The organism is Rhizobium sp. Root483D2 (assembly GCF_001426685.1).
In the GTDB taxonomy this organism is placed as follows: Bacteria; Pseudomonadota; Alphaproteobacteria; order Rhizobiales; family Rhizobiaceae; genus Pararhizobium; species Pararhizobium qamdonense.
Genome location: NZ_LMFB01000006.1, coordinates 77,408 through 134,077, shown reverse-complemented (window position 1 = coordinate 134,077; position 56,670 = coordinate 77,408). Strand labels below are relative to the sequence as shown.

Here is a 56,670-nt window from a genome sequence, read left to right as displayed (position 1 = left end):
CCTCATCACTGGCAGCGGAAAGCGCCACGAGCTGCGAGCAGACCTTCTGTGCCAATTCCTGGTTGATCGGGCCGTAGATGAAAATCGAGCGCGACTTGAAAAGGTTCGCCTCGGTCTCCTTGCCCAAAGGCAATTCCTTTGCCTTGTCGTCGTCTTCTTCGTTCATCATGCGAACTCTCCCGCGAAATAAAATCAAATGTCCTGCCGCTGTCAGATAAGGCGACTCGACTGCGAAAACAATGCAACAAAAGCGGTTGCCGTTGAAAGCGCAATCAGCACCTGCCTGCATCTATGGTAAAAACGAAGAAGAACCGCTCTAAGGCGATTGCCGTATGGACAGCGCGCCATCCCCACATAAAATGCCGATGTCATGAATTCGCATCCGGCGGGTCTGCCTCCCACAGATCCCGCCCTCCAATGGGGACACCAATGAAAACACGTCTTCTTCTGACGGCCGCAAGCCTTGCCGCCTCGACCATGCCCGCCTTTGCCCATCTCGATCCCGCCGAACATGGATCGTTGCTGGCGGGCTTTACCCATCCGCTTTCGGGTCTCGACCATATTCTGGTCATGATCGCCGTTGGCCTTTGGGCAGCGCAGATCGGCGGACGCGCCCTGTGGGTCGTCCCCACAGCCTTTGTCGGCACGATGGCGTTTGGTTTTGCGCTGGCAATAGCCGGTGTGCACCTGCCCTTCGTCGAGCCCGCCATTCTCGCCTCCGTCGTCGCCCTTGGCCTGATGGTCGCCATGGCCGTTCGCATGGAAACCGGAGCTTGCGCCGCCGTCGTCGGCATCTTCGCCCTGTTCCATGGCTATGCCCATGGCGGCGAACTGGGGGCTGCCGGCGCCCTGCCCTTCAGCGCCGGTTTCGTGGTTGCGACCGCGCTCCTGCATATCGCGGGCATCGGCCTTGGGCTTGGGATCGGCCGCCTGTCATCGGGCCGGATCATCTCGCGCATGATCGGCGGCCTCACCGCCTTTGCCGGGCTGGCGCTGATCTTTGCCTGATCAACGAAAAACGGCGGATCAAAAATCCGCCGTTTGTCTTGTATCAGCCGCGTCCGCGATAGGGCTGCACGCCCTGATCCGGCAGCCACAGCCCCGCAGGCGGCGCGCCGGTTTGCCAGAAGACGTCGATCGGGATGCCGCCGCGCGGATACCAATAGGCGCCGATCCGCAGCCATTTCGGAGAAAGCAGATCGACCAGCCGCTTGGCGATATCGAGCGTGCAATCCTCGTGGAACGCTCCGTGATTGCGGAACGAGTGCAGGTAAAGTTTCAGCGATTTCGATTCGACCAGCCAGCCATCGGGGACATAATCGATGACGATATGGGCGAAATCCGGCTGTCCGGTCATCGGGCACAGCGAAGTGAATTCCGGCGCCGTGAAGCGGACGACGAAATCGGTCCCGGCATGGCTGGTCGGCACGCGCTCCAGCACGGCCTCTTCAGGGTTTTGTGGCGCGGTCACATTTTGCCCGAGCTGCGACAGACCCGAGACGTCTGTTATGGTCATGATCTCAATCCTTCGATGACTTTGACGCGAATGCCGTGGGCCTTTTCGCCCTCCGGCTCGACATGAATGGCAATCTTGGCCCCGGCGTGAACCTCGCGGATGGCATCTTCAAGACGGTCGCAGATATCATGCGCATCGCCAACCGGCATATCGGCGGGCACGACCATATGGAAATCGACAAAGATCGCCGCGCCCGCCTCGCGGGTCTTCAAGTCATGCACGCCGAGCGACCCCATTGCATTGGCGGCGATCGCCTTCTTGATTGCTTCTTCCTCTTCGGCTGGAACCGCCCGGTCCATCAACCCATCAACGGAGCGGGCAATCACCTTCCAGCCCTGATAGAGAATGTTGCAGGCAACAATGACGGCAAGCAGCGGGTCGAGCACGGCATAGCCGGTAAGAATGGCGAGCACCAGGCCTATGAGCACGCCGATGGAGGTGACGACATCGGACAGGATGTGATGTCCATCGGCCGTCAACGCGGGCGAGCGCAGGGACGCACCGGCACGGATCAGCGTATAGGCCCAGATCGCGTTGATGACCCCGGCCACAAGGTTGATCGCCAGGCCAAGCGCCGGTGTTTCCGGCAGGCGTGGCGCGAAAATGGCAGGCACGGCTTCGGCAACGATCAGGAGAGCCGCAACCACGATCAGGACGCCTTCGATGACTGCAGAAAAATACTCCGCCTTGTAATGCCCGAACGGATGATCGGCATCGGCAGGCTTGGCGGCATAGCCGATAACGGCGAAGGCGACGATGGCAGCGACCACGTTGACGATCGATTCCAGACCGTCGGACAGCAACGCCACCGATCCGGTCACCCACCAGGCGAGCATTTTCAGCCCCAGCACCAGAATGGCGAGCGGAATGCCCCAGAATGCCAGGCGCTGCGCCTTGTTTCCCTGAATTTCAGTGGCCATTGCCGATTCCGTTTCCCAATAAAAAGAACCGCCGCGCCTTGTCGGGCGCGGCGGTTGTCAACCCTGCGTCCATGCGCGGTCAGGCGGCCTTGATCTTTGCCCGCTTGGCCAGATGCGCCACCACGTTTTCGATCATCCGCATGCCGGCATCGCCGCCCAGCGTCATGATCGATTCCGGGTGGAACTGCACCGCTGCGATCGGTTCCTTTGTATGCTCGATGCCCATGATCGTGCCGTCGTCGCTCTCGGCCGTGATCATGAAATCGCGCGGCAAGGTCGAAGGATCGGCAAAGATCGAGTGGTAGCGGCCGACCGTCACTTCCTTGCCGAGACCGGAAAACACGATGCCGGGCTCAAGCACGCGGATGCGCGAGGGCTTGCCATGCATCGGCACTGCCAGCTGGCGCAGATCGCCGCCATAGGCTTCGGCCAGGGCCTGCAGCCCCAGGCACACGCCGAAGATCGGCAGATCATGGGCGCGCGCTTTCTTGATCGTCGCCTTGCAATCGAAATCCTTTGGTCTGCCCGGACCGGGCGAAAGGACGACGAGATCGGGCTTCACCCGGTCGAACACCTCGTCGGAAACCGGCGAACGCACCGTCGTCACCGTTGCGCCCGTCTGGCGGAAATAGTTGGCCAACGTATGGACGAAACTGTCTTCGTGATCGACGAGCAGGATCTTGACGCCGGTGCCGACAGGCGCGACATCGCGGCCGGTACCACGGCTGTTGGCGGACTTTGCGTCGCGGATCGCTGCGATCATGGCGGAGGCCTTCAGTTCGGTTTCGGCTTCTTCTTCTTCCGGATTGCTTTCGTTGAGCAATGTGGCACCGGCGCGCACCTCGGCAATGCCGTCCTTGATGCGGATGGTGCGCAGCGTCAGGCCGGTGTTCATGTCGCCATTGAAGCCGACCATGCCGATCGCGCCACCATACCAGAGCCGGGCGCTCTTTTCATGGCTTTCGATGAAGCGCATGGCCCATAGTTTCGGCGCACCGGTCACGGTGACGGCCCAGGCATGCGACAGGAAGCCGTCAAAGGCATCCATGTCGTCGCGCAGGCGTCCCTCGATGTGATCGACCGTGTGGATCAGCCGCGAATACATCTCAATCTGCCGCCGGCCGATGACCTTGACCGAACCGGGCACGCAGACGCGGCTCTTGTCGTTGCGGTCCACATCCGAGCACATGGTCAGCTCGGATTCGTCCTTCTTGGAATTCAGCAGCTTCAGGATCTGTTCGCTGTCGGCGATCGGATCGTCGCCGCGCTTGATCGTGCCGGAAATCGGGCAGGTCTCGATGCGGCGGCCGGAGACGCGCACGAACATTTCGGGCGACGCACCGACCAGATATTCCTGGTTGCCGAGATTGATGAAGAAGGAATAGGGCGATGGGTTGATCGCCTTCAGCCGGTTGGAAATCTCCGACGGCTTGCTTTCGCAGCGCTCGTAGAACTTCTGGCCCGGAACCACCTCGAACAGATCGCCGCGGCGGAAGCTTTCCTTGGCCTTGGTGACCAGCTCGGCATATTCGCCGGGACGGTGGTCGCCATGCGGCGGTATGCTGTCGACGGTCTGGAAGGGTTCGGGCGCGATATCGCCAGCCTTGCCGTCCGTCGTCTTTCCGTCCTTTTCAAAGTCATAGCGGTCGATCCAGGCCTTGGCGGCATAGTGATCGACGACGAGAATTTCATCCGGCAGGAACAGCACCATGTCGCGCTGGTCGTCGGGACGCTTCAGCTTCAGCTCGATCGCATCGAACTGGAAGGCGAGGTCGTAGCCGAAGGCACCGTAAAGGCCGAGATTGGCATCTTCCTGCGAAAAGAACAGGTTGGTGACGGCGCGAAGGACAGTGAACACCGTCGGCATCTTCGAGCGTTCTTCTTCGGTGAACACCCGGTCCGGCATGTTGATGGTCAGATCGAGACGGCGGGCCGTCGCCGTGCCGAGCGTGATGTCGGCAACAGCGGCCAGATGCGCTGCGACCATCTCCAGCAGCGCTTCGCCGCGCTCGTTATAGGCCTCGATCCACAGCGAGCGGCCGAAGGAGGAAATCGCAAGCGGCGGATCGATGATGGCCGTATCCCAGCGCGTGTAGCGGCCCGGATATTCATAGTTCGAGGAAAACACCGCACCCCGGCGCTCGTCGAGCCTGTCGACATAGCTCGAGATCGCTTCACCATAAGGGGCCTCGCGCCGCCGGCGGGTGACGGAAATGCCGCCCTTGGTGGTATAGGCTTCCGCACCGTCTGCAAGAATTGTCGTCGCCATCTGTCGCTCCGTTCAGGCCCGTCATTCCTGCGGCCCGAATACAAAAAAGCCGCCTCGAAACTTCCGGGCGGCTTATCGTCTCAATCACGCATGACTGGTCAAGGCCGCTTTAGCGAGCCCACCACCAGATTGCAATGTTGCGTGACTGTGTCATGGCGGAATTGTTAGCGTGAGAGAGAGAATTGTGCAAGCGGGCGCCGGCGGAAAAATGGAGGTGCGATTTCCGCCGTGCCTGTCGGGCGCTGTCAGGCCGGCAGCCGGGTGGACATGTGCGCCTGCACGCCCTTCGGGTCGGCGGCGAAGGCGGCTGCGACAGTGCGGGTTAGTTCGCCGGGGAAAACCTCCTCGACACCGGCCTCGACGGCATCGAGCGTTTCGCTGACGACATCCAGCGGCTGCAGGCGCGGCTCCGGCAGACTGCGGCCCATGTCGGTCTCGACCTGCACCGGCATGGTGACGACGACCCGCGTGCCCTGCGCAAGCAGTTCCGCCCGGATGGAGCGGCTGGCAGCAAGACCCGCCGCCTTTGAGGCCGAATAGGTTCCGGCCGACGGCAATGTCACCAGCGACAGGAAAGACAGGACATTGACGATGCTGCTTTCAGAAACCTTGGCAAGAACAGGCGCGAACGCCTTCGACAGTGACAGCACGCCGAAATAGTTGACGTCCATTTCCTGGCGGGCGATCGACAGATCCGGCGCGGAAATGACGCCCTGCCCGCCGGCAAAACCGGCATTGTTGATCAGCAGCGTCACATCATTCGCCACCGTGGCCGCCTCCGCGACATCGGCCGCATCGGTCACATCCAGCTTCAGGGGCACGAGGCGCGTGGGATCGAGCGCGACAAAACCGGCCAGCGACGCGGGATCGCGGGCGCCGAGATAGATTTTACGGGCGCCGCGGCGCAACAGCTCGGCCACGAATTCCCGGCCAATCCCGCGATTGGCGCCAGTGACGAGAGCAACGGCATTTTCGATTGTCTGCGACATGATGGTTTTCCTGTTTGATGTGCATATGCACTATTTTGAGTGTTGAAAAAGCTGGGGAATGATCCGGCTTGAGATCATGCGTATTGTCAGGCTGCCTTGCCGGTTGGGATGGCAAGAAGCATGTCGCGAAGGGTGTCGGCACGCTCGGCGCCGACAAGCTCCACATATTCGGCCTGCGCCGCTTTCCAGCATTCGACGCCTTCCGACAGTTTCTGTTGGCCACTGGCCGACAGCGTCAAAAGCAGCTTGCGCGATCCCTTGCCTTCCGGCTCGCTCACTACGTAACCGTCGCGCTCCAGCGGCTTCAGCGCCCGCACCAATGTCGTGCGGTCCATGACCATCGCCTCGGCAATTTCAGCCATCCCGGCCTTTCCCGCTTCGGCGATAGCGACCAGCAATGAAAACTGCGCCGCCGTGATCCCTGCCCGCGCATAATGCCGCTCGTAAAGCTGCGACACGAAGCGGGCAGCCTGGCGGATGGCAAAGCAGTTGCAGGTGGTGATGGACGATTGCGTTGTCATAGGTTGGATATAAATGTGCATATGCACTTTGTCAACTGGGATTTGGCACGAAAAAGGGAGCGGCCTTGATTGGCCGCTCCCGGATATCAGCGTGATGGCATGAGCCTGAAGGTTAGAAACGCTTCGTCAGCGACACCTTGAAGGTCCGGCCCGGCTCCGAATAGAAGTCGCGGGGCTGCGAGCTTGCCGCTGCCAGATTGACGTCCCGCACGCCCAGTGCGTTGAAATATTTCTTGTCGAAAATATTGTAGACGCCCGCCTGAACGCGAAGCCCGGAAACGGCCTCCGGCGTCCACCACCCCGTCATATCGACGATACCATAGCCTGGCGCATCGAAGGTGGTGGCGACATCGTCATCCGGCATGGCGGAAGACGCCGTCATCGAAAGATCGACCCCGAACGTATCCTGGCTGTAGCCGGCCCCGATAATTGCCTTGAACGGAGCAACCGAACGCAGGCGCGCATCGGTGTCCTGGTTCTTCCCATAGGCATAGGCCAGCGAACCATGGACGTTGAAGCCGTTGTCGAAGGCCTTGACCGCACTGAGCTCGATACCGGAAATCCGCACGCTGCTGACATTGGTGTAATTAAACTCCATGATGCCCGTGCTCGGATTGACCGTGGTGACGGTCTCGATGAAGTTGTCGTAGACGTTGTGGAACGCGGCAACGCGCCCGATCACGCCACCCGCCTCAAAATTCGTCCCGATCTCGATGCCGTTGCCGGTTTCCGGCTTCAGGTCGGGATTGCCGAGCTGGGCATAGTTGCCACGTGGATTGTAGAAGCGGCTGTAAAGTTCATCCACCGTCGGCGCGCGGTACGCCATCGACCATTGGGCAAACAATTCGACATCCGGCGTCAGGTCGTAGGTCGCCAGAAGTTTCGGCGAAATACGGGCGCCATCGCGGTCTTTCGGCGTTCCGAATACGGGCGCGCCAGGATTGTTGGCGAAACCACTATTGATGGACGGATTATAGTCAAACCAGTCGAACCGCAGTCCGGGCGTCAGGGCAAAGGCGCTCTCGCCCATGGAAATGCGGTCTTCGAGAACCGCACCAACGGTCGTGCTGGTGACATCCGGAATTTCGGACTGATTGTTCAAGGTCGGGCAACTGACCGGCGTCGGGCATAGAGCCCACGTGTACTGGTTCCATTTCGAGCGGGCGACATCGAGCCCGACGGTCACCGAATGATCGAAGCCGCCATATTCGAAGTCCCTGGTGGCGCTGCCGCTGAAACCGATGGTCTTGTTGCTGATCGTATTGTCGCGGCCATAGGGCACATTGGCAACCGTGCTGCCGCCCGAGCCGGATGAGCGTTCCAGCTCCTGCCAGTAGAGGGTCGCGCGTGCCGCGCGAAAAGCATCGTCGGATGACAAGGCTTCGTAGTCGTAGTCGAGCGACACGCGCTTGCGCGCCCGGTCTTCAAAGCTGTCATAGTTGCCGATGGCATAGGCTCGCGGAGCCCCCTGCTCGGTCCTCTGATCGAAATTCGCATCGCGGCGGAAATTCTCTGCGGTCAAACCGATGCGGTGTCCGCCTTCCAGCTGCTGACGGACCTTGAAGAGCAGGTTGCTCTGATCGAAATCGCCGGGGTTTGCCTCCGTACGCGTATTGCCATAGCTGTCGACGCTTCCCTGATTGTCGCGCTCATGGCCCTTGCGATAGCCGCCCTGAAACAGGACCGAGGTATTGCCGAAGCGCTTCGCGGCGGCAATCGAGCCCGCAAGGCTGTTGTCTTCGCTGTCATAGACCGATTTGACGATACCGCCCCAATCGCGGCCCTCTCCGATGAGATCGTCGGGCTCAAGCGTGCGCAGCACGATCGCGCCGCCGAGCATGCCAGAACCGCCCCGGCTCGAATCCGCGCCACGCACGACATCGAGCGCTGAGAGCGAGGAGAAATCGAACGTGTCGCCGGCGCCATTGGCATTGATGGTTTGAAACGCACCCTGGCGCACGCTGTTGGAGAGATAGGGGATCGGTATTCCGTCGATAACCGTAATAATCCGGGGACCAGAAAGACCGCGCAGGTTGATGCCGGCATCGGCGCGCGACGAATTGATCCCCGCATCGACGCTACGGCCGAGATCGTCGAGATCCGTGACCTGCTTTTCCTCAATGGTCTTTTCACTGATTTCGGTCGCCAAAGGCGTGTCTGCGATGCTGCCCACCGGCGCCGTCGTCGTGCTGCGGGGACCTTTGACCACGATCTTTTTCAGCGTGGTACCAGCCTCCTCCGCATCCGTTGCCGTCGTCGTAGCGGCGGCGTCCTGCGCAAACGAAACATAGGGAACAAGGGTGACGGAAGAAAACGCCGCGCATGCCAAAAGCGCCGCGCAGTGATGCCGGGTAATCATGGATCAATCCTTTGATGAATTTACCGGGCTGGCTGCTGAGGCGATCTGCTCAAGGGGCTGGCTGGGCAACGAAGCATTCGGGGAGCAGCCGCGAGGAACTGCCTGTCAGCATCGGTTAGAAAACATGACACTTATTGTCAACAAATAATTGTCTCAGTTTTGTCAGATTTCCCCTCTCTGCGCAGGATGTGTTTCGATTTGGCAACGATCCGGCATCCTGCAGCAAGGATGCAACCCTTTCCTGCCCGAATGCGTTGTGAATTCGAACCCCTGCCGCCCCCGGCAGAACCGGAGACTTTTTCATGACTCTTCGATTGCTTGCCCCCTTGCTTTCCCTCGTCCTGCTGGCGGGTGCCGGCCTTCCTGAAAACGGACCCGTCCCGGAAAAAAAGCCCGCCGCAGTTGAACCGGACCAGGGAACGACGGTCGCAACGCCGCAGGAAAAGCCAGACGTCAAACCGGAGGAGACAAAGCCTGAGGTCAAGCCGGACGAAAAGCCGCAGACAAAGGAAGACGGAAAGGCGCCAGCAAGCGAGGCAAAGCCTGAAAACCCGGTGGACGCAAAGCCTGCGGCCGATCAGAAGCCGCAGGAACCGGTGCTGACGATCAAGCCCGAGGACGGGAAGGACTATGCCGCTTGCCTCGTAGACCTGAAGGCCATCGGCGCTGTGTTCAAAGAAGTGCCGCGGATCGATGACGGCAGAGGGTGCGGCATCGACAAGCCGTTGACGCTATCGACCGTCCTGCCCGGCATCACGCTGAAGCCAGAAGGCACAATGCGATGCGAGACGGCGCTGGAACTGGCACGCTGGACCAAGGATGCGGTTCTGCCGGCAGCCAAGGTTGCGCTTGAAAGCGAGGGAGAACTCACCACGATCAACCAGGCATCGAGTTATATCTGCCGCCTGCGCAACAACGCCAAGACCGGCAAGATTTCCGAGCATGCGCGCGGCAACGCCATCGACATCGCCTCTTTCACTTTCAAGAACGGCAAGTCGATCGAAATCCAGCCGCGCGACGAGGATTCGACTTTGGCCGGAGCCTTCCAGCGCGCGGTGACGGCGACGGGCTGCCTCTATTTCGAAACCGTGCTCGATCCCGGCAGCGATGAGGCCCATGAAAACCATCTGCATTTCGACGTAATCGAGCGCAAAGGCGGGTACAGGTATTGCCGCTAGCGGCTTAGACTTAGCCGTAGCCGCAGAAAACGAGTGACGCATCTTGCCCAAGGCCTGGCGACGTCCCACTTGCTGAAGACATCCGGACCACTCACGGCCTCCGTTCAAAGGATTTTCAATGTCCGTCTCCATGTTCAAACTCTCGGTTCCCGTCTTCATCCGCGGCCTCAACATCCTCGCCGGGCTGCTCGACAAGGCGGAATCGCACGCAGCCAAGCAGAAAATTCCGCTGGACGACCTGTTCAACGCGCGGCTTGCGCCGGATATGCTGCCATTGTCTGCCCAGATCCAGCGCGTCAGCGACACCTCGAAAAACACCATCGGCCGCCTCACCGGCGTCGCAGCCCCCGGCTTTCCGGATGACGAGAAGAATTTTTCCGAACTGCGCGAACGCATCGCCAAGACGATCGCCTATCTGGAGACTGTCAAACCGTCCGATCTGGAGGGCAGCGACACCAGGGACGTCGCGGTCACCTTCGGCAAGCTCAGCTTTACCTTTGCCGGCGATGACTATGTCTTGAAATTCGCCCTGCCGAACTTCTTCTTCCACGTCACAACGGCGCACGACATCCTGCGCAACCAGGGCGTCGCCGTTGGCAAGATCGATTATCTCGGCCCCTATGGCTGAGCGCCGCGTTACACCCGGAGGAACCGGCATTCGCCGCCCCTCCGGGTGCCTCGCTAGTGCTAAAAGAGCCCCTCGATAAACCCATCCGCGTTGAGGAAGATTTTCTCCGACGACGGCACCCGTGGCAGGCCCGGCATGGTCATGATCTCGCCGGTGATGACAACGATGAAGCCAGCCCCGGCCGATAGCCGCACCTCGCGGATCGGAACGGTGTGGCCGGTTGGCGCGCCGCGCAGGTTCGGGTCGGTCGAGAACGAATACTGGGTCTTGGCCATGCAGACCGGCAGATGGCCGTAACCCTGCTCCTCCCAGGTCCGCAATTGGTCGCGCACCGACTTGTCGGCGATGACGGCGTCGGCGTGATAGATATCTTTGGCGATCGTCTCGATCTTCTTGAACAGTGGCATCTCGTCGGGATAAAGCGGCGAGAACTGCGAGCGGCCGCTTTCAGCCAGCGCCACGACCTTGCGGGCCAGTTCCTCGATCCCGGCCGACCCCTCGGCCCAATGCCGGCATAAGATCGCTTCCGCGCCAAGCGTGGCGACATAGTCCTTGATTGCCTTGATCTCGGCTTCCGTATCCAGCGTGAAATGGTTTATCGCCACCACGACGGGCACGCCGAACTTCTTGACGTTTTGAATATGGCGGCCGAGATTGGAGCAGCCCTTGCGGACGGCATCGACATTCTCCTGGCCAAGATCCTCCTTCTTGACGCCGCCATTCATCTTCATCGCCCTGGCGGTGGCGACGATCACAGCCGCATCCGGCTTCAGCCCGGCCTTGCGGCATTTGATGTCGAAGAATTTTTCCGCGCCGAGATCGGCCCCGAAACCGGCTTCGGTCACGACATAATCAGCCAGCTTCAGCGCCGTCGTCGTCGCCACCACCGAATTGCAGCCATGGGCAATATTGGCAAACGGGCCGCCATGCACGAAGGCAGGGTTGTTTTCCAGCGTCTGGACGATATTCGGCTGCATCGCGTCCTTGAGCAGAACGGTCATCGCCCCATCCGCCTTGATGTCGCGGGCAAAGACCGGCGTCTTGTCGCGGCGGTAGGCGATGATGATATCGCCGAGGCGCTTTTCAAGATCCTTGAGATCGGTGGCCAGACACAGGATCGCCATCACTTCGGAGGCAACGGTGATATCGAACCCGGTTTCGCGCGGAAAACCATTGGCCACGCCGCCGAGCGAGCCGACAATATGGCGAAGGCCGCGGTCATTCATGTCCATCACCCGGCGCCAGGCGACACGGCGGATGTCGATATTCTGCTCGTTGCCCCAGTAGATATGATTGTCGATCAGCGCCGACAACAGATTGTGGGCGGACGTGATCGCATGAAAATCGCCGGTGAAATGCAGGTTGATGTCCTCCATCGGCACCACCTGCGCATAACCGCCGCCGGCTGCCCCGCCCTTGACGCCGAAACAGGGGCCAAGCGACGCCTCACGGATGCAGACGACCGCCTTCTTGCCGATGCGGCTGAGGCCATCACCAAGGCCGACCGTGGTGGTGGTCTTGCCTTCACCGGCCGGCGTCGGATTGATCGCAGTCACCAGGATCAGCCGCCCGTCAGGCCGGCCCTTCTGCTGCGCGATGAAGTCGGCGCTGATCTTGGCCTTGTCATGGCCGTAGGGAAGCAGATGTTCGGGTGGAATTCCAAGCTTGGCACCGACCTCCAGGATCGGCTTTTTCGTCGCTGCGCGGGCAATTTCGATATCGGATTTCACGTCGGCCATATGGTGTCTCTCCCGTTCCACCTTTTTCTTGGTCTGAGAGCATATGAGCGCGAAGCGGCGGCGCTTTCCATCATTTTGTTGGGAAGTGAAGCGGGAAAACGCAGAAAATCGGTGGTTTTCTGGAAAATCAGACAAAAAGACGGAGGAACGTGGTTCCTCCGTCTCCAAGATGCTGTCTGGACTTAGCGGGCGAGGATGTCGCGCATTTCGACAAGGTTCGAGCGCACCCTGAGAACGTAAAAGCCGAGTGTTGCCAGATGCGTCGGCATGATCCAGCCGTCTTCCTGGCCGTTGGAAATGATCAGCGGCTGAATGCGCAGGGCAGCGCGCATCTGCTTGATGCTCTCGTTCCAGATCGGCGCCAAGCCGCGCTGGTTGATGACGCCGTCAAAATCGGCACCGGTGGCCGTCAGGATGCCGTAATAGCCGTAGAGCTGGCCATAAGCGAACCAGAAGCGGTCATCCGCACGCGTATCGAACCAGCCGCCATTATAATTCTCGGAACGCTCGCGCAACATCGCAGACGTGCTGCCGATCGAGCTCGACACGCGGTCCATGAATTCCAGGAAATTGTCGGCGCGGGCGTCGAAGGTGGCAGCACAGGTGGCCAGCTGCTCATTGAAGCTGCGAAGATCTGCCAATGCGGCACGATATTGTGTCGGCGTCGGCGTCAGGAAGCCGAAGGGCGACAGGCCGAAATACCAGTTGGTTTCCTCATACTGCATCTTGCTGCGTACGCTCTGCAGCTGCGGATTGATGCCGGAGGTGCCGCGCATGCGCACCAGAGAATCGACGAGTTCGACCGTCGTGCGGCGCACTGCCTCGTTGACGCCCCGCTGGAACGACGCCTTGTTGTCGAGCCATGGCGTGCGGTCCCAGTCCATCCCGAACAGCCCGGCCTTAAACAGCACCATCGATGAGATCCAGGCGTTCTGATTGACATTATAGTCGATCAGATCGGCGGTGACATCGACGATCGCCGAACGCTCGCAGGCATTGGCCGGCGCCGTCTGGCCAGCCGCCACCCTGACAGGAAGACCCGCATCGTTCTTGCGCTCGGCAAGATTATAGCGGTTCGGGTAATCCGGATCGAAATTGGTCCAGACCTGCGTCTGCCAGATGAAATAGCCGTAGAGGGCGATCAACAGAAGCAGGCCAAGGCCGATCGGCCCCTTGATGATCCAGGCCCGCCCGCCATACCAGTTAGCCAGCGTGACGAAGGGAAAAAGTATCCAGGACACCACCAGGCCAATGCCCCGGCCGATCGCTGCAAACAGACGCTGAAAAAACGCGACGATCGGATCAAGCATTCGTATTATCCTCCTTGAGGCCATAAAGGCGTTTGCGGAACGCCAGCTTGTCCCTGAGATATGTGCTGGTCAGCGTTGCCACAACATATTCCCTGAACTTTTCGCTGTATTGTTCATAGGCTGCATAAAATCCCTGCTTGTCAAAGACGAAACGCGAGACGAAATCGCTGGGGCAAAGCTGCGCGATCAGCCGGTTTGTCAGCCACTGATCAGGATGATCGGGGGCGGCGCGCACCAGGAGAAAGCGGTTTTCCGGCGCAACGTCCTGCATCTTGATGCTGCCCGATGCCGCAATCGTGCGGATCATCGTCTGCAGAAACGGATAGACGCCATCCGCAGAGACCAGCGCGGAATTGCGGTGTATCCAGGTTTGCAGCCAGATCGCATCGATCGCATTGATATCCGTCGTCGGGTCCGCCTGATTGACCAGCGCGCGCAGCGCCATGTCGGCGCGGTGCTGATAAAGGCCTGAATCCTGCACCCAGGAGGCCTGCGGCAATTGCAGCCGGTTGGTCGAGGCCAGGAACTCATAGATGCGCTGATGGTCGGACAGGCTGATATAACCGACCTGCCAGGGTCTTGAGCGCCGGAAACCCGGCACCGAGGGATCGCAGATCACCGTCGTGGTCTTTTCGTCCAGAAACACATAGACGCCGCCGAAATGATTGGCCCAGAAGGCATCGTGGCGAAAGACCAGCTTGTCCGGCACCAGTGCATTTTCGCGGATATCGCCGGTGACCTTTGCCAGATCGACCATCCGGTTCAACAGCGCATCATCAGCCCAGGCCACCGGCACCGTCTTCAACCGGTCGACAAGCGAGCGCAGTTCGGCCGCCTTGCCAAGCATGTCCTCGGCCGACAAAACACGAAACCGCACCTCGTTGATCGAGAGCAGATCATCGATATCGTTGACGACAGAGACGGAATCCTCGATCTCGCCGTAAAGCGCATCCTTGATCGTCACCGCATTGATCGCCCGCCTGTTGGCGCCGAAAAATTCGTGCATCAGGGCGGCGGTGTTGGAAAAGCTGGTATGAACGACCGGCAGCTCTTCCTGATCCGGCGTCATGATGATGAAGCGGCGGTTGACGCGGTTGGGATCGAGATAATCGCGATCGCCCAGCTCGTCGGCGATTTCAGGCGAAAACCCCGTCATGTCGATCTGAAAGGACGCAAGCGCCGTCGGGCGCAGGCCGAACCCCTGCAGCGCCTTGTTGTAGCGCGCAATCAGATGCGGCTCGGAAATATCGAGCAGGCGGCCATAGATCAGTTCGGCTTCGAGGAGGCGTTTCATGCGGTCCAGACCAAGGGCTGATCATCTGTATATTTCACGCCGATGCCCGATCTCGACAACGAGTACGACGAGTTGAGTGTCGCGCAATTCACCCAAAACCCGGAAATCGCCCACCCTGTAACGCCAGAGATGGCCAAGCGCACGGCCTTGCAACGGTTTTCCCAGCAAACGCGGATTATCGAGCGTTGCAACGCGCTTTCGCAAGTACTCCCGGATCCGAACAGCATTGGAACGTCCCATCTTTTCCAGCTGCCGGAGTGCTTCCTCCGTCAGCTCAATCGTCCAAACCAAGTTTCCGCTCAACCTCTTCCAGAGTGTAGGTGCGTGTTTCGCCGCGCGCTAATTTTTCCAGCACTTGTTCTGCCATATAGATGTCCTCGAGGTCCTCAAGATGTTCCTCGATCGCCTGGCGAATGTAGAATGTCGCCGTCCGTCCGGTGCGCGCGGCAAGAGCCTGCAATCTTTCATAGGTCTCGTCGGGGAGACGGATCGCCGTTTGCTTGGCCATGATGATGTTCCTTATGGGATACGTGTATACCCTATAACATCGTCCCGGTTTCACTTCCAGAACAGTTTAGCCACCTACCCCTGCCACCGCCCGTCCGCCTTCATCGCCTCGATCTCTCGCACCGCCTTCTCGCGCTGGCGTTCGCGGCGGATGATCTCGGTGACGGCTGCATCGTCGGATTTGTCGGTGTAGCGGAATTCGCTGTCGGCGTAGCGGTTGATTTCCTGCAGGACCATCTCCAGCGTGATCGGGCCGCGCAGGGTCTCGATCATGGCTTTCTTCTCGTCATAGGCCTTGTGCATGAAGGCTTGCGGCGTCGCAAACCAGTCATCCGGGAGATCGACGTCCATGGCCCGCATCTTGACAGCGTCAGTGATGTTCTTGATCGCCCGGCCAGTAAAACGCGGCTCGGCCTCCTTGATCCGATGCAGGTAGGCGCCGACATCAGCGAGCGTCCCGATCTTTCCCTCTTCCTTTTCATGCCGCTCCCAGACGGAAAGCAGCCCCTCTTCCTTCGGGCGGGCGTGTTCGGCATAGGATTGCGATACGGCCTGCTTGATCTCCTGCCCGGCAAACAGTTGATGTTCACCAAGCGGGATTTTGTGGTTCTTGCCGACCAGCATGGCGAAGATGTCGATATAGTCTGCTTCCGACTGCGGCCCATCGACCAGCCAGCGGGCGCCGGCGCGCTGGCGCAGCGCATCATCGACATTTTCCGGATAGTTGGAGAACATGCCGAAGGTGCAATTGCCGCGGATCACCGTCGAGGCCCCGGCAAAGCTCTCCATCAGCACCGCCGTCACCTCGTGCTGACCAGCCGACGCACGGTCGTCGGAGCGCTTGGCCGCAACCTGATCGACATCGTCGATCGTGCCGAAACCGATGGCGCGCGGGTTGATGACATTGTTGACGAAGGCCTTGCAGTTCTGGCCGGATTTGCCCTGATAGGAGGAAATCTGATCGACGCCGAAATTCTCGTAGTGGAAGGCGTAGCCGGCGATCTCGCAGTAATCGTTAAGCAGACCCGCCAGCATCTGGATCAGGATCGTCTTGCCGGTGCCCGGCATGCCGTCGCCGATGAACGTGAACAGAAAACCGCCAAGCTCGACGAACGGGTTCATCTGCCGGTCGAAATCATAGGCCATCAGCATCTTGGCAAGCTTCAGCGCCTGATATTTGGCAATGTGGTTGCCGATGATCTCTTCCGGCTTCTTGAACGTCATCACCAGCGGCGCACGCTTGGCGCCGGGCGCGACATCGAAACCATTCAGCGTGAAATCGTCCTGATCGATACGGATATGGACATTCTCAAAGCTGGAAAGCCCGGTGAACCGCGCCTTGCGTCCGATCAAACCTTCGATCGCAAGCCTTGCAAAGGCGCGGGCACGGCTGGTCAGGGCGCTATCGTCGGGCGCCCCGGCAATCGTCTTGTCGAGCGCCGAGATCATGCCTTTGAGCGCATCCTGCGGCGTATCGAACAGGAAATCCGGTTCGCTGCCATCCTTGACAGGCTCGCCATCGCCGGCAAGCGTCGCGCCGAGATAGGCAGCGAAGGTGAAGGCGGCGATATAGGCGGATGCCGACAGAAGCGCCTTGAACTGGCTCGCATCATCGCCCGAGAGCGGCGCGGCCGCATTGCGCGATTGCAAGCTTTCCAGATTGGTCTGGCGGGCAAAGACGTCGGCCACTGCCAGCGCCACCTGCAGCCCGCGCCGCGAACGGTAAAGCAGGGCATGCTGGGCGGGCGACATCAGCGGATCGGCTGAGCGTACGGACTGGATCGTTTTTACCAGCTCCACCTCGCGGGTGCGGCGCTGACCGCCGGTCGAAACGGTGGAGACGAAACGGCGGCCGGTTCCGGCAAGTGCCGTGCCCGCAGACGGATCGTCGGCCTCCAGCAGGATCAGCCGGGTGACGAGCCCCTGCGCGACCGCCTGATGCTTGGCGATGTCGTCCTCGTGCAGCGTCGTCAAGCCTGCGTTCAGTGACATATCCTAGACCTCGCTGATGACCTGGTTTCCGGAGATGACATGCACCTTGTAGTCGCCGAAGATGGCTGCCGCATCGCCGGCGGCATAGAGCGCCTGATAGGCGTCGTGCGGCACCAGCGCGTGTTTCTCGTAGGAACTCACGCCCATGCGCGTCGCCTCCAGATTGTCGGTATCAATGTGGAATTCTTCCGAGGCCGGCGTCGAGGAGAAGAAGCCGCGCTGGGCCGGCCGCTCCGCCTTGGAGAAGACTTCCTGTACGGTCCAGGTCAGCAGCCAGGCATTCTCGGTCTTGCGCACCTTCGACAGGATCTCGTTGATCTTGGCATTGTTCTCGGTAATCCCGGCGGAATAGAAGGGACCCAGCACGATGCGCCGCATCTGCTTGGGATGCAGGTCCTCGAAATCCTTGTCGAGATTGGTCGCGATCGTCACCGGCGTCAGCGAGTAAGCGCTGTTCTTCAGGGCAAAATCATCAAAACGGCTGGCGAGATCCGGATTGAGCAGACCACCGACGGGAAGCGGAATCTCCGTGTCGGGGTTAAGCTTGCCATCCGGCGTCACCAGAAGCTTGACGATCTTTTCCGAGGAATCTTCAATAACAGACATATACACCATCGGCAGCGTGCTGGCGCCGTCGAAGGCACCCCAGCAGACGACATAATAGGGCCGCATGGTCTTCTGATTGACGCCGACACGGATGGTCTCGGGCATGATGAAAGGCGAGAAAATATCGCCCTTGCCGATCTGCTCGAGATAGAGCCGCTCGGCCATGCGCGATTGCAGTTCGGCCGGAAACGCCTTCTGCCGCAGGATGAAATCGGCCATTTCCTGGCGCAGCGCATCGGCCAGCGGAATTCCGGCCAACCGCTTTTCCGCCGATTGCCGGTCGTTTTCCAGCTCCAGCACATTCTGGAACACCGGAAAGCCGCTCTCGGCCCGCGAGATGCGGAACTGCTCGATAAAACCGATCCGGTTTTCCCAGCAGGAAAACGACGCCTTCAGCCGCGAGAGATAGGGAACAACGACTTCGCCCACCACGGTATCGCGGTATAGCGGCGAATTGCGATCACCGAGGAAAATCTCCAGACCACCGAGCGCTGCCCGGATGGAGGCGAAATACTGGCCGACCGCGCCTTCGGATGCGGCGTTCATGATGTCCACCCTCCGCTTGAGGGGGAGGGTCGGAGCGAAGCTCCGGGGTGGGGTGACCTTGCTGCGTCCCTGACGATCACCCCCACCCGCGCGTTCCGCGCGACCTCCCCCCTCAAGGGGGAGGTGCGGACCCGCCAACGGCTATCGTAGCCTGGCAAATCGGATATTTTCGCGCGTAATGGCATTGCGAGTGCCATCACTGCTTCACATAGTTCGCCGAATTATGCTTATCCATCACCGCCTGGAAGCGCCGGGCGAATGCGTCGTCGGCAAGCTTCTTGCGGCGCTGGATGTCCTGGGTGGAGAGCATGTTTTTCTCGTGCATCTCCAGGAGATCGCCGATATGGCGCTGCGAGGCCGAGCCGATGCCGGCCATGGTTTCCTCCGCTGCGGTATCGACCTGGCTGCCCAGCGTGTTGATCTTGTGGGCCACATCCTGCTGCGCTGCGGTCTTCAAGGAATCCTCCAGCGCCTTGTAGAGCACGATGCGCTGTTCGGTATCGATGGTCAGCTTGTTGATCAGCGTGTTCTGCGCCGCAATCTGGTTGTTCAGCGAATCGACGAAGGTCTGGAACATCGAGGTGTAGCGCTCGTAGGTCTGGCTCTCCGCCAGCAGTTCCTGTTCCTTGGCCTGCTTCTCGTTATATTCCGTTGCCAGCACCGAACGCTCGCCTTCAAGCTGGGTGCGGGAAATCTGGTCGGTCGATGCGGCGATCCGGTTTTCGATGTCCATCAGCATCGGATTGAGTTCCTCGATGCGCTTTTGCGTCTGCTGCAGGTTGGCAATCGTCGCCTTGCGCCGCTCGATGACCTGGAGCAGGCTCGCCTCCGAGGTCTTGTAGCGCTGGTCGAGAACGCCCTTCTGCTCTTTCAGGATGCCGACGATCGTGTCGGATTTGGAAAGAAGCTCCTGCAGGTTGCCGGCCAGCGACATGTTGCGGACGCGGTCCGTGCGCATGCGCTGCGCGCTCTGCTTGGAGAAGATGCCGATGAATTTCTCGTAGCCGGTATAGTTCTTCATGCTCTCGAATTCGGAGCCGAAGACGTTGGTGGCGTCTTCCAGGCCGATGATCAGGTCGGCAATATTGCCTTCCATGACCTTCTGCTGGTTGATGACGTCCTGGATGCGGGCGTTCTCGATGTCGAAATTCGCATCGCCCAGCTTGGTATCGGATTTTGCGAACTGGTCGAGCACGACGGCAGACTGGTTCATCTTGCCGCGCATCTGTTCGACGATGCCGCGGGTTTTCTCGATTTCGCTCTCAAAATTCTGAAGTGTCGCCATCGTTTTTCCCCCTGTTGCTCCGGTGCAGACGCGCCGCGCAGCCAAATTATTCAGTCCTGACATCAGCTTATATAATGGGAGCGGCAATTTGAAGAACAAGTGCGCAATCTGCGGATTTTAAACCCTGGATCGCCTCAATAGAACTGTAACGGCCGCCACTGCGCTTTTACGGCGCGGCTTTCGTCTTCAGATAGGCAAGGACATCCTCGATCTCCTGCGGCTTTCGAAGGCCCGGAAAAGACATTTTGGTGCCGGGAACCATGGCCTTGGGGCTCATCAGATATTCCGACAAACGCTCCTCGTCCCAGACCTTGCCATCCTCACCGAACGCCGCCATTGCGCTGGAATAATTGTATCCAGTGAAGGTCGCGACCGGACGCCCGACAATGCCCATCAGGCTTGGGCCGACACGGTTCATCGGCTCGGTCGCTGTGTGGCAGGCGCCGCATTTCTTGAAGACCTGCGCGCCCGCCTCGGCATTACCGGCTGCACGCGCAAGATCCGCACCCAGACTGATGGAAAGACAGAGAAAAAGGCCGAAAGAGGCAAGACGGTGAGACAAGGAGAAGGGCATGGCAGGTTTCCCGGAAGGTGGCGGCAGGCACGCCATCATGGCACGGCGCAGATATCCGGCGATAGCCCGCCCTCACGCTTCGTTCATCTGGTCTTCCCAGTGACGGCGGCAATAGACCACGTATTTCTCGTTGCCGCCGACTTCGACCTGGGCCCCTTCCCGCACGACATTTCCGTGCGCATCCATCCGCGCCACCATGGTCGCCTTGCGGCCGCAATGGCAGATGGTGCGCACTTCCCGCATCTCGTCGGCAATGGCGAGCAGCGCCATCGAGCCTGGAAAGAGCTTTCCCTGGAAATCCGTGCGCAGACCGTAGGCCATCACCGGAATGCCGATGCGATCGGCGACGCGGGCCAGTTGCCAGACCTGATCTTCGCCCAGAAACTGCGCTTCATCGACAAAGACGCAGGCGATCGTCTCTTCGCCGTGCAGGCGCTCGACCAGCGCATAGAGGTCGTCGGCATGCGTAAAGGCGATGCCGTCTTCGCTCAATCCGATGCGCGAGGACACGCGCCCCATGCCCGCCCGGTCGTCGAAGGCCGCAATCAGGATGACCGTGCGCATACCGCGTTCGCGATAATTGTACGACGCCTGCAAAAGCATGGTCGATTTGCCTGCGTTCATCGTGGCGTAGCTGAAATACAGTTTTGCCATGGCGTCCTCTTCTGTATGCTGTTGATTGTTCATGAACAGACCAAGCGAGGAAGGCCAGAGCGCAAGCGCGAAAGTCACAGAAAATCGACGGCAGATGCCAGAACATGAGCAATGCGACATATCACGTCGCTTTAGGCGGGCGTGTCCGGCAAATGTCCCAATACACTCAAGGCAACACCAGGGCGCTTGAATTGGCGGACATTTGGTGATTGGCTAAAATCAAAAGGCAGGGGAATATCACGATGACCAGACTGACACTCAAATTCATGCTGACTGCAGCGGTATCGCTGGCAGCCCTGACATCCGCCCATGCCGCCGAGCCTGAAAGCTGTGGCACCGTCCGCTTCGCGGATGTCGGCTGGACCGATATCACCGCAACGACGGCGACCGTTTCCTCGATCCTCAAGGGTCTTGGCTATCAGACGGATATCAAGGTTCTGTCCGTTCCCGTCACCTATCAGTCGCTGAAGAACAAGGATATCGATGTGTTCCTCGGCAATTGGATGCCGACGCAGGAAGCCGACGTTCGCCCGTTCCTCAACGACAAATCGGTCGAATCGTTCGGCCCGAACCTGGAAGGCGCCAAGTACACGCTGGCGACCAATGCCAAGGGTGCCGAACTCGGCATCAAGGACTTCAAGGACATCGCCGCGCACAAGGATGAGCTCGAAGGCAAGATCTACGGCATCGAGCCGGGCAATGACGGCAATCGCCTGATCATCGACATGACGGATAAGGACACGTTCGGCCTCAAGGGCTTCGAAGTGGTCGAATCCTCCGAACAGGGCATGCTGGCGCAGGTTGCCCGCGCTGAAAAGGACGGCCAGCCGGTCATCTTCCTCGGCTGGGAACCGCATCCGATGAACGCCAACTTCAAGCTGACCTACCTGACCGGCGGCGACGACATCTTCGGACCCAATCTGGGCGGCGCCACGATCTTCACCAATGTCCGCGCCGGTTATACCGCCGAGTGCCCGAATGTCGGCAAGCTGATCACCAACCTGAAATTCTCGCTTCCGATGGAAAACGAGATCATGGGCAAGATCCTCAACGACGGCAAGGATCCGGAAGTGGCTGCCAACGAGTGGCTGAAGGCCAATCCGGCGGCAATCGATCCCTGGCTTGCAGGCGTTACCACCAAGGACGGCGCCGAAGGGTTGCCAGCCGTCAAGACCGCGCTTGGTCTTTGACCGGCCTATCAAGGCGGGGCTTAGTCCCCGCCTTTTTTAAGCGCAACGCCCGTCAGCAGATGGCACGCGCTTCCGCTCCTATGATTGGCTCCAAGAACCAGGCGATTTTCCCGTGGAATGGCTAACCAACCCTGATCGACGCATACCCATTGGCGGCTGGGCGAAGAGTTTCTTCACCTGGCTGACCACCAATTTCACCGGCTTTTTCGACCAGGTGTCGGCAATCCTGGCCGGTGTCGTGAATGCGATCCTCTGGGTCCTGCAGACGCCGCATCCGCTGATCGTGGTCGCCATCGTCACGGCACTTTCCTATTGGTTCCGCCGCTCGGTCGGCGTCACCCTGTTCACGCTGTTCGGCCTGCTCCTGATCATCAATCTCGGCTACTGGAAAGCGACGACGGAGACGCTGGCGCTGGTTCTGGCGGCAAGCTTCGTCTCGATGGCCGTCGGCATTCCACTGGGGATCGCCGCTGCCCGCCGTGCCTGGGTCTATGCCGTGATGCGGCCGATCCTGGACCTGATGCAGACCATCCCGACCTTCGTTTATCTCATCCCAGCCCTCGTGCTCTTCGGCCTCGGCATGGTGCCCGGCCTGATCGCAACCGTGATCTTTGCCATTCCCGCCCCGATCCGCCTCACCCGCCTTGGCATCATCTCCACCCCGCCCTCGCTGGTGGAAGCTGCCGTCTCCTTCGGCGCGACGCCGGCGCAGGTGCTGCGCAAGATCGAACTGCCCTTTGCCACGCCGCAGATCATGGCCGGTTTGACCCAGACCATCATGCTGTCGCTGTCGATGGTGGTCATTTCGGCGCTGGTGGGGGCTGCCGGTCTCGGCGTACCCGTCGTGCGGGCGCTGAATACCGTCAACATTGCCATGGGTTTTGAATCCGGCCTCTGTATCGTCATCCTCGCGATCATTCTCGACCGCCTGTTCCGCTCGTCCGATGAAGGAGAAGGCGCATGACCGATGCGGTGATTTTCAAGAATGTCGATATCATTTTCGGCAACAAGCCGGAAACCGCCATCGCCATGGTCGATCAGGGCAAGACCCGCGACGAAATCGGGGCTGCGACGGGTCTGGTGCTCGGCGTCGCCGATGCATCGCTGACCATCATGGAGGGCGAAATCCTCGTTCTGATGGGACTGTCGGGCTCGGGCAAATCGACCCTCTTGCGCGCCGTCAACGGCTTGGCGCCGGTGGTGCGCGGCGAAGTGCAGGTCAAGACCCGCCACGGCGTTATCAACCCCTACAAGACATCGGCCAAATCGCTGCGCGATTTCCGCATGCACGACGTCTCCATGGTGTTCCAGCAATTCGCGCTTTTGCCCTGGCGCACCGTCGAGGACAATGTCGGCTTCGGGCTGGAATTGGCCGGCGTCCCGGACAAGGAGCGCAAGGACCGCGTCGCGGAGCAGCTGGAACTGGTCAACCTGACGAAATGGGCGGGACGCCAGGTCAAGGAACTGTCCGGCGGCATGCAGCAGCGTGTGGGTCTCGCCCGCGCCTTTGCCACCGGCGCGCCGATCCTTCTGATGGACGAACCGTTCTCGGCGCTCGATCCTCTGATCCGCACCCGTCTTCAGGACGAACTGCTTGAATTCCAGCGGCGGCTCAAAAAGACCATCCTGTTCGTCAGCCACGACCTCGACGAAGCCTTCCGCATCGGCAACCGCATCGCCATCATGGAAGGCGGCCGGATCATCCAGTGCGGCACGCCGCAGGATATCGTCAAGACCCCAGCCAACCAGTATGTGGCCGATTTCGTCCAGCACATGAACCCGATCACCATGCTGACGGCGATGGACGTGATGAGCCAGGGCGTCAATCGCGGCGAAGCCCCGGCCGGCGTTTCGGCAACCGCCAAGCCGACGACGCCGCTGATCGACATTCTCGATGCCATGTCGCGCCAGCCGGGCAGCATCGGCGTCGTCGACAATGGCGCGATCGTCGGCACGATCAATGCGCAAAACGTCGTGGAAGGCCTGACGCGGCATCGCAACAAAAGTTGACGATGATGGTCAAGATGCCGCTATAAAGGACGCCCGGACAATTTGCGCCGGGCGTTTGGCATTTTAACGAGAGACAACCCGATGGCCGACAAACCCTCTGTTCTGCGCGAAACCGACGATGAGGCGCGCAAGCTGGCCCGCATCATCCTGCGGTCGGCACGCAGCGCAGCCATAGCGGTGATCGAGCCGGACAGCGGCGGGTTTCCCTTTGTCAGCCGCGTGCTGATCGGCATCGATACCGATGGCACGCCGGTGATCCTGGTCTCTGCCCTATCCGTCCACACGCAGGCCCTGTCGAGGGACCAGCGCTGCTCCCTGCTCACAGGCGAGATCGGCAAGGGTGACCCGCTCGCTCATGCGCGGCTCACCGTGCAATGCGAGGCACAAAAGGTGGAACGCGGCAGTGACGCGCATGCGCGGATCCGCGAACGCTTCATCCGGCGTCACCCGAAGGCCAAGCTTTATGCCGATTTTCCCGACTTCGCCTTCTTCCGGCTGACGCCGCTGAAGGCGAACATGAACGGCGGCTTTGGCCGGGCCTACATCCTTAGCGGCGAGGACCTGATGATCCGCTCGGTAGCGATAGATGACATCGCGGAGATGGAGACGGGCGCGATCGACCACATGAATTCCGACCATGCCGATGCGGCGAGCACATACGCAAAACTCTATTGCAAGGGCAAGGGAACGGGCTGGCGAATCTCCGGGCTCGATGCCGGCGGGGTTGATTTGACGCTCGGCGATCAACTCAAACGGCTGGAATATGACGCGCCACTGCAATCAAAAGGGGAATTACGGTCTGCACTGGTAAAACTTTACCGTTAAATACGGGCATTTTTACCCCGATTTCTTGCTGTAGCCAGTTGTCCTTTTATTCATCACGGCTAATTATCACTTATTCACATTCATAACCAAGCGTGATGTGAACTTCGCATGGAGTATGGAATGCAAACGATCTCTCCCCAGAAACACGGCAAGGCTGAAATAGCTGCGGAGTTTCTTTCGGCCATGGCCAACCCAAAGCGTCTGCTGATTCTCAGTTCACTCGTGAACGAAGAAATGGCTGTCGGCGCCTTGGCAAACCAGGTCGGCCTCAGCCAATCTGCCCTGTCGCAACATCTCTCGAAGCTGCGTGCCCAAAATCTCGTGACCACCCGCAGAGATGCCCAGACGATTTATTATTCAAGTTCTTCGGATGCAGTACTGAAAGTTCTGAAAACTCTGAAAGAAATCTACGGCGAAGAAACAAGCGCGGTCGAAAAAGTCGCACAGCGCCGTACCGCCTGACATGGATCGGGCCGATACGGATCGGGGCCGCTGGCCGGCCCCGGTCTGACCCCCGTTTCCGGCCCGCATCTCTTGAAGCCTTCTTCGTATGACGTTTACGCGGCTTTGAGACTTGGCGTTGCACTATCGCCGCCATGACCATTGCAGCCTCAGATCAGCCTCTTGCAAAACCTGTCCAATGGGCCGTGCTCGGAACGGGTGCCATTGCCGCGACCTTTGCAAAAGACATCCGGCTGACGGAGAATGCCGTTCTGGTTGCCGTCTGTTCCCGCACGCTCGAGGCAGCCACTGCCTTCTCAGACCGTTTCGGCGGCCTTCGCATCATTGCCGATATTGAGACACTGGCCGCCGATCCGCAGATTGACGCCGTCTATCTCGCCACCCCGAATACCGCCCATTATGGCCAGGCGAAAACGCTGCTGAGCGCCGGAAAACCGCTGCTTATCGAAAAACCGCTGGTCATGACGGCGGCGCAAGCGCAGGCGCTCGAAAGCCTGGCTGCGCAAAAGCAGACCTTTGCGATGGAAGGTCTCTGGACCGTTTTCCTGCCGGCGATCGATCATCTCAGGCAGCTTCTCACCGGCAAGACGATCGGCGCCATTACCCGCGTTCGCGGCGAACTGGCCTATGCCAAGACCTTCGACGGCAACAGCCGTTTTTTTGCACCGGCGCTCGGCGGCGGTTCGCTGCTGGATCTCGGCGTCTACCCGATCGCGCTGACGCTCTCGCTGTTCGGCTCACCCCGCACAGTCGCAGGCCGCTGGTCGGCCGCCCCGACCGGCGTTGATATGGCGGCGGATGTCACGCTCGGCTACGACGGTTTTCAGGCCGAGCTGTCCGTCGGTTTCGATCGGAATGGAAACAACCGCTTCATCATCGAGGGGGAGACCGGCAGCCTGATCATCGACGCACCGTTTTTGCGGGCAAGCCGAATCATCCTGACGCGCAACCGCGTTGTTCACCGGCTTGTGGCCGCATGTGGCTCCGGCCCCCTGTCGCGCCTTGCCGGAAAGATCGCGCGGCGGCTGCCCCTGCCCGGCCTTGCCGTTTATGCGCACGGTTTTCCCGGCGATGGCCTGCAGTTCGAGATCGCAGCAGCCAGCAGGGCGATACGGGACGGCCAGCATCAGCAACCGCGCATGCCGCTCAGCGCCAGCATCGAAGTGCTGGGGATCATCGAGACCGTCCGGGCGCTGCCGCCGTCATAGCGGCGTTGGCGTATGATCCCGCTTGCCGGCGTTGAGCGCGAGCACGATGTCGGTCAGATGCAGAGCCGTCTCACCGGAAAACACCGGCCGGGTGCCAGCCTTGATCGCATCGGCCTGCGCTGCAATCCCGCGTACGAAGTCGATCTGTGACGGATATTTCGGCAGGCTGTTTTTCGGTGCTGCCTGCGGATAGGCCACCGACTTGCCTGCGGTGAGGCGAAACGGAAACTTCCGCTGGAACTGCCATTCGACGCGCTCGATCAGCCGATGCACCAAGGGCCGCCTCGTGCCGCTGAGTTCCACATGGATCGGCGAGCGGTTGTCCCAGAGATCACGCACGACGAGCGTGCCCTTGTCGCCGGCGATCGTCAGCGACCGGTCGCGCGGCGCCGCCAGCCCGCTGGTCAGGCGCGCCACAAGGCCGGACTTGAACGTCAGGCAACCGACGGAAAAATCCGGGCCCAGCGCAAGGGTCTCGGTCCCCGGCCCCTTGGTGGGAAAGGTCAGCGCGGAAAAGGCCGCCACATTCGAGACAGGTCCGAACAGCGACACCAGCCAGCTTGCCGCATAACCGGCATGCTCCAGCGTGCACCCGATTTCGAATTCGTGGACGGCCGGCCATTTCGCACCCGAACGGCTGCGCCAGTCCTGCCATTTATCACGGAAGACCGGTCCGTCCTCCATCTCGGCATAGGCCAGGCGCGGCGTACCGATGATGCCGGAGCGCAGGATATCGGCGCAGTGGCCGCAGGCATCGCTTAGCGCATTGGCCGGCGCACCCGCAAGGGTCAGGCCACGTTCAGCGGCAAGCGACACCAGTTCGCGCGCCTCCTCCACCGTCATCGCCAACGGCTTTTCGCAATAGACATGTTTGTCCGCCAGCAAAGCAGCGCGGTTGACGGCCTGATGGCTTTCCGGTGGCGTCAGGTTGACGACGATGCCAATCGCCGGATCGGCCAGCAGGTCCATTTCAGACGCATAGGCCTTGACCTTCCAATAGTCGCAGAACTGCTGCAAACGCGAGGGGTCGACGTCCCAGACACCTCTTAAGTGCAATTGCGGATGGTTGGCCAATGTCGTCATGTAATAGTCGGAGACGAAGCCCGTGCCGATGAAGGCGATGCCGGTACCGCTCGTCATCGCGCATCCGCCAGGAACGACGCGATATAGACCAGCGGCGCATTCCAGTTGATCGTCATTTCGTTGGTGCCCCAGGCCATGATGTCGTCGATATAGCAGGTCTGCGGCGCGCAACCCTGCAAACGTGCCCGTGCGACATCATCCACCAGCGTCGAATTCGGCCCGCCGGCCAGCGTGCCCACCGGAGGATTGGGCAGCGTGCTGTCGGTCTGATGGGCATACCAGCGGCTATGCTGGTTCTTGGCAAAGACGCTGCCATATCCCGTCACATAGGACATGTTCATCGCGTTGCGCCCGAAGATGTAATCGATGCTTTCCCGCACGCCGTTCAGAAACGGCAACTCGCCGGTCAGGTCATAGCCTGCGGAAACCACGATCATGTTTTGCAGGATCAGCTGGTTGGAGCCCCAGTCATAACGATTGCTGGCCGGCCTGTAGATATGGCCGAACGGCTCCTTGGCCTGCAGGCTGAGAAAATTCCGGCCGGCGGATACGACCGAGGCCATGATCATCGCCTTGTCATCCGGCGCAAGATTGTCGCCATAGAGCGCCAGATCGAGACGGCCGAGACCCGCAACGCTGCGCCAATCAAACGCACCGGCAGGAGAAAACACCGGCCCTGCCCAATGCGGCGAAGCTTTCAGCGCCGCAAGATAGCGGGCTTCTCCCGTCGTGATGTAAAGCTCGGCGGCTGCCCAATAGGTTTCATCGGAAATATCGTCATCGCCATAATCGCCGCCGCCCTGCAGACCGTCCGAATCCGGCGCAAACAGCATGGGATTGGCGGCAGCCGCCAGCCACGCCTTCTGGCTCGCGACCAGCAGGCGCTGTGCAAATTCCCGGTCATAGGGCGCAAACAGCCGGGCGCCTTGCGCGGCCGCGGCCGCAAGATTGAGCGTTGCGGCCGTCGATGGCCGGTGCAGCGCACGCAATTGCGGATCGAGATGCGGCAGCATCGGCACCCCGGTCCATTTGATGTCATGCACCTTGTGATGCACCATGCCGGCCAGCGGCTGGCCATCCGGCACCATCATCTTCATCAGGAATTCGAGTTCCCAGCGCGCCTCGTCGAGAATATCGGGCACGCCATTGCCGTTTTCCGGAATACGCGACAGGCTGTCGCTCAAAACAGGCGAAGCGCCGTCGCCATAGACCAGGCCGCGTTCGAACGTGCTGAGCAGCTGCGACACGGCAATGCCGCCATTGACCACATATTTTCCCTGATCACCGGCATCGTACCACCCCCCGGACACATCGAGCGTATAGCCGCAGGTCCAGTCCTTGCCATAGAGTTTGGTAGCGACCTTGCCGGTGAGGCAGCTGACATTCGTATCGCCCTGGTTGGGGTTTTCCTGCACATGTCCGGCAGGCCTTGCATAGGCCTGGCCTGCAATATCGCCCTTGATTTCGATACCGCTGCGCTGCGGATAAAACCACGACAGTGCATCGACGCGCAATTTGCCATAGATGTCGTGGCCGACCGAAAACGGCAGGCTCGTCTTGTCCCCGACCACCAGCCGGTATCCCTCCCCGGCCGTCGCAAAGGCGGAAAAATCGGCGATCTGCGTGTTCGCATCGACGGTCGGGTCAAACCCGGCGGGCGCCGTCATCCCCTCGCCGATGGCAATACCCTCCGCGTCTTCCAGCTTGAAGGGCAGCGGACCGGTGGCATCCGACAGGATCGTCGCCCGTTTCGGGCCATCGAGAAAATAGCCGGCCTGATTGACCAGCGCCGGGAGCGCCGTCATCCTCTTTCGAGCTGCCGCCTCTGCCGCCGCCGCCTGAGCGTCGCTGGCCTTGGTATCACTGGCCTTGGTGCCGCTGGTCTTTGTGTCGCCGGCTTTTGCTTCCTGCAATGCCACGTCGTCCAGGCAAACGCGCCAGGGCTTCTTTGCCCCGCCCAACTGGAAGATGATCTGGGCCGGATCGGTCTCCGTCGCCGTAAATACGGACGAAAACTCGATCTTCCCGGCCTTGGTCGCTGCCTCGAAAGATGCCTGCGGCGTCCAGGGTTCGGCATTGCGCTGGATGGTCACGGGAAACCTGTGCACCTCCCCGGCCTCAAGTGTCATCGTCAGGCGGTAGGACTTGCCCGGCTCAAACTGCAGATCGTTGAGACCGAGCAGACGCTCCCAGGGGCTCCCGCCCGCCTCGACACTGAGGCAGAGCTTGCCGCGCTGGCGCGTCAGCGCAACGCCGCCCGCCGCCCAGAAGCCGTCCTGCCCCTTCTCGAAAGTGCCATCGGCAATCATGTCGGCCGCGCCTGCCTGCGCTGGAAGACTGACGAAAAGCGCAAGCACCAGGCTGGCTGCAGATTTTAGCAAGGTCTCTATCCTGAGCGCGTGTTGCGGGCCTGAGCGCGTGTTACGGGTACGCGGCGCCACTCTGATGTAAACAGGTTAACCTTCGGAAAAGAATGGATGCAAGCTTGTAGCGATGCACGAATCTGGGTCTTGCCGATATAGGCTGCAAGGCTTGACCGCAAAAAGCGCCCTGATAGTTTGACCATCAGGTTAAAACTCCTATCGAAACCACTGGATTTGGCCGCCAGACAGCACGTGCCACGGAGAATATAATGTCAAACCGCCTCAATGCCGCGCCGAACGATCTGAGCGCTTTCTGGATGCCCTTCACGGCCAACCGGCAGTACAAGAAAGAACCGCGCATGTTCGTCAAGGCGAAGGACATGCATTACACGACCCATGACGGCCGCCAGGTTCTGGATGGCACGGCGGGTCTCTGGTGCGTCAATGCCGGCCACTGCCGTCCGCTGATCACCGAGGCGATTCGCGAACAGGCCGGCGAGCTCGATTATGCCCCCGCCTTCCAGCTTGGCCATCCCAAGGCATTCGAGCTTGCAAACCGCCTGATCGACATCGCGCCCGAGGGCATGGAGCATGTGCTCTACACCAATTCCGGCTCGGAATCGGTCGAGACGGCGCTGAAGGTGGCGCTCGCCTATCACAAGGTGAAGGGCCAGGGGTCGCGCACCCGCCTGATCGGCCGCGAGCGCGGTTATCATGGCGTCAATTTCGGCGGCATCTCGGTCGGCGGCATCGTGTCCAACCGCAAGATGTTCGGCACGCTGCTATCAGGCGTCGATCATATGCCCCATACCCATCTGCCGGAAAAGAACGCCTTCACCAAGGGCCAGCCGGAACACGGTGCTGATCTCGCATCCGAACTCGAACGCATCGTCACGCTGCATGATGCCTCCACCATCGCCGCCGTGATCGTCGAGCCGGTCGCCGGCTCCACCGGCGTGCTCGTCCCGCCGAAGGGCTATCTGCAGAAGCTGCGCGAAATCTGCACCAAGCACGGCATCCTGTTGATCTTCGACGAAGTCATCACCGGTTACGGCCGCCTCGGCACGCCGTTTGCGGCACAGTATTTCGACGTCAAGCCGGACATGATCGTCACCGCCAAGGGCCTGACCAACGGTGTCATCCCGATGGGTGCCGTGTTCGTCACTGCAGAAATCCACGACGCGTTCATGACCGGCCCGGAACACATGATCGAGTTCTTCCACGGCTACACCTATTCCGGCAACCCCATCGCCTGCGCTGCAGCGCTCGGCACGCTCGACACCTACCGCGACGAAGGCCTGCTCACGCGGGGTGCAGAGCTTGCCTCCTATTGGGGTGATGCGCTGCATTCGCTGCGCGATTGCCCGCATGTGATCGATATCCGCAATATCGGCCTGATCGGTGCGATCGAGCTGGCGCCGATTGCCGGCGAGCCGACGAAACGTGCCTTCTCGGCCTTCCTCAAGGCCTATGAAAGCGGCTACCTGATCCGCACCACCGGGGATATCATCGCGCTGTCGCCACCACTGATCATCTCGAAAGCCGAGATCGACGAGTTGATCGATGGCATCCGCAAGGTGCTGATCGCCAACGCTTAATCGGGCAGGATTCATTCATGAACACGCCGCAAACGGGGCCGAGGCACATGCCACGGCCCCGTTTGGCGCAATATCTGAATAATTATTTTGCACTTTGCCTAAAAAATCGCCTTGCGGAATCGTGGGGAGCTTCATAGACGAGAAGTATGGGATCGATCCGTTCACAGAAGGCGGACACTCAACGGAACTGGAGTTGCTTTTCGACTGGCAGGTTTCACCCTCCCGGCCCAGCAACCGAAGCGCTGGCACTGCGGGGAACCAACCCAACCAAGGAGAAGCAAGATGAACTTCAAGACATTGACGGGCGCCACGTTCGCAGCCTCGCTGGCCTTTGCGCCGCTGGCGCATGCGGAGATCGTGATCGGCCTGATCGCGCCGCTGACCGGCCCCGTCGCCGCCTATGGCGACCAGGTGAAGAACGGCGCGCAGGTTGCCGTCGATCAGATCAACAAGAACGGCGGCATTCTCGGCGAACAGGTCGTGCTGAAGCTGGCCGACGACGCCGGCGAACCCAAGCAAGGTGTCTCGGCAGCAAACCAGATCGTCGGCGAAGGCATCCGCTTTGTCGTCGGCCCGGTCACGTCAGGCGTTGCCATGCCGGCATCCGACGTTCTGGCTGAAAACGGCGTCCTGATGGTCACCCCGACCGCAACGACACCGGACCTGACCAAGCGTGGCCTTGCCACCGTGCTGCGCACCTGCGGCCGCGACGACCAGCAGGCCGAAGTTGCAGCCGCCTATGTTCTGAAGCAGTTCAAGGACAAGCGCATCGGCATCCTCAACGATAAGGGCGCCTACGGCAAAGGTCTGGCAGACGCGTTCAAGGCAACGCTGAACGCCGGTGGCGTCACCGAAGTCTTCAACGATTCCCTGACACCCGGCGACAAGGATCTGAGCGCGCTCACCACCCGCCTGAAGGCTGAAAAGGTCGATGTGCTCTATTTCGGCGGCTACCACCCCGAAGCGGGCCTTCTGGTGCGCCAGTTGCATGATATCGGCACGCCGATCCAGATCATCGGCGGCGACGGCCTGTCCAACACCGAATTCTGGGCCATCGGCGCGGACGCAGGTGCAGGCACCGTCTTCACCAATGCAGCCGATGCCCTGAAGAACGACGCCTCGAAGGCCGCCGTTGCTGCCCTTCAGGCAGCCAACATCCCGCCGGAAGCCTTCACCATCAACGCCTATGCAGCCGTTGAAGTGATAAAGGCCGGCATCGAAAAGGCCGGAAGTGCCGAAGACGCCGCAGCTGTTGCCGCAGCTCTGAAGACCGGCGAGCCGGTCAAGACCGCCATCGGCGACGTCACCTATGGCGAAACCGGCGATCTCACCTCGCAGAGCTTCTCGCTCTACAAGTGGGAAGACGGCAAGATCGTTTCTGCCGAGTAAGCAGACCATTGGATTGACGGATCGGGCGCTTCGGCGCCCGATTTCATTTGTGACGGCTCTTCAGGGGCTCACCAGCCATCCCCACCCCCATCCACTGATTTTCCAAGTCGCGGGTATGCAATGACGGTCATCAGCCTCTATGCTCCGGACAACCGTATTTTCAGGCGATATCAAAGAGGCAGAACCCCGTGAGCGAAAAACTTGAACAGCTGATCGACCAGGGTACCGGCCGCATTCCCGCCGATATCGTTCTCAAGGGCGGCCGCTTCTTCGATCTGGTGACCGGCGACCTCGTCGCCTCCGATATCGCCATCTGCGGCGACCGCATCGTCGGCACCTATGGAGATTACACGGGCACGCAAGAAATCGACATTACCGGCAGGATTGTCGTTCCCGGCTTCATCGATACACACCTGCATATCGAATCCTCGCTGGTGACGCCGCATGAATTCGACCGCTGTGTCCTGCCCTATGGCATCACCACGGTCATCTGCGATCCGCACGAGATCGCCAATGTGCTGGGCACAGACGGCATCCAGTTCTTCCTCGATTGCGCCCGCGAGACGATCATGGATATTCGCGTGCAGCTATCAAGCTGCGTCCCGGCCACCCATCTGGAAACCTCGGGCGCCAGCCTGCCGATCGAAAAGCTCTTGCCGTTCCGCGACCACGAGAAGGTCATCGGCCTGGCGGAATTCATGAATTTCCCCGGCGTCATCCACAAAGACCCGGTCTGCCTTGCCAAGCTCGACGCTTTTCAGGACGGCCATATCGACGGCCATGCGCCGCTGTTGCGCGGCCTTGATCTCAACGGCTATCTGTCTGCCGGTATCCGCACCGACCACGAATGCACGACAGCGGAAGAAGCGCTCGAAAAGATCCGCAAGGGTATGCATATCCTGGTGCGCGAAGGCTCGGTTTCCAAGGATCTGCACGCGCTGATGCCGATCCTCACCGAGCGCCTGTCACCGTTCCTGGCGCTCTGCACCGACGATCGCAACCCCCTCGATATCGCCGAGCAAGGCCATCTCGATTATATGATCCGCGAAGCGATCGCCAACGGGGTCGAGCCGCTCGCCGTCTACCGCGCTGCCTCGATCTCGGCCGCCCGCGCCTTTGGTCTTCGCGACCGTGGCCTGGTCGCACCCGGCTGGCGCGCCGACCTGGTCGTCATCGACAGTCTCGAAAACTGCAAAGCCGAGATGGTGTTTTCGGGCGGACGCCGCGTCGATGACGCGCTGTTTGCCACCCGCCGTGCAGTTGCCCCCGTCGGGCTCGACAGCGTCAAGGCAGGCCATGTCAACGCGGCCGATTTCGGCGTGCCCTATGCCGAGGGCGAAACCTCCGTCATCGGCGTTCTGCCCGGCAAGATCATCACCGAGCACCGCCGCTACAAGCTCCCCGCATCCGGCAATCAGGCCGGTGTCGATCTTGGCCGCGACATCATCAAGGTCGCCGTCATCGAGCGCCACGGCGTCAACGGCAACCATGCCAACGGCTTCGTTCAGGGCTTCGGATTGAAGAAGGGCGCCATTGCCTCCACAGTCGGCCATGACAGCCACAATATATGCGTCGTCGGCGTCAACGAGGACGACATGGCACTGGCCGCCAACCGGCTCGGCCAGATCAAGGGCGGTTTCGTCGTCGTGGAGGATGGCAAGGTCACCGGTGAAATCTCGCTGCCGGTCGCCGGCCTGATGAGCCTAGAACCCTATGAAAGCGTGCGCGACACGCTGCATCACCTGCGCCAGGCAGCCTTCGCGCTCGGAGCAACGCTGCAGGAGCCATTCCTTCAGCTCGCCTTCCTGCCGCTCCCGGTCATCCCGCATCTGAAGATTTCGGATATGGGGCTGGTCGATGTCGATCAATTTGCGCTGATCGGGTGAAAGGGTGCTCGATCGCCTAACGCATCATGTCCTCGGAGATATCGCGAAACCGGCTGAGCACGCGGACCACGGTCAAAGCCGTTTCATCAGACGTATAGAACACAATGTAATTGCCAATCGGAAAGCTGCGCAGACCCTCGTGAAGTTCAAGCCTCAGGCGCCCCGCATCCGGTTGCTCTGCAAGAGTGGCGAGAACAGACTGAATGCGATCCAGCACCCTGTCTGCAGCAGGTTCGTTGTCACGCGCGATATAGAGCCAGATATCGGTCAGGTCGGCTTTCGCCTTGGGTTGACTGCGGATCTCAAGCGCCACGGGCGGATTTCGCAAAGGCCAACCGTGCCTCCACCTTTATCGAATCCATATCGAGGGGCTCCGATTCGCCGCTTGCGAAACCCTCATCGATCGCCGCTTTCAACACCTGCATCTTAGCAGCGCGAACTTGCTCCCGCTCCTCCAGGGCACGCAGGCCGTCGCGCACGATTTCGCTGGCGCTGGCATAACGGCCGCTTTCGAGAAGATCGCGAATGAACCCTTCGTAATGGGTGCCCAAGGTATAACTGGATGCCATCTTGCCGCTCCTGAAAAACAGTCAGAGGCCAATCTATATCATTTTATGATAGTTTACGACCCCAGCCTGTCGCAGACTTCATCCAACACGCCCGCAAAACACATCCATCGCCTCCAGCACGATCTGTCCATCAACCGTCTGCGGGGAAAAGCCCGGCATCGGCACCGCCTCCATAATTGCCAAACCTTTCGGCAGATCGACGGTCTGCGGACCGCGGTGCAGGTTGAAAATGAACAGCAGCTTTTCACCAGCCTTTTCACGCGTGAACGCCAGGATGTCCTGGTTTGTGTCGAGGAAGGTCATCGTGCCGTCCAAAAGCGGCGCATGCGCCTTTCTGAAGGCCAGGGTCTGACGATAGTGATCAAGCACCGAGCCAGTATCCTGCTGCTGGTCTGCAGCCAGGGGAAAGTGTTCCGCCGGCACCGGCAGCCATGGCTTGGCGCTGGAAAAACCCGCATGATCGGCCTTCTTTTCCCAGACCATCGGCGTGCGGCATCCGTCGCGGCCCTTGAAGGCCGGCCAGAAGCGGATGCCATAGGGATCGCGCAGATCTTCAAGCTGCAATTCCGCCTCCGGCAAAGCCAGTTCCTCGCCCTGATAAAGGCAGATCGAACCGCGCAACGCTGACAGTACCGAGATCGCCAGCTTGGCCACCCGTTCGCGCTCGTCAACCGTGTGCGTGAACCGGCTGATATGGCGCGTCACGTCATGGTTGGAAAATGCCCAGCAGACCCAGCCGTCGGTGACGGCGTCCTGAAACGCCTGGACACAGCGGCGGATATGGCTGGCAGTAAAATCGGGGCCCAAGAGGTCGAACGTGTAGCACATGTGCAGCTTGTCGCCGCCGCCGGTATAGGCCGCCACGGTCTTCAGCGAGCGCGCGCCATCGCCGACTTCGCCGACCGAAGCCCGATCGCCGAATTCGTCGAGCAAGGCGCGAAACCGCTGCAGGAAGCCGACATTTTCAGGCTGCGTCTTGTCGTAGAGATGGTTCTGCATGCCGTAAGGGTTGACGTCGGGAGCGTCCAAGCCGATCGCGTCGGGATCGTAAACCAGCGGCGGATTATCGCGCAGTTCCTTGTCGTGAAAATAGAAGTTCACGGTGTCGAACCGAAAGCCATCGACGCCGCGCTTCAACCAGAAACGCACGGTTTCAAGCAGCGCTTCCTGCACATCCGGATTGTGGAAGTTAAGGTCCGGCTGCGAGCCCAGGAAATTGTGCATGTAATATTGCTTGCGCACGCCGTCCCATTCCCAGCCCGGACCGCCGAAGATCGACATCCAGTTGTTCGGCGCGGTTCCATCCGGCTTCGGGTCGGCCCAGACATACCAGTCGGCCTTTACGTTGGTGCGGTCCGAGCGGCTTTCCTTGAACCAAGGGTGCTGGTCGGAGGTGTGCGAGATCACCTGGTCGATGATGACCCGGATGCCGAGCTGATGGGCTGTCTTCAGCAGACTATCGAAATCGGCAAGCGTTCCGAACATTGGATCGACATCGCAATAATCCGAGACGTCATAGCCCATATCGGCCATCGGCGAGGTGAAGAATGGCGACAGCCAGATCGCATCGACACCGAGGCTGGCAATATGCGCCAGCCGCTGCGTCACCCCCTTGAGGTCGCCCAGCCCATCCCCCGTCGTGTCCTGGAAAGAGCGTGGATAAACTTGGTAGATCACCGCGCCACGCCACCAATCGGGATTGGACTTCAAGGGAGATGCCATCAAAAAAGCTCCGCGATCACAAGGATATGCTGCAAGATGTATCGTTGCTGCAGGTGCGAGTAAACGGCCTTTCCGGCCGTTTGCGGCAATTGACCAACGGCGATGCAAAAATGATGATGGCAAGGTTGGAGTATCCACCGCGACTTGGAGACAGAATGACCGGGGACATCGTTACGACAAGCCTTTCGGACGCGCACGCGCTGGCGGTTGCCGCCGTTAAGGGTGCCGGAGGCAGTGCTGCCATGGCAGCTTCGCTGGCCCGCGCAACCGTGGATGCCGAGGCGCGCGGCTCTGATGCCGTCGGCTTTTCCCATCTGGCCGACTATCTCGAAGCGCTTTGCGCAGGCCGCATCCATGGCGACGCAGAACCAAAAAGAACGGATCCCGCGCCAGCCCTGATCCGCATCGATGCCGATGGCGGCATCGCGCAGACCGGTTTCGATCGCGCCCTGGACGATCTGGTCAGCAAGGCCAAAACCTACGGCATCGCGCTTTTCGCCCAGTTCAACAGCTACACATCCGGCGAACTGGGAGACTATGTCTTGCGGCTGGCAGAGCACGGCCTCGTCGGCATCGCCGCCACCAACGGTCCGGCGCTTCTGACAGGATCCGGTGGCTCCAAACCGGTCTATTGCACCAATCCGCTTGCCTTTGGCGCTCCCCGCAGCAATGGCGCGCCGCTGGTGATCGACCAATCCTCGAGCGCCACCGCCTTCGTCAATATTCGCGGAGCCGCCGAGCGTGGCGAGCCGATCCCGCAAGGGTGGGCTGTCGATACGGCGGGACAGCCGACAACCGATGCGGCAGCAGCGATCAGGGGCGCGATGCTCGCCTTCGGCGGATCGCGCGGCGCCAATATCGCGCTGATGGTGGAGGTGCTGGCGGCGGGTCTGAGTGGTGCCAACTGGTCACTCGATGCACCCGATTTTGCCGGTGGCAACGCCCCGCCGGGCAGCGGCCTGACGGTGATCGCCATTTCTCCCTCTCTGCTGGACGCAAACTTTGAAGACAGGCTGGACGCACAGTTGATGCGGCTTTCCAGCGGCTACGGGATCCATATTCCCGGCGCATCCAAATACGAGAACTGGGTACAGGCCCGCCGTGACGGCATCCGCTTGCCTTCCGCGCTGGTAAGACGTATTTCCGCCTTCGCAAAACATGAATAAGGGGGAGAATTTCATGGCGGGCAGGCTGCTTTCGATCGGCGAATGCATGGTGGAGCTGATGCAGGCCGAGGGCGATCTGCTGCGCAAGGGCTATGCCGGCGACACGTTCAACACCGCCTATTATGCCCGGCTCTTCCTGCCCAACGATTGGCAGGTCGATTACCTTACCGCCGTCGGCACCGATACAGTGTCCGGCGAGATGCTAGCCTTCATCGAAAAGACCGGCGTCGGTACGGGCTTTATCCGCCGCGTCGAGGGCCGTTCGCCCGGGCTCTATATGATCCACCTGAAAGACGGCGAGCGCAGCTTCTCCTATTGGCGCTCGGTGTCCGCAGCCAAGACCCTGGCCGACGATGCCGCCCATCTGCGCGCGGCAATCGAAGCCTGCGATATCATCGTCTTTTCCGGCATTACGCTTGCCATTCTGGCGCCCTCAGCCGTCGAAACCCTGCTTCTGGAACTGCGCCGCGCCAAGGCTGCGGGCAAACGCGTCGTCTTCGATCCCAACATCCGCCCGCGCCTGTGGGACGACAAGCATCATATGCTGGAAACCATCTCGGCCGGTGCCCGCGCCGCTAGCCTTGTCATGCCGAGTTTCGATGACGAAGCCGCGCATTTCGGCGACGCCGATATCGCAGCGACTATCGCGCGCTATCGCGCTCTCGGCGTCGACAACATCGTGGTCAAGGATGGACCAAAGGGCGTGACGCTGAGTTTTGGCGATGCACCGATCCTGTTCGTTGCCTCTGCCACGGTCGACCGGATCGTCGATACCACAAGTGCCGGCGACAGTTTCAACGGTGCATTCCTCGCCCGCTACGCCATCGATGACGATGCCGGCGCAGCGGCACGATTTGCAGCGGAGACGGCGGCTACAGTCATCCAGCATCATGGCGCCCTGGTCTCCAAGGACAAACTGAACGGGACCGCATAGACGATCTTGCAATTTTCCGGCATCGGCCTTACCTTGGTCAACCTTAGCCAAGGAAAATTGTGATGACCACCGTCAACATGCTGGAAGCCAAGACGCGCCTTTCCCAACTTGTCAGTGCCGTTGAGAGCGGCGCGGAAGACGAGATCATCATCGCGCGCGACGGCAAGCCGGCGGCGCGGCTGGTAGCGATCGCAACTGACGAAAAGCCGCCAAGACGATTGGGCCTTCTTGAAGGGCAGTTTCCGGACATGTCTCTCGAAGACTTCAACGCTTTGGATGACGAAATTGCCGAACTCTTCGGCGTCAAGCCGGAATGAGGCTGCTTCTCGACACACATGTGGCGATATGGAGTTTGACTGCCGTCCATCGCCTGCCGGTCGATATCAGGCAAATACTAGCGAGCCGAAGCAATGACGTTTTCGTCTCGGCCGCAAGTATCTGGGAAATTGCGATAAAATTCCGGCTCGGCCGAAAGGATAGCCCGCCCTTCGATGCCCAAGAGGCGATCCGGCATTTCACCAGTGTCGGATATGATTTCCTGGACATCTCGATTGCTCATGCCGCCGCCGTCGGGCATCTGCACACCACGCATGCCGACCCGTTTGACCGCCTGTTGATTGCTCAAGCCATCACCGAGCCGCTGATCCTCGTCACCCGCGATAGCAAGATCGCCGCCTATAGCCCGACCTTCATCACCTGGTAGGGCAACGCCCTACCAAGCCTTACCGCTTCTTCTTGCGGTTCTCGAACGGGTTTTCGGACGCCCTGAGATGGATGCGGATGGGAACGCCCGGCATTTCGAAATCGGCGCGAAGGCCGTTGGTCAAATAGCGGATATAGCTTTCCGGAACGGATTCCGGCCGCGTGCAGGAGATCATGAAACCCGGCGGGCGGGCCTTGACCTGGGTCATGTATTTCAGCTTCAGGCGGCGGCCGGACACGGCCGGCGGCGGATGCTGGATCTGCTGCGATTCCAGCCACTTGTTGAGTTTGGCGGTGGAGATGCGGCGGTTCCAGGTCTTGTCGGTATCGATGATCGACTGCATCAGCTTGTCGAGACCGTAGCCGGTCTGGCCGGAGATCGGCACGGCGCGGATGCCGCGCACCTGCGGCAGCAGGCGTTCGGTCTTTTCGCGCAGATCGGCCAGCAGCGCCTGGGTGTCCTCGACAAGATCCCATTTGTTGAAGGCAAGGATCGCGGCGCGGCCTTCGCGGGCGACGAGATCGACCAGCTGCAGGTCCTGCTTCTCGAACGGAATCGTCGCGTCAAAGACGATCACGACGGATTCGGCAAAACGGATGGAGCGCAGGCTGTCGGCGACGGAGAGCTTTTCGAGCTTTTCCTGCACCCGCGCCTTCTTGCGCATGCCGGCCGTGTCGAACATCTTGATGGTGCGGCCGCGCCAGTCCCATTCGACCGAAATGCTGTCGCGGGTGATGCCTGCTTCGGGGCCGGTCAACAGCCGGTCTTCACCGAGGAAGCGGTTGATCAGCGTCGATTTGCCGGCGTTCGGGCGGCCGATGATCGCCACGCGCAACGGCTTGGTATCATCATATTCCGGCTCGTAATCATCGTCTTCCAAATCTTCTTCGCCGCGAAGATCGACATTGGTCTCCGGCTCGTCAATTTCGGGCGGAAAGGCGCGGTCTTCGCCAAGTGCCGCAACTATCGCGTCGCGCAGGTCGATCATGCCCTGGCCGTGTTCGGCGGAGATGGCGACGGGTTCGCCGAGCCCCAGCGTGAACGCATCGTAATAGCCGCCGTCCGAGCCCTTGGCTTCCGACTTGTTGGCAACCAGCACAACCGGCTTGCCGCGGCGGCGCAGCATTTTGCCAAGCGTCTCGTCGGCCGGCGTCAGGCCGTATTTGGCGTCGACCACGAACAGCGTCAGGTCGGCCTCTTCAATGGCGGCTTCCGTCTGCAGCCACATGCGGCCCTGCAGGGTTTCCGGACCGGATTGCTCAAGACCAGCGGTATCGATGATGGTGAAGCGCAGATCGACGAGCTTGGCGTCGCCCGGACGGCGGTCGCGGGTCACACCCGGCGTATCATCGACAAGCGCCAGCTTCTTGCCAACCAGACGGTTGAAAAGCGTCGACTTTCCGACATTGGGGCGCCCAACGATGGCGACGGTGAAGTTCATCGAATAATCCTGTCCTCAGAGCGGCCGCAAACCGGTCACGCTCCAATGTTGTTTTCTGAAGCGCCCGTTCAGGACGCCTTTCCGCTGGCGGCAATCAGATCAAGCAGCATCTGGGCGCGGTTTGCCAGATTGCGCGGCGTTTCGGCATCATCGGTGATCTGCTGGAACCAGGTCTTCGCCTTGGCCATGTCCCCGGCCTTGTAGGCGGCCAGCCCAAGCGCTTCGCGGGCGGAGTGGCGCAGGCCATTGCCAGGCACGGCCAGCTGTTCGGCCTCGGCCGAAACCTGCTCATACGTGCCGGTATCGACCAGAAGATAGGCAGCACGCATGCGGGCGGCATCGCGCATCGCCTGCGGCAAGGAGGCATCCTTGGCAATATCGGAGAATGCCGTGATGGCACCTGGCGTATCGCCCTTCTGCACCTGGAGGGTTGCAGCCCGCATTTTTGCCAGAACCGGATAGGCGCCGTAGCCATCCTTTTCGAGCGTTGCCAGAGCGGCCAGTGCTTCATCGGTCTTGTTTTCGCGTGACAGCGTCAAGGCCGCCAGGAATTCGTCGCCGGACTGCGAGGCCGATGTCTCATGCCAGTATTCATATCCAACCTTGCCGATCGTGCCGGCAACGATGAGAATTGCGATCCCGATGATGACGCTGCCAAACCGGGTCCAGACGGCTTTCACCTGTTCGGAGCGCAGTTCTTCGTTGACTTCGCGGATAAAGCTTTCGTCCTGGTTCGCCATTCCTAAGTTCCGGTTGCCCGGCCTTCCCTGCAAAGATGAATGTAAAGATTTCCGCGCTTCTACCGTATTTTGGCGCCGTTGTAAGGGGGCAGCGCGATTTAGCGCCCGTTCGAGCCGTTTAGCCCATGACAATCGGTGCAACGCCGATCAAAAGCTCATGCAACTTCCAGACAAACAGGACGTAGACGGCAAGAGCGATAAGGACCGCGATCACATCATATTTGTAGGAAACGAAGACCGGATGCTTGACATGGCCGGCGCGCCAGCGGCGCTTCATCGAGATGCGCAAAAGCACGCCCCAGACAAGGAACGTGCCGAACAGCAGCACCGAATTGACCTCGCCATTGGCCATCAGATGTGCCAGCGCCCAGATCTTGATGGCGAGAACCGCGGGATGTTTCGTCACAGCCCTGATCTTGCCGGCAGGCAGGAAGGCCGCCGCCAGACAGATGAAGGCAATCAGCATCAGCGTCAGGGCGATATGGGTCATGAATTTCGGCGGCGTATAGAGAATGCCGGTCGTCGCGCGCGACACGTCGAAACCGTAGGCGATGAGACAGAGGCCCAGAAGCGCGCAGAAACCGTGAATGGCATGCCAGAGCCCGGTGCCGCCCTGTTCAATAACCGCAGCGCGAACGCCGGGCGCAAAACTTTTGATAAAATGGATGCCGAGAAAAATGATGATACCGAGCATGAGAAAGGCCATGAAGGACACCCGTGACTGTTTGAAGCGCGTCCTACCGCATAGCGGTAACACCGTCTCTTTTCCAGTGTGATCAAAGGATTGCCGCATTCCTGGCTAAAAGGTCGCAATCCCGCATTTGCCGCCAAGGTTTCCGCATGCCCAGATTTCCCGCCGCGACCGGTCTTGCTCTCGCATTGACCCTGGCTCCCGCTTTTGCCCAGGCTGAACAGCCACCGGAACCTGCCGGGCGCAAGCAGCTGGTCATCATTTCCTTCGATGGCGCCCACGACAACAAGCTCTGGGAAAAGAGCCTGGAGATGGGCAAGCGCACCGGCGCGCATTTCACCTATTTCCTCTCCTGCACCTTTTTGATGACCAGAACTGAAGGCGGCAAGTCCTACCGGGCGCCGGGCCACAAGGCCGCACGTTCCAATGTCGGCTTTGCCCAGAGCCGCGAAGAGATCCAGGCCCGCGTGCGCCATATCTGGCAGGCACATCAGGCCGGGCACGACATCGGCAGCCATGCCTGCGGCCATTTCGACGGCAAGGGCTGGAGCGCTGCCGACTGGAAGCAGGAATTTACCGCATTCAACACCGCGCTCGCCAATGCCTGGACTGCCGGCGGCATTGCCGGCGAAGAGCCGCAAGGCTGGGCCGATTTCGCCGCGCACGGCATCAAGGGTTTTCGCGCGCCCTATTTGTCGCTGAGCGACGGTCTGCTGCCAGCGCTGAAACAGGACGGCTTCACCTATGATGCCAGCCTTGTCACCAAGGGGCCGGGCTGGCCAACAGACGCCGACGGCCTGCCGCGCTTCGGGCTGCCGCTCATTCCGGAAGGGCCGCAGCAGCGCCGGGTGATCGGCATGGATTACAATCTCTTCGTTCGCCATTCCATGGGTATCGAAAACCGCAAGGACAGCGCCCTCTTTGAAGAACGCGCGCTCGATGCCTACCGCAAGGCCTTCCAGAAGGAATATGACGGCAGCCGCATTCCGCTGCAGCTCGGCTTCCATTTCGTCGAGATGAACGGCGGCGCCTATTGGCGCGCGCTTGACCGGTTCTTAAGCGAAACCTGCACCAAAACGGATGTCGCCTGCGTCAGCTATGCTGAGGCGCTACCGATGATCGCGGAACAGAAAAAGGCGGATCGCTCCGCCTTTTGAGTGTTACCCCACCTTAGACTTTGACAGGTTCGTCATCTTCGGCCTGCCGCTGAAGATATTTTTGGTCGATCACCGGAAGAGGCTCGTCGTAGATGGCGGCCTCGAAAGCTTTCAGACGCTTGTAGATCGACAACAGTTCCACGATCGTTGTCCAGGAGTTTACGAGATACTGGAATGAGTCCCTGACCTGTCCAAACACATTCTGGATTTGCCCCATAACGCCGAGCGTCAACTTGCCGGCGACGATAGAGGGAACCAGGACGAATGTTCCAAACAGATTGTCCGCTTGGAGATAGAAAATACGGGCGATGTTGAAGTACATATAATGAAAATACAGGCGGAAATAATTCTTCCTGACATTCCCGAAGAGCTGTGCGACGGTCGGCGGCTGCGCACGATCGGCATGGTCTTCCCCGTAGACCAGCTCTTTACGATAGGCCGCCTCGACCCGCTGGTTGCGAAATTCGAGCCCCGGCAGCTTGATGCCGACGAGCGCCAGAAAGAATGTCCCGAACAGCGACCAACCGATCGCAGCCCAGACGAGTGCATGCGGCACTTCGCCAACGAAAGGGAGGACTGTCACAGTGGTTGAAAACTTAAACAGCACGGGAAGAAAAGCGACGAGGGTCATGATCGAGCTGACGAAGCTGACGCCAAGACCTTCCATTGTTCGTGAAAAGCGCATCGTGTCGTCCTGAACACGCTGCGAGGCACCTTCAATATGACGCAGCTTGTCCCAATGGGACATGTAGAAATTGTTCATCGCAGTGCGCCAGCGAAAGACATAATGGCTGACGAAAAATAGGTTGAGCGTGCCGATGGTGATCGCGACGAAGGCGATCCCCGCAAAACCGATCATGCCGACATAGATATCCATCTCGGTGGGGATCGGGTCGGTCCGGGCAAGAGCCCGCTGGATCATATCGTAGAACGGGCCGTACCAGGCATTGAGGGCTACGCTGACCTGCACTGAAAAATAGGTGTTGAAGATGATAAATGCCGATCCGAGCACCGACCACATCTGCCAGGGATGCGGCCTGAAGGTCATCCAGAATGCCGCAAACAAGGCGACCATCAACGCGTAATAGATATAGAACCAGAGGAACGGCGCCGACCAGAAGACCGAAACCCCGATGACCGCGTCCTTTCCCGGTTCCAGGGGCGGAAGCCCGACCAGAGCACCGAACTGCTCACCGCCGCCATACCAGACGGCCATGGCAAGCAAAGACCATATGATAGCGGACGGAAAGAAAAGTCGTGGATTGGGAAAGAAGGAGATGAACAAATCGGACGCTTTCGTTTGACGAAGGTTCAGATGGCTAGCGCGCTGGAACCTAAGGCAAAAGCCCTCACCTGCCAATCACGTCAAGCTAATGTTACCGTTATTTAATCGGAAGGCGGATCAGGCGCCGGCAGCGGCCACGATCCGGCGCATTTCAAGGCCTGTCAGGATGGCACAGAACAGAAGCACGGCCGCAGCCACAAGCGTCGGCGCGTTGAAACTGCCGCTGCCTTCCGCCAGCCAGCCGGCCACCAGAGGGCCGACGATCTGGCCGACGCCGAAAGCGGCGGTCATGAAGGCGAGCGCCTTGCGCGGGCTCTGCGGCGCCAGCGCCCGGCCGATCTGCAGGCCGTAGGCCGTGACCATGATGAAGGTCAGCCCGAGCAGCAGGCCGCCAATCAGCGGCGCATAGGGCGACGGCAAGGTGACGACGAGGATGAGACCGGCAGCCTCCACCAGAAGACCCGCCAGATAGACGCCGACGATGCCGAGCCGCGGCACCGCGCGCCGCCACAGGTGCACGGAGATCGCGGCGCTGAGACCTGTGATCAGCCAGGCGAGAAATTCGACGGTATGATCGCTTGCCCCCTGCCGCGCCATGGCCACCAGAAATGTCGCGGTGATGACGTAGCCGAAGCCGAACAGGCCGTAGGTCAGGGTCATGACAAACAGCGGCCGGGTCCAGACCAGCGGTTTTTCCCGCTCCGTGCTTTTGCCGGACGCTGCGCCGGACGGCAACAGCACCGCCACGAGAACCGTGCCGACCAGGGCGATGACGGCGCCGCCGAACCACGCGGCCTGCCAGTTGGCGATGAGACCGAACCCCTCGGCAGGCAGAAGAAACACCATCAGCGAGGACACCGCGATACCGATGCCGACGCCGCCGAAATGGACGGACTGCACATGCGGATTGCCGGTGGCGTGGCCTCTGCTCAGCACGATCGCGGAGGTGAAGATCATCGTAAACGCGCTGGCAACGCCAGCCAGAAACCGGATCACGGAAAACAGCGCGATCGACGATGTCAGCCCCATGGCCAGCAGCAGAACCGTGGTCGCCACCAACGCCGACAGGCTGACCATCCGCTCGCGCCCGGCCGCCCAGCCATAGCCCGCCAGAACGGCACCAGCGAGATAACCGACGAAATTGGCCGAGGCGATCAACCCGGCGTCGGCGGGCGTCAGGCCAAGTCCCGTCATCATGCCGGGCAGGATCGGCGTATAGGAAAACCGCCCGAAACCCATGGCCACCGCCATGGCGATGGCGCCGGCAAGGGCGGTGGGGACAAGGTTCTGGGACAGCGCGGAATCGGGTCTGGTCATGGCCTACCTATCGCAATGCAGCATGGCGATGACAAATGACAAAATCTGATGGTGCCGTTCAGCCGCGCGAATGGAACGGGACTTTAGAGCCTCGTACGATCAATGAGGCTCTAGCCCGGCAGCGTGATGACCAGCGGTCCGTTGCGGGTCACGATCACGGTATGCTCGTATTGCACCGTCGGGGCGCGCGGTTCGCTATAGAGCGTCCATTCGTCATCGCCGCCCTCGGCCCATTGCGCGCCCAGCGATAAAAATGGCTCAACGGTAAAGACCATGCCCTCGGTCATCCGCCGCTTTTCATGCTTGTCCGGCCAGGTGGCAATCTCGGTCGGCTCCTCGTGCAGCGAGCGGCCGACGCCGTGGCTAGCGAGGTTGGTGATCAGCGAATAGCGGTTCTTCTTGGCAAAGGCGCCGATGGCATTGCCGATCGCCGCCAGCGGCTTTCCCGATTTGACCTCGTTCAAGCCCACCCACATGGCGCGCTTGCCATCGCGGCAGAGGCGCTCGATCTGCGGTTTTATGGGCGGAACGGCAAAGGACGATCCGGTATCGGCAAACAGACCGTTCTTTTCGGCGGAAACATCGATATTGACGAGATCGCCGGCGTGAATGACGCGCGTGCCGGGAATGCCATGGGCCACTTCCTCATTGACGCTGATGCAGGTGGCGCCCGGAAAATTATAGGTCAGTTCGGGTGCCGACCGGGCGCCTGATTCCTCCAGCACCTTGCGGCCGATGGCGTCCAGCTCCGCCGTGGTGATGCCCGGCTCGAGCGCCGCCGCCATGATCTGGATCGTATTGGCGCAGATGCGGCCGATTTCCTTCAGCCGTTCCAGGTCTTCGTCATTGTTCAGTGTCATCGTCTCTCGCTTTCGGCTGTTTATGTAACAAGCCGAAAGCGCCCAATCCAGACAGGCATGACAGGAAAATCGCTGCCGTCAGGCGGTTTGCGCCTGTTTCTTCTCGTCCGCCAGTGCCGCGCGCACCAGCGGCGCAACTTTCGTGCCGTAGAGTTCGATGCCGCGCAGGATCTGGTCATGCGGCATCAGGCCGATCGCCATCTGCAAAAGAAACCGGTCGTTCTTGAAGATCTTCTGGTGCCGGATGATCTTTTCCGCCACCGTATCGGGATCGCCGAGGAACAGGTTGCCGTCCGGTCCGATCGCCTGGTTGAAATGCGCGCGGCTGGTCGGTCCCCAGCCGCGCTCGCGGCCGATGCGATTCATGACCTCTGCCTGCGGACCATAGAACTGGTCGCCGGCCTTGTCATTGGTATCGGCAATGAAACCATGGACATTGATGCTGGTCTTCAGCTTCGATGCATCCTGCCCGGCGCGGCGTGCGGCCTCGCGGTAGAGATCAAACAGCGGCGCATACCGCGCCGGTTCGCCGCCGATGATCGCAAGCGCCACCGGCAGACCGAGCGCTCCCGCCCGCGCCACCGATTGCGGCGTGCCGCCAACGGCAATCCAAACCGGCAGCGGATCATTGACCGGACGCGGATAGACCCCACGGCCGTTGATCGGCGGGCGTTTCTCGCCTGACCAGGTCACCATTTCGCCATCGCGGATCGCCAGAAGCAGGTCCAGCTTTTCCGAAAACAGCTGATCGTAATCCTCCAGATCATAACCGAACAGCGGGAAGGACTCGATGAAGGAGCCCCGCCCCGCCATGATTTCGGCGCGGCCATTCGAGATCAGATCAAGCGTTGAAAACTGCTGGAAAACCCGCACGGGATCCTCTGAACTGAGCACGGTGACGGCGCTGGTCAGCTTGATGGTTTTCGTGCGCGCGGCTGCCGCAGCAAGGATCATCGCCGGCGCGGACGCAACATAATCCGGCCGGTGATGCTCGCCCAGACCAAAGACATCGAGCCCGACCTGATCGGCGAGCTCGATTTCCTCGATCAGATGCCGCACCCGCTCCTCGCCCTCCCGCCCGCGCCCCTGCCGCGCCTCGGGATGAACGTCGCCAAATGTGTAAAGACCAAGTTCCATGGGGTCCTGCCTGTCTCAAAAGCCCTGAGGGCAAAATGAATGTTTCAATAGCTCAGATAATCAAGAATGCAGGCAGATCCCAGCGCGGCGGTTGAAACAGTGCGTTTCCAGTTGGCTCAGGATTCCCAGGGATTGAGGAGAGGCACCCCCGTATCCGTGAAATCCCGGATATTGCGGGTTACCACCGTCAGGCCGTAATGGAGCGCGGTGGCGGCAATGATCGCATCCCGCTCCGGCCGCTTGTCGGAAACATGCAATCCGGCACAGGCAAGCGCCACCGCATTGTCAAACGCGAGAATGCGATCTTCAAAGACCCTGGGAATATAATCGGATATCCAGGCTTTGACATGCGCAGCCTGCAGCGGGTCACGTCGCTTCAACGACAGATAACCGACCTCCAGCTCCATGATCGTGATAACCGAGAGATACATTGCTTGCGGATCGACGGTCTCGACCCAAGCTATAACGCCCGGGTGACATCTGCCGCCGGCAGCCTTGCGAAACTCTGAGATAACGTTGGTATCCAGAATAAACTTCACGAGAAGTCCGGAGTCTTAAGGCCCCAGTCCCCCTTCATTTCCGGAAACTCGAAATCGTCATCCACCTTATCCAATCCCGGCATGGCGAGAAGTTCGAGGATGTTTTTCCTGTGGTTTCGGCCGGAAGCGTTGGAATCCGTGAGATCGTTTCCGTCGCGTGTCAGCTTCTGGTAGTCCTCGATCGACAAGAGCACATGCGCCGGCCGCCCCCGGTCGGTGATGAACACCGGCCCATCCGCTGCAGCCTTCTTCGCCCGGCCCGTATCCTGATTGAACTCCCGGCTGGAAAATGTGGTGCTCATCGGCGCCTCCATGGATGTAGCAACGTTACTACAGGTGGCGATCGAGGACAATATTATCTAGGCGTCGCTCAGCGTTCGCTTCACCGCATTGCGCCAACCTTTCAGCTTTCCGGCCCGCGTCTTCTCATCCATCGTGGGCTCAAACCGCTGATCTCTCGCCCAGGATTTGGCGAACTGCTTCTGGTTTGGCCAGACCCCTGCCTGACTGCCGGCAAGCCAGGCGACGCCGAGCGCGGTGGTTTCAAGAATGGTCGGCCGGTCGACGGGTGCGTCGAGCAGATCGGACAGGCGCTGCATCGTCCAGTCGGAGGCGACCATGCCGCCATCGACGCGCAGCACGGTTTCCCGTCCGTCGCTCTTCCAGTCCTTGTGCATGGCATCGAGCAGGTCGCGCGTCTGGTAGCAGACGGCCTCGAGCGCTGCGCGGGCGAACTCGGCCGGGCCGGTATTGCGCGTCATGCCGAAAATGGCACCGCGTGCATCCGGATCCCAATGCGGCGCGCCAAGGCCGGTAAAGGCCGGCACGAGATAGACCTCCTGCGACGGATCGGCGCTCTCAGCCAATGTGCCGGTATCGGGGGCGGCCTTGATGACCTTCAGCCCATCGCGCAGCCATTGCACGGCGGCACCGGCGACGAAGATCGAGCCTTCCAGCGCATAGGTGGTTTCGCCGTCAAGGCGGTAGGCGATTGTCGTCAAGAGGCGGTTTTTCGAGCGGACGATATCCTTGCCCGTGTTCAAAAGCGCAAAGCAGCCCGTGCCATAGGTCGATTTCATCATGCCCGGCTCAAAGCAGGCCTGGCCGATAGTGGCCGCCTGCTGATCGCCGGCAACGCCGAGGATGGGGATTTCAGCGCCGAACACCGACGCATCGGTGACACCGAAATCGGCAGCGCAATCGAGAACCTGTGGCAGCATCGCCTCGGGAACCCGCAGGATTTCGAGCAGGTCGCGGTCCCAGTCATTGGTGGCGATGTTGAACATCAGCGTGCGCGAAGCATTGGTCGCGTCGGTCACGAAGGATTTGCCGCCGGTCAGCCGCCAGATCAGGAATGTATCGACCGTCCCGAAGCAGAGCTCGCCCTTGGCGCCGCGGGTGCGCGCGCCTTTGACATTGGCCAGCATCCAGGACAGTTTCGTGCCGGAAAAATACGGATCGAGCAGCAGACCGGTCTTCTTGGTGAAGGTCTTTTCCAGCCCCTGGCGTTTGAGCTTGTCACAATAGGAGGCGGTGCGCCGGTCCTGCCAGACGATGGCATTGTGGATGGCCTTGCCGCTATCGCGCTCCCAGACGACCACCGTCTCGCGCTGGTTGGTAATGCCGATGGCCGAAAGGTCGCTCGCCTTGATGCCGGCCTTGCGGATGGCTTCCTTGATCGCCCAGACGACCGTCTCCCAGATTTCCTCCGGATCGTGCTCGACCCAGCCGGATTTCGGAAAATGCTGCTTGAATTCCTTCTGGCCGGACCCGGCGATCTTCTGGTCCTTGTCGAAGACGATCGCGCGGCTCGATGTCGTGCCCTGATCGATTGCGAGAACATATCCGCTCATCTTGCCCCTCCCAACGTTTCATCTGTTCGCGGTCTCTCCTCCGCGCGCATGTCAAAAACTTCAATACGATACAAAAACGAATGTCAAACGAAAACAAAACGCAAGTAAATCTCCTCCAGACTGCGTGAAAAAGCCGGGATGCCATGGCAGAAACACAATTGTCACGGTGCCGGTTTTGGGCATAGTTTCAAGAGTCGAAATGAAAAGAAGAGACAGCATGACACAGTCCGCCGGCGGCATCCGTTTTATCCTGAACGATCGGGAGATTGCGCTGGACACTCTGCAGCCGACCGCAACGCTGCTCGATTTCCTGCGGCTCGAAAAGCGGCTGACCGGCACCAAGGAAGGCTGCGCCGAAGGTGACTGCGGCGCCTGCACCGTGCTGGTCGGGCGGCTTGCCGGCAATGATCTGGTTTATGAAAGCGTCAATGCCTGTATCCGTTTCACCGGCTCGCTGAACGCTACCCATGTCGTTACCGTCGAGCATCTGGCGGCAAGCGACGGAACGCTGCATCCGGTGCAGCAGGCAATGGTGGATTATCACGGCTCGCAATGCGGCTTTTGCACGCCCGGCTTCGTCATGTCGCTCTATGGCCTGTGGCTATCGAAGGACAATCCCAGCCGCGCCGATATCGAAAAGACGCTGCAGGGCAATCTCTGTCGATGCACGGGCTACGAGCCGATCGTCAAGGCGGCGGAAGCCGTGGCAGCGGCAAGACCCGACGCCGTGTTCGACCCGATCGTCAAAGTCCGCAAAGACATCATCGCCAGGCTGTCTGCGATCCGCTCGACGCAGACGATCCGCATGGGAAGCGCCGATGCCACCCTGATCGTGCCCGGCACGGCCGCCGATCTCGCCGAGGCGCTTTCCGATCACCCGCAGGCGACCATCGTTGCCGGCTCCACCGATGTCGGGCTCTGGGTCACCAAGCAGATGCGGGCGCTCAACCCGGTGATCTTCATCAATGGATTGGAAGACCTGCAGTTCATCCGGGAGATGGACGGCGGCATCCTGATCGGCGCAGGCGTCAGCTATTCCGCCGCCTTTTCCGCCATCTCCGCCCGCTATCCCGCCTTTGGCCGCATGCTCGACCGTCTGGGCGGCGAGCAGGTGCGCAACATGGGCACGATCGGCGGCAATGTCGCCAACGGCTCGCCGATCGGCGATACGCCGCCGCCCCTGATCGCGCTGGGGGCGAGCGTCAATCTGCGTTCGAAAGCGGGTGAGCGCACCGTGCCGCTTGAGAGCTATTTCATCGACTATGGCCGCCAGGACCGCAGGCCCGGCGAATTCGTCGAGAGCATTTTCGTGCCTGATCTGCCGAACGGCGATCATTTCGCCGTCTACAAGATTTCCAAACGCCGCGACGAGGACATTTCCGCGCTCTGCGGCGCTTTCCGCATTGCGCTCGATAACGGCAACATCGTCACTTCAGCCCGGATCGCCTTTGGCGGCATGGCCGGGACGCCAAAGCGGGCCGAACATGTCGAGGCGGCGCTGATCAACAAGCCGTGGACCGAGGAAACGGTCAAGGCGGCTCAGGCGGCCTTCGACCTGGATTACCAGCCGCTCACCGACTGGCGCGCGACGGCCGGATACCGGATTTTGACGGCGAAGAATTTGCTGTTGCGGTTCTTGCTGGAGACGGCGGGACAAAAGGCGGAACTCGTCCGCTTCGAGGTGACGGCATGAGCGCAGGCTGCGGCTTTCCTCTTCTCCCCAGCGGGGAGAAGTGCCGAGTGAAACGAGGCGATGAGGGGGTCTTGCGGCAAACTCCGGTTTGCGTGGCTCCCCCTCATCCGGCCCTTCGGGCCACCTTCTCCCCGCTGGGGAGAAGAGACAGATGCGAAGGACCCTGCTGATGGACAATTCCACCTTCGAGGAGCGCAAGACCATTGCCGGATCCATGCATTCGACCCTGCGCCATGACAGCGCCCACAAGCATGTGTCGGGCACCGCTGATTATATCGACGACATCCCGGAACCGGCGGGGACGCTGCACGGGGCGCTGGGCATGACCGACCGCGCGCATGCGCAGATCGTCGCCATGGACCTGTCCGATGTCGAAGCCACGCCCGGCGTCGTCTGCGTGCTGACGGCCAAGGACATGCCGCATTCCAACGATATCAGCCCCAGCCATCTCGACGACGAACCGGTGCTGGCAGACGGTCTGGTGCAGTTTCACGGCCAGCCGGCATTCGCCGTCATCGCCGAAACCCGCGACATCGCGCGGCGCGCTGCCCGCATGGCGAAGATCACCTATCGCGACCTGCCGCATCACACGGATATTCTCGACGCTCTGGAAAACGGCGCCGACGTCGTCACCAAGCCGCTGACCTTGTCGCGGGGCGATGCTGAGGCCGAACTGGAGCTTGCGCCGCGCCGCCTCACCGGCCGGATGCGGATCGGCGGGCAGGAGCATTTCTACCTCGAAAGCCATATCGCCATGGCCATTCCCGGCGAGGACGACGACATCACCGTCTGGTCTTCCACCCAGCATCCAAGCGAAGTGCAGCACATGGTCGGCCATGTCCTGGGCGTTCCCTCCAATGCGGTCACCGTGCAGGTGCGGCGGATGGGCGGCGGTTTCGGCGGCAAGGAAACGCAAGGCAACCAGTTTGCCGCACTCGCCGCCGTCGCCGCCAAGAAACTGAAGCGCGCCGTCAAGTTCCGGCCCGACCGCGACGAGGACATGACCGCAACCGGAAAGCGTCACGACTTCCTCGTCGATTACGATGTCGGCTTCGATGACGACGGCCGCATTCATGCGGTGAAGGCCAATTATGCGGCACGCTGCGGCTACTCTTCCGACCTCTCCGGCCCGGTCACCGACCGCGCCCTCTTCCATGCCGACAGCTCCTATTTCTATCCGCATGTGAAACTGACCTCGCAGCCCTTGAAGACCCATACCGTCTCCAACACCGCCTATCGCGGTTTCGGCGGGCCGCAGGGCATGGTGGGCGGCGAGAGGATCATCGAGGAGATCGCCTATGCGCTGGGCAAGGACCCGCTGGAGATCCGCAAGCTGAATTTCTATGGCGAGAAAGGCTCCGGCCGCGACCTCACGCCCTATCACCAGCAGGTGGAAGACAATATCATCCAGCGCATTGTCGCCGAACTGGAGGAAAGCGCCCATTATCAGGCGCGGCGCAAGGCGGTCATCGATTTCAACGAGACCAGCCGCATCATCCGCAAGGGTATCGCGCTGACGCCGGTCAAATTCGGCATCTCGTTCACCATGACCGCCTTCAACCAGGCGGGCGCGCTGGTGCATGTCTATCAGGACGGGTCGATCCATCTTAACCATGGCGGCACCGAGATGGGCCAGGGGCTCTACACCAAGGTGGCGCAGGTTCTGGCCGACAGTTTCCAGGTCGATATCACCCACGTCAAGATCACCGCGACCACCACCGGCAAGGTGCCCAACACGTCGGCCACCGCCGCCTCCTCCGGCTCCGACTTGAATGGCATGGCTGCCCATGACGCTGCCCGGCAGATCAAGGAACGCCTCGTCGAGTTTGCCGCCGAACGCTGGCAGACCGATGCCGGAAACATCAGCTTCGTGCCGAACCATGTGAAGATCGGCGAGGAACTGGTGCCCTTCCCCGATTTCATCAAGCAGGCCTATTTCGCCCGCGTGCAGCTGTCGGCCGCCGGGTTCTACAAGACCCCGAAAATCCATTGGGACCGCAATACCGGCCGTGGCACGCCGTTCTACTATTTCGCCTATGGCGCCTCCGTCTCCGAGGTTTCGATCGACACGCTGACCGGCGAATACATGGTGGACCGGGTCGACGTGCTGCACGATGTCGGCAAGTCTCTCAATCCGGCGATCGATATCGGCCAGGTCGAAGGCGCCTTCGTGCAGGGCATGGGCTGGCTGACGACAGAGGAATTGTGGTGGGACGCCAAGGGGCGGCTGCGCACCCATGCGCCCTCCACCTACAAGATCCCGCTCGCCTCCGACCGGCCGAAAATCTTCAACGTCAAGCTGGCGGAATGGGCCGAGAATGCAGAAATGACCATCGGCCGCTCGAAAGCGGTCGGAGAGCCGCCGTTCATGCTGCCGATCTCGGTGCTGGAAGCCCTGTCGATGGCGGTTGCCAGCGTCGCTGGTTACCGCGAATGCCCGCAGCTCGACACCCCGGCAACGCCCGAACGCATCCTGATGGCCGTCGAGCGCCTGCGCACGGGACAAGCGTGAAGAACCTTTGACATGAATTTTGCCATCGATAGCCTCGAAGCGTTCCTTGAGCGCGAATACAAGCTGGTCATCGTCGAGATCAAGGAGACGTTCGGATCGGCGCCCCGCGAAGCCGGCACCTTCATGCTGGTCTCGCCGACCGGCGCGCACGGCACGATCGGCGGCGGCCAGATGGAGCATATGGCGATCGACCACGCCCGCGCGCTTCTGGCCGGCGTCAGCGATGCGGTCGAGATGGACATTCCGCTCGGCCCCGATATCGGCCAATGCTGCGGCGGCCGCATGGTGCTGACATTCCGCATCGGCGATGACGCCGCGCGCGTAGCACTCGACCTGAAACTCAAGGAGAAGCTGAAGGCACTGCCGCAGGTCTGGTTGTTTGGCGCCGGCCATGTCGGACGGGCGCTGGCCGATGCGCTTTTGCTCCTGCCGCTAAAAATCTTTGCGGTGGAAACGCGAAAGAACGAGCTCGACCTGATGTCGGCCGGTGCCAGCCACCGGCTGGTCGCCATGCCCGAGGCGGTCGTCAAGGATATCGCGCCAGGGTCCGCCGTCGTCATCCTGACACATGACCATGCACTGGATTTCCTGATTGCCAGGCAAGCGCTGGCCCGGAACGACCTTGCCTATATCGGCATGATCGGCTCGAAGACCAAGCGCGCAACATTTGCAAGCTGGGCAAGGCAGGAAGGCTTGACGCATGATGCGATCGCAAGGCTCATCCTGCCCATTGGCGGCAAGACCGTCAGCGACAAGCGCCCCGCAGTGATTGCCGCCATGACTGCAGCCGAGATCCTTGCCGCGCTGAATGCGCAGTAAACGTCTAGGCGGACGCCGCACGCGCGCGGATCAGCGCATGCGCGGCCTCCCCCGCCGTTTCCATATAGGAGGGGTCGCGGTGCAGCAGGACGACGGCAAAGGACCCGTCGAGCAGCAGAACTGTCTGGCGGGCTAGCGTCCGGGAATGCGCCTTAAGGTCCGCCGCCTCGAAGACGCCGCTCAACCAATCCTCGACCCGCCGCTTGTGCGCAGCGCCGATCTTCATCGCCGGATGGCCGGGCATATTGGCAAGTTCGGCGGATGTGCGCAGAAAGCCGCAACCCTTCCAGCGTGGATGCCGGGCCGCTCGCGCCAGGTTGAAAAACACGCCCCGCACCTTGTCGGCGGCATCACCGTCCGTTTCCGCAAACCACCGTTTGAACAGAGCAAGGTTGGGCTGGTCGCGCATGTCGAGATAGGCGGCGATCAGATCATCCTTGCTGTCGAAATGATAGTAGAGCGTGCGCTTGGTGATCCCCGCCTTTTCCGCCACCGCATCGACGCTGACGGCGCGGATCCCCTCGCTGTAGAACAGCTTGGAGGCAGCAGATACAATGCGGTCGCGGGTGGAAAGAGCAGGAGTTGCCATGGCTGAATGTATACCGACCAGTGAATATACACAAGCGGCAGC

The 56,670-nt window shown here is 60.6% G+C and carries 53 protein-coding genes (1 of these 53 running past the window's edge); 20 read left to right on the top strand and 33 right to left on the bottom strand.

What is annotated here, in order from left to right; all coding sequences use genetic code 11:
• Window positions 1–166: the 5' end (the start) of an ATP-dependent Clp protease proteolytic subunit gene (locus ASD32_RS05785; RefSeq protein ID WP_060637084.1), read on the bottom strand. 416 nt of this gene lie to the left of the window's left edge; the window shows 166 of its 582 coding nt (coding positions 1–166); it begins with the start codon at window positions 164–166; its stop codon lies beyond the left edge, outside the window.
• A gap of 263 nt (window positions 167–429) precedes the next feature.
• On the opposite strand from ASD32_RS05785, the gene ASD32_RS05780 reads away from it, so the two are divergent.
• On the top strand, window positions 430–1,008 hold the full coding sequence (locus ASD32_RS05780; protein ID WP_060637059.1) for a HupE/UreJ family protein: 579 nt from the start codon (window positions 430–432) through the stop codon (window positions 1,006–1,008).
• 43 nt (window positions 1,009–1,051) lie between these two features.
• On the opposite strand, the gene queF is transcribed toward ASD32_RS05780, so the two are convergent.
• The 6 genes from queF to ASD32_RS05750 form a co-directional block, all read right to left on the bottom strand.
• A complete protein-coding gene (gene queF, locus ASD32_RS05775) occupies window positions 1,052–1,516 on the bottom strand; it encodes a preQ(1) synthase (RefSeq protein WP_060637058.1) in 465 nt (154 codons plus the stop codon).
• The gene (locus ASD32_RS05770) at window positions 1,513–2,436 is read right to left on the bottom strand and encodes a cation diffusion facilitator family transporter (protein ID WP_060637057.1); all 924 of its coding nucleotides are present in this window, start codon (window positions 2,434–2,436) and stop codon (window positions 1,513–1,515) included. Before ASD32_RS05770 ends, queF begins: the two co-directional genes overlap by 4 nt.
• A gap of 79 nt (window positions 2,437–2,515) precedes the next feature.
• A complete protein-coding gene (locus ASD32_RS05765) occupies window positions 2,516–4,705 on the bottom strand; it encodes an anthranilate synthase (RefSeq protein ID WP_060637056.1) in 2,190 nt (729 codons plus the stop codon).
• Between the two features lie 245 nt (window positions 4,706–4,950).
• Window positions 4,951–5,694, bottom strand: coding sequence for an SDR family NAD(P)-dependent oxidoreductase (locus ASD32_RS05760; protein ID WP_060637055.1), 744 nt, complete (start codon window positions 5,692–5,694; stop codon window positions 4,951–4,953).
• A gap of 86 nt (window positions 5,695–5,780) precedes the next feature.
• Window positions 5,781–6,215 carry a MarR family winged helix-turn-helix transcriptional regulator gene (locus ASD32_RS05755; protein ID WP_060637054.1) on the bottom strand — a complete coding sequence of 145 codons (435 nt, stop codon included), beginning with the start codon at window positions 6,213–6,215 and terminating at the stop codon, window positions 5,781–5,783.
• 112 nt (window positions 6,216–6,327) lie between these two features.
• Complete coding sequence (locus tag ASD32_RS05750) at window positions 6,328–8,574, bottom strand: TonB-dependent hemoglobin/transferrin/lactoferrin family receptor (RefSeq protein ID WP_060637053.1); 2,247 nt, start codon at window positions 8,572–8,574, stop codon at window positions 6,328–6,330.
• Window positions 8,575–8,876: 302 nt separating this feature from the next.
• Between ASD32_RS05750 and ASD32_RS05745 the strand changes: the two genes are divergently transcribed.
• Window positions 8,877–9,752 carry an extensin family protein gene (locus tag ASD32_RS05745; protein ID WP_060637052.1) on the top strand — a complete coding sequence of 292 codons (876 nt, stop codon included), beginning with the start codon at window positions 8,877–8,879 and terminating at the stop codon, window positions 9,750–9,752.
• A 118-nt stretch (window positions 9,753–9,870) separates the two neighbouring features.
• The gene (locus ASD32_RS05740) at window positions 9,871–10,380 is read left to right on the top strand and encodes a DUF1993 domain-containing protein (protein ID WP_060637051.1); all 510 of its coding nucleotides are present in this window, start codon (window positions 9,871–9,873) and stop codon (window positions 10,378–10,380) included.
• Between the two features lie 59 nt (window positions 10,381–10,439).
• Here the strand turns inward: ASD32_RS05740 and ASD32_RS05735 are convergent, their stop codons facing one another.
• The 10 genes from ASD32_RS05735 to ASD32_RS05690 all read right to left on the bottom strand — a co-directional run bounded on the left by ASD32_RS05735 (window position 10,440) and on the right by ASD32_RS05690 (window position 20,887).
• Complete coding sequence (locus ASD32_RS05735) at window positions 10,440–12,119, bottom strand: formate--tetrahydrofolate ligase (protein WP_060637050.1); 1,680 nt, start codon at window positions 12,117–12,119, stop codon at window positions 10,440–10,442.
• A 182-nt stretch (window positions 12,120–12,301) separates the two neighbouring features.
• Window positions 12,302–13,429 (bottom strand): DUF2333 family protein, encoded by a 1,128-nt coding sequence (locus tag ASD32_RS05730; RefSeq protein ID WP_060637049.1) that lies wholly within the window; start codon window positions 13,427–13,429, stop codon window positions 12,302–12,304.
• Window positions 13,422–14,723 (bottom strand): DUF6638 family protein, encoded by a 1,302-nt coding sequence (locus ASD32_RS05725; protein ID WP_060637048.1) that lies wholly within the window; start codon window positions 14,721–14,723, stop codon window positions 13,422–13,424. Before ASD32_RS05725 ends, ASD32_RS05730 begins: the two co-directional genes overlap by 8 nt.
• 21 nt (window positions 14,724–14,744) lie before the next feature.
• Window positions 14,745–14,963: a type II toxin-antitoxin system RelE/ParE family toxin gene (locus tag ASD32_RS05720; RefSeq protein ID WP_244490109.1), complete on the bottom strand. Its 219-nt coding sequence runs from the start codon at window positions 14,961–14,963 to the stop codon at window positions 14,745–14,747.
• A gap of 34 nt (window positions 14,964–14,997) precedes the next feature.
• Window positions 14,998–15,231 (bottom strand): DUF6290 family protein, encoded by a 234-nt coding sequence (locus ASD32_RS05715; protein ID WP_060637046.1) that lies wholly within the window; start codon window positions 15,229–15,231, stop codon window positions 14,998–15,000.
• Between the two features lie 74 nt (window positions 15,232–15,305).
• The gene (locus ASD32_RS05710; protein WP_060637045.1) at window positions 15,306–17,222 is read right to left on the bottom strand and encodes an AAA family ATPase; all 1,917 of its coding nucleotides are present in this window, start codon (window positions 17,220–17,222) and stop codon (window positions 15,306–15,308) included.
• Between the two features lie 3 nt (window positions 17,223–17,225).
• On the bottom strand, window positions 17,226–18,374 hold the full coding sequence (locus ASD32_RS05705; RefSeq protein ID WP_060637044.1) for a hypothetical protein: 1,149 nt from the start codon (window positions 18,372–18,374) through the stop codon (window positions 17,226–17,228).
• A gap of 196 nt (window positions 18,375–18,570) precedes the next feature.
• The gene (locus ASD32_RS05700) at window positions 18,571–19,659 is read right to left on the bottom strand and encodes a hypothetical protein (protein WP_060637043.1); all 1,089 of its coding nucleotides are present in this window, start codon (window positions 19,657–19,659) and stop codon (window positions 18,571–18,573) included.
• 166 nt (window positions 19,660–19,825) lie between these two features.
• Window positions 19,826–20,233 (bottom strand): cytochrome c family protein, encoded by a 408-nt coding sequence (locus tag ASD32_RS05695; protein WP_082546656.1) that lies wholly within the window; start codon window positions 20,231–20,233, stop codon window positions 19,826–19,828.
• Between the two features lie 72 nt (window positions 20,234–20,305).
• Entirely contained in the window at window positions 20,306–20,887 is a 582-nt protein-coding gene (locus ASD32_RS05690; RefSeq protein ID WP_060637042.1) for a thymidine kinase, read from the bottom strand.
• 242 nt (window positions 20,888–21,129) lie between these two features.
• Here ASD32_RS05690 and ASD32_RS05685 point away from each other — a divergent pair, with 242 nt between their 5' ends.
• The 6 genes from ASD32_RS05685 to ASD32_RS05660 all read left to right on the top strand — a co-directional run bounded on the left by ASD32_RS05685 (window position 21,130) and on the right by ASD32_RS05660 (window position 26,582).
• Window positions 21,130–22,077 carry a choline ABC transporter substrate-binding protein gene (locus ASD32_RS05685; protein WP_060637041.1) on the top strand — a complete coding sequence of 316 codons (948 nt, stop codon included), beginning with the start codon at window positions 21,130–21,132 and terminating at the stop codon, window positions 22,075–22,077.
• Between the two features lie 112 nt (window positions 22,078–22,189).
• Entirely contained in the window at window positions 22,190–23,041 is an 852-nt protein-coding gene (gene choW, locus ASD32_RS05680; protein ID WP_060637040.1) for a choline ABC transporter permease subunit, read from the top strand.
• Window positions 23,038–24,087 carry a choline ABC transporter ATP-binding protein gene (choV, locus tag ASD32_RS05675; RefSeq protein ID WP_060637039.1) on the top strand — a complete coding sequence of 350 codons (1,050 nt, stop codon included), beginning with the start codon at window positions 23,038–23,040 and terminating at the stop codon, window positions 24,085–24,087. Before choW ends, choV begins: the two co-directional genes overlap by 4 nt.
• An 81-nt stretch (window positions 24,088–24,168) precedes the next feature.
• Complete coding sequence (locus tag ASD32_RS05670) at window positions 24,169–24,912, top strand: HugZ family protein (protein WP_060637038.1); 744 nt, start codon at window positions 24,169–24,171, stop codon at window positions 24,910–24,912.
• Between the two features lie 120 nt (window positions 24,913–25,032).
• Window positions 25,033–25,374 (top strand): metalloregulator ArsR/SmtB family transcription factor, encoded by a 342-nt coding sequence (locus tag ASD32_RS05665; RefSeq protein ID WP_060637037.1) that lies wholly within the window; start codon window positions 25,033–25,035, stop codon window positions 25,372–25,374.
• A gap of 134 nt (window positions 25,375–25,508) precedes the next feature.
• On the top strand, window positions 25,509–26,582 hold the full coding sequence (locus ASD32_RS05660) for a Gfo/Idh/MocA family oxidoreductase (protein ID WP_060637036.1): 1,074 nt from the start codon (window positions 25,509–25,511) through the stop codon (window positions 26,580–26,582).
• On the opposite strand, the gene ASD32_RS05655 is transcribed toward ASD32_RS05660, so the two are convergent.
• Together ASD32_RS05655 and ASD32_RS05650 are read right to left on the bottom strand one after the other, a co-directional pair.
• Window positions 26,577–27,722: a Gfo/Idh/MocA family oxidoreductase gene (locus ASD32_RS05655; RefSeq protein WP_060637035.1), complete on the bottom strand. Its 1,146-nt coding sequence runs from the start codon at window positions 27,720–27,722 to the stop codon at window positions 26,577–26,579. The two genes, ASD32_RS05660 and ASD32_RS05655, sit on opposite strands and share 6 nt — an antisense overlap.
• Window positions 27,719–30,046 carry a glycoside hydrolase family 9 protein gene (locus tag ASD32_RS05650; RefSeq protein WP_244490108.1) on the bottom strand — a complete coding sequence of 776 codons (2,328 nt, stop codon included), beginning with the start codon at window positions 30,044–30,046 and terminating at the stop codon, window positions 27,719–27,721. Before ASD32_RS05650 ends, ASD32_RS05655 begins: the two co-directional genes overlap by 4 nt.
• Before the next feature lie 251 nt (window positions 30,047–30,297).
• Here ASD32_RS05650 and ASD32_RS05645 point away from each other — a divergent pair, with 251 nt between their 5' ends.
• From ASD32_RS05645 to ade, 3 genes are all read left to right on the top strand, one after another.
• The gene (locus tag ASD32_RS05645; RefSeq protein ID WP_060637034.1) at window positions 30,298–31,626 is read left to right on the top strand and encodes an aspartate aminotransferase family protein; all 1,329 of its coding nucleotides are present in this window, start codon (window positions 30,298–30,300) and stop codon (window positions 31,624–31,626) included.
• Between the two features lie 282 nt (window positions 31,627–31,908).
• The gene (locus tag ASD32_RS05640; protein WP_060637033.1) at window positions 31,909–33,015 is read left to right on the top strand and encodes a branched-chain amino acid ABC transporter substrate-binding protein; all 1,107 of its coding nucleotides are present in this window, start codon (window positions 31,909–31,911) and stop codon (window positions 33,013–33,015) included.
• A 188-nt stretch (window positions 33,016–33,203) separates the two neighbouring features.
• Window positions 33,204–34,901: an adenine deaminase gene (ade, locus tag ASD32_RS05635; RefSeq protein ID WP_060637032.1), complete on the top strand. Its 1,698-nt coding sequence runs from the start codon at window positions 33,204–33,206 to the stop codon at window positions 34,899–34,901.
• 16 nt (window positions 34,902–34,917) lie between these two features.
• Here ade and ASD32_RS05630 read toward each other — a convergent pair whose 3' ends face one another.
• The 3 genes from ASD32_RS05630 to ASD32_RS05620 form a co-directional block, all read right to left on the bottom strand.
• Window positions 34,918–35,214 (bottom strand): type II toxin-antitoxin system RelE/ParE family toxin, encoded by a 297-nt coding sequence (locus ASD32_RS05630; protein WP_060637031.1) that lies wholly within the window; start codon window positions 35,212–35,214, stop codon window positions 34,918–34,920.
• Entirely contained in the window at window positions 35,204–35,470 is a 267-nt protein-coding gene (locus ASD32_RS05625) for a type II toxin-antitoxin system ParD family antitoxin (protein WP_060637030.1), read from the bottom strand. Before ASD32_RS05625 ends, ASD32_RS05630 begins: the two co-directional genes overlap by 11 nt.
• Before the next feature lie 78 nt (window positions 35,471–35,548).
• Window positions 35,549–37,192: an alpha-glucosidase family protein gene (locus tag ASD32_RS05620; protein ID WP_060637029.1), complete on the bottom strand. Its 1,644-nt coding sequence runs from the start codon at window positions 37,190–37,192 to the stop codon at window positions 35,549–35,551.
• A gap of 155 nt (window positions 37,193–37,347) precedes the next feature.
• On the opposite strand from ASD32_RS05620, the gene ASD32_RS05615 reads away from it, so the two are divergent.
• The 4 genes from ASD32_RS05615 to ASD32_RS05600 all read left to right on the top strand — a co-directional run bounded on the left by ASD32_RS05615 (window position 37,348) and on the right by ASD32_RS05600 (window position 39,995).
• On the top strand, window positions 37,348–38,358 hold the full coding sequence (locus ASD32_RS05615) for an Ldh family oxidoreductase (RefSeq protein ID WP_082546655.1): 1,011 nt from the start codon (window positions 37,348–37,350) through the stop codon (window positions 38,356–38,358).
• 13 nt (window positions 38,359–38,371) lie between these two features.
• The gene (locus ASD32_RS05610; RefSeq protein ID WP_060637028.1) at window positions 38,372–39,292 is read left to right on the top strand and encodes a sugar kinase; all 921 of its coding nucleotides are present in this window, start codon (window positions 38,372–38,374) and stop codon (window positions 39,290–39,292) included.
• A 62-nt stretch (window positions 39,293–39,354) separates the two neighbouring features.
• Complete coding sequence (locus ASD32_RS05605) at window positions 39,355–39,609, top strand: type II toxin-antitoxin system Phd/YefM family antitoxin (RefSeq protein WP_060637027.1); 255 nt, start codon at window positions 39,355–39,357, stop codon at window positions 39,607–39,609.
• On the top strand, window positions 39,606–39,995 hold the full coding sequence (locus ASD32_RS05600) for a type II toxin-antitoxin system VapC family toxin (RefSeq protein WP_060637026.1): 390 nt from the start codon (window positions 39,606–39,608) through the stop codon (window positions 39,993–39,995). The genes ASD32_RS05605 and ASD32_RS05600 overlap by 4 nt, the downstream gene beginning before the upstream one ends.
• A 19-nt stretch (window positions 39,996–40,014) precedes the next feature.
• Here ASD32_RS05600 and der read toward each other — a convergent pair whose 3' ends face one another.
• From der to ASD32_RS05585, 3 genes are all read right to left on the bottom strand, one after another.
• Complete coding sequence (gene der, locus ASD32_RS05595; protein WP_060637025.1) at window positions 40,015–41,436, bottom strand: ribosome biogenesis GTPase Der; 1,422 nt, start codon at window positions 41,434–41,436, stop codon at window positions 40,015–40,017.
• A 68-nt stretch (window positions 41,437–41,504) separates the two neighbouring features.
• Window positions 41,505–42,176 (bottom strand): tetratricopeptide repeat protein, encoded by a 672-nt coding sequence (locus ASD32_RS05590; protein WP_060637024.1) that lies wholly within the window; start codon window positions 42,174–42,176, stop codon window positions 41,505–41,507.
• Between the two features lie 118 nt (window positions 42,177–42,294).
• Window positions 42,295–42,882 carry an NnrU family protein gene (locus ASD32_RS05585; RefSeq protein ID WP_060637023.1) on the bottom strand — a complete coding sequence of 196 codons (588 nt, stop codon included), beginning with the start codon at window positions 42,880–42,882 and terminating at the stop codon, window positions 42,295–42,297.
• A gap of 134 nt (window positions 42,883–43,016) precedes the next feature.
• On the opposite strand from ASD32_RS05585, the gene ASD32_RS05580 reads away from it, so the two are divergent.
• Window positions 43,017–44,024: a hypothetical protein gene (locus ASD32_RS05580; protein WP_060637022.1), complete on the top strand. Its 1,008-nt coding sequence runs from the start codon at window positions 43,017–43,019 to the stop codon at window positions 44,022–44,024.
• 13 nt (window positions 44,025–44,037) lie between these two features.
• Here ASD32_RS05580 and sbmA read toward each other — a convergent pair whose 3' ends face one another.
• The 7 genes from sbmA to glpK all read right to left on the bottom strand — a co-directional run bounded on the left by sbmA (window position 44,038) and on the right by glpK (window position 51,015).
• Window positions 44,038–45,309 carry a peptide antibiotic transporter SbmA gene (gene sbmA / locus ASD32_RS05575; protein WP_060637021.1) on the bottom strand — a complete coding sequence of 424 codons (1,272 nt, stop codon included), beginning with the start codon at window positions 45,307–45,309 and terminating at the stop codon, window positions 44,038–44,040.
• 117 nt (window positions 45,310–45,426) lie between these two features.
• Window positions 45,427–46,626: an MFS transporter gene (locus ASD32_RS05570; protein ID WP_082546654.1), complete on the bottom strand. Its 1,200-nt coding sequence runs from the start codon at window positions 46,624–46,626 to the stop codon at window positions 45,427–45,429.
• 110 nt (window positions 46,627–46,736) lie between these two features.
• Entirely contained in the window at window positions 46,737–47,486 is a 750-nt protein-coding gene (map, locus tag ASD32_RS05565) for a type I methionyl aminopeptidase (RefSeq protein WP_060637020.1), read from the bottom strand.
• Window positions 47,487–47,564: 78 nt separating this feature from the next.
• Window positions 47,565–48,623, bottom strand: a complete 1,059-nt coding sequence (locus ASD32_RS05560; protein WP_060637019.1) for an LLM class flavin-dependent oxidoreductase — start codon at window positions 48,621–48,623, stop codon at window positions 47,565–47,567.
• A gap of 116 nt (window positions 48,624–48,739) precedes the next feature.
• The gene (locus tag ASD32_RS05555) at window positions 48,740–49,162 is read right to left on the bottom strand and encodes a type II toxin-antitoxin system VapC family toxin (RefSeq protein WP_060637018.1); all 423 of its coding nucleotides are present in this window, start codon (window positions 49,160–49,162) and stop codon (window positions 48,740–48,742) included.
• Window positions 49,159–49,464 (bottom strand): type II toxin-antitoxin system Phd/YefM family antitoxin, encoded by a 306-nt coding sequence (locus ASD32_RS05550; protein ID WP_060637017.1) that lies wholly within the window; start codon window positions 49,462–49,464, stop codon window positions 49,159–49,161. The genes ASD32_RS05555 and ASD32_RS05550 overlap by 4 nt, the downstream gene beginning before the upstream one ends.
• Window positions 49,465–49,521: 57 nt before the next feature.
• Entirely contained in the window at window positions 49,522–51,015 is a 1,494-nt protein-coding gene (gene glpK / locus ASD32_RS05545; RefSeq protein WP_060637016.1) for a glycerol kinase GlpK, read from the bottom strand.
• Between the two features lie 217 nt (window positions 51,016–51,232).
• Here glpK and xdhA point away from each other — a divergent pair, with 217 nt between their 5' ends.
• The 3 genes from xdhA to xdhC all read left to right on the top strand — a co-directional run bounded on the left by xdhA (window position 51,233) and on the right by xdhC (window position 56,039).
• Window positions 51,233–52,708, top strand: coding sequence for a xanthine dehydrogenase small subunit (xdhA, locus tag ASD32_RS05540; protein ID WP_060637015.1), 1,476 nt, complete (start codon window positions 51,233–51,235; stop codon window positions 52,706–52,708).
• 169 nt (window positions 52,709–52,877) lie between these two features.
• Window positions 52,878–55,220: a xanthine dehydrogenase molybdopterin binding subunit gene (gene xdhB, locus ASD32_RS05535; RefSeq protein ID WP_060637014.1), complete on the top strand. Its 2,343-nt coding sequence runs from the start codon at window positions 52,878–52,880 to the stop codon at window positions 55,218–55,220.
• 12 nt (window positions 55,221–55,232) lie between these two features.
• Window positions 55,233–56,039 (top strand): xanthine dehydrogenase accessory protein XdhC, encoded by an 807-nt coding sequence (gene xdhC / locus ASD32_RS05530; RefSeq protein WP_060637013.1) that lies wholly within the window; start codon window positions 55,233–55,235, stop codon window positions 56,037–56,039.
• Window positions 56,040–56,043: 4 nt separating this feature from the next.
• Here xdhC and ASD32_RS05525 read toward each other — a convergent pair whose 3' ends face one another.
• Complete coding sequence (locus ASD32_RS05525; RefSeq protein WP_060637012.1) at window positions 56,044–56,628, bottom strand: TetR/AcrR family transcriptional regulator; 585 nt, start codon at window positions 56,626–56,628, stop codon at window positions 56,044–56,046.
• Window positions 56,629–56,670: the final 42 nt, after the last annotated feature.

What these genes read in the sequence shown, in the direction of transcription:
- ASD32_RS05780 (WP_060637059.1), top strand. Translation starts at nt 430, where the DNA reads ATGAAAACACGTCTTCTTCTGACGGCCGCAAGCCTTGCCGCCTCGACC.
- queF (WP_060637058.1), bottom strand. Translation starts at nt 1,516, where the DNA reads ATGACCATAACAGACGTCTCGGGTCTGTCGCAGCTCGGGCAAAATGTG.
- ASD32_RS05770 (WP_060637057.1), bottom strand. Translation starts at nt 2,436, where the DNA reads ATGGCCACTGAAATTCAGGGAAACAAGGCGCAGCGCCTGGCATTCTGG.
- ASD32_RS05765 (WP_060637056.1), bottom strand. Translation starts at nt 4,705, where the DNA reads ATGGCGACGACAATTCTTGCAGACGGTGCGGAAGCCTATACCACCAAG.
- ASD32_RS05760 (WP_060637055.1), bottom strand. Translation starts at nt 5,694, where the DNA reads ATGTCGCAGACAATCGAAAATGCCGTTGCTCTCGTCACTGGCGCCAAT.
- ASD32_RS05755 (WP_060637054.1), bottom strand. Translation starts at nt 6,215, where the DNA reads ATGACAACGCAATCGTCCATCACCACCTGCAACTGCTTTGCCATCCGC.
- ASD32_RS05750 (WP_060637053.1), bottom strand. Translation starts at nt 8,574, where the DNA reads ATGATTACCCGGCATCACTGCGCGGCGCTTTTGGCATGCGCGGCGTTT.
- ASD32_RS05745 (WP_060637052.1), top strand. Translation starts at nt 8,877, where the DNA reads ATGACTCTTCGATTGCTTGCCCCCTTGCTTTCCCTCGTCCTGCTGGCG.
- ASD32_RS05740 (WP_060637051.1), top strand. Translation starts at nt 9,871, where the DNA reads ATGTCCGTCTCCATGTTCAAACTCTCGGTTCCCGTCTTCATCCGCGGC.
- ASD32_RS05735 (WP_060637050.1), bottom strand. Translation starts at nt 12,119, where the DNA reads ATGGCCGACGTGAAATCCGATATCGAAATTGCCCGCGCAGCGACGAAA.
- ASD32_RS05730 (WP_060637049.1), bottom strand. Translation starts at nt 13,429, where the DNA reads ATGCTTGATCCGATCGTCGCGTTTTTTCAGCGTCTGTTTGCAGCGATC.
- ASD32_RS05725 (WP_060637048.1), bottom strand. Translation starts at nt 14,723, where the DNA reads ATGAAACGCCTCCTCGAAGCCGAACTGATCTATGGCCGCCTGCTCGAT.
- ASD32_RS05720 (WP_244490109.1), bottom strand. Translation starts at nt 14,963, where the DNA reads ATGGGACGTTCCAATGCTGTTCGGATCCGGGAGTACTTGCGAAAGCGC.
- ASD32_RS05715 (WP_060637046.1), bottom strand. Translation starts at nt 15,231, where the DNA reads ATGGCCAAGCAAACGGCGATCCGTCTCCCCGACGAGACCTATGAAAGA.
- ASD32_RS05710 (WP_060637045.1), bottom strand. Translation starts at nt 17,222, where the DNA reads ATGTCACTGAACGCAGGCTTGACGACGCTGCACGAGGACGACATCGCC.
- ASD32_RS05705 (WP_060637044.1), bottom strand. Translation starts at nt 18,374, where the DNA reads ATGAACGCCGCATCCGAAGGCGCGGTCGGCCAGTATTTCGCCTCCATC.
- ASD32_RS05700 (WP_060637043.1), bottom strand. Translation starts at nt 19,659, where the DNA reads ATGGCGACACTTCAGAATTTTGAGAGCGAAATCGAGAAAACCCGCGGC.
- ASD32_RS05695 (WP_082546656.1), bottom strand. Translation starts at nt 20,233, where the DNA reads ATGCCCTTCTCCTTGTCTCACCGTCTTGCCTCTTTCGGCCTTTTTCTC.
- ASD32_RS05690 (WP_060637042.1), bottom strand. Translation starts at nt 20,887, where the DNA reads ATGGCAAAACTGTATTTCAGCTACGCCACGATGAACGCAGGCAAATCG.
- ASD32_RS05685 (WP_060637041.1), top strand. Translation starts at nt 21,130, where the DNA reads ATGACCAGACTGACACTCAAATTCATGCTGACTGCAGCGGTATCGCTG.
- choV (WP_060637039.1), top strand. Translation starts at nt 23,038, where the DNA reads ATGACCGATGCGGTGATTTTCAAGAATGTCGATATCATTTTCGGCAAC.
- ASD32_RS05670 (WP_060637038.1), top strand. Translation starts at nt 24,169, where the DNA reads ATGGCCGACAAACCCTCTGTTCTGCGCGAAACCGACGATGAGGCGCGC.
- ASD32_RS05665 (WP_060637037.1), top strand. Translation starts at nt 25,033, where the DNA reads ATGCAAACGATCTCTCCCCAGAAACACGGCAAGGCTGAAATAGCTGCG.
- ASD32_RS05660 (WP_060637036.1), top strand. Translation starts at nt 25,509, where the DNA reads ATGACCATTGCAGCCTCAGATCAGCCTCTTGCAAAACCTGTCCAATGG.
- ASD32_RS05655 (WP_060637035.1), bottom strand. Translation starts at nt 27,722, where the DNA reads ATGACGAGCGGTACCGGCATCGCCTTCATCGGCACGGGCTTCGTCTCC.
- ASD32_RS05645 (WP_060637034.1), top strand. Translation starts at nt 30,298, where the DNA reads ATGTCAAACCGCCTCAATGCCGCGCCGAACGATCTGAGCGCTTTCTGG.
- ASD32_RS05640 (WP_060637033.1), top strand. Translation starts at nt 31,909, where the DNA reads ATGAACTTCAAGACATTGACGGGCGCCACGTTCGCAGCCTCGCTGGCC.
- ASD32_RS05625 (WP_060637030.1), bottom strand. Translation starts at nt 35,470, where the DNA reads ATGGCATCCAGTTATACCTTGGGCACCCATTACGAAGGGTTCATTCGC.
- ASD32_RS05620 (WP_060637029.1), bottom strand. Translation starts at nt 37,192, where the DNA reads ATGGCATCTCCCTTGAAGTCCAATCCCGATTGGTGGCGTGGCGCGGTG.
- ASD32_RS05615 (WP_082546655.1), top strand. Translation starts at nt 37,348, where the DNA reads ATGACCGGGGACATCGTTACGACAAGCCTTTCGGACGCGCACGCGCTG.
- ASD32_RS05610 (WP_060637028.1), top strand. Translation starts at nt 38,372, where the DNA reads ATGGCGGGCAGGCTGCTTTCGATCGGCGAATGCATGGTGGAGCTGATG.
- ASD32_RS05605 (WP_060637027.1), top strand. Translation starts at nt 39,355, where the DNA reads ATGACCACCGTCAACATGCTGGAAGCCAAGACGCGCCTTTCCCAACTT.
- ASD32_RS05600 (WP_060637026.1), top strand. Translation starts at nt 39,606, where the DNA reads ATGAGGCTGCTTCTCGACACACATGTGGCGATATGGAGTTTGACTGCC.
- der (WP_060637025.1), bottom strand. Translation starts at nt 41,436, where the DNA reads ATGAACTTCACCGTCGCCATCGTTGGGCGCCCCAATGTCGGAAAGTCG.
- ASD32_RS05590 (WP_060637024.1), bottom strand. Translation starts at nt 42,176, where the DNA reads ATGGCGAACCAGGACGAAAGCTTTATCCGCGAAGTCAACGAAGAACTG.
- ASD32_RS05585 (WP_060637023.1), bottom strand. Translation starts at nt 42,882, where the DNA reads ATGGCCTTTCTCATGCTCGGTATCATCATTTTTCTCGGCATCCATTTT.
- ASD32_RS05580 (WP_060637022.1), top strand. Translation starts at nt 43,017, where the DNA reads ATGCCCAGATTTCCCGCCGCGACCGGTCTTGCTCTCGCATTGACCCTG.
- ASD32_RS05570 (WP_082546654.1), bottom strand. Translation starts at nt 46,626, where the DNA reads ATGACCAGACCCGATTCCGCGCTGTCCCAGAACCTTGTCCCCACCGCC.
- map (WP_060637020.1), bottom strand. Translation starts at nt 47,486, where the DNA reads ATGACACTGAACAATGACGAAGACCTGGAACGGCTGAAGGAAATCGGC.
- ASD32_RS05560 (WP_060637019.1), bottom strand. Translation starts at nt 48,623, where the DNA reads ATGGAACTTGGTCTTTACACATTTGGCGACGTTCATCCCGAGGCGCGG.
- ASD32_RS05550 (WP_060637017.1), bottom strand. Translation starts at nt 49,464, where the DNA reads ATGAGCACCACATTTTCCAGCCGGGAGTTCAATCAGGATACGGGCCGG.
- glpK (WP_060637016.1), bottom strand. Translation starts at nt 51,015, where the DNA reads ATGAGCGGATATGTTCTCGCAATCGATCAGGGCACGACATCGAGCCGC.
- xdhA (WP_060637015.1), top strand. Translation starts at nt 51,233, where the DNA reads ATGACACAGTCCGCCGGCGGCATCCGTTTTATCCTGAACGATCGGGAG.
- xdhB (WP_060637014.1), top strand. Translation starts at nt 52,878, where the DNA reads ATGGACAATTCCACCTTCGAGGAGCGCAAGACCATTGCCGGATCCATG.
- xdhC (WP_060637013.1), top strand. Translation starts at nt 55,233, where the DNA reads ATGAATTTTGCCATCGATAGCCTCGAAGCGTTCCTTGAGCGCGAATAC.
- ASD32_RS05525 (WP_060637012.1), bottom strand. Translation starts at nt 56,628, where the DNA reads ATGGCAACTCCTGCTCTTTCCACCCGCGACCGCATTGTATCTGCTGCC.